Origin of the sequence: Sphingomonas folli, assembly GCF_019429525.1 — a bacterium.
Classification (GTDB): domain Bacteria; phylum Pseudomonadota; class Alphaproteobacteria; order Sphingomonadales; family Sphingomonadaceae; genus Sphingomonas; species Sphingomonas folii.
The window spans coordinates 57,190-114,556 of sequence record NZ_JAHXZL010000005.1; the positions used below are offsets into that span (position 1 = coordinate 57,190).

Here is a 57,367-nt window from a genome sequence, read left to right on the forward strand (position 1 = left end):
ATCGCCGCCGCGCCGCCTGCTGACAAGCCGGCGAGATCGCGCCGGGACTGTCACACGCGGTTAAGAACCGCGGGTTAGCGCGCCGCTCGTGCCGAGACAGCTTCTTACCTTGTGGTCCCGCAGCATCGTCGCGCGGATGATGGTGCCCGTCGCGCTGATGCTGTGCCTGGTGTGCCTGCTCGGGCTGGTCACCGCGGTGTCGCAGGCGCGGCTCGGCGCGGCGCGCGCCGCGGTCGCGCGCGGGCAGGACCTGCGCGTCGATCTGATCGAGGCGCGCTCGCTCAGCCGCTCGCTGCAGCGCGACGCGCTCAACCTGCTGCTCGAACATGACCCCGCCGAGCTGACGGTCATCCACGCCAAGCTGCGCGGGCGGTCGCGCGCCCTCTCGCTGCTGCTCGGCCGGATCACCGCCGAACTGGCGCCGCGTGCCACCCCCGCCGATCGCGATTACGCGCGCACGCAGGCGAGCGTGGTCGCGCTGCTCGGCGACATCGCCGCCCGCGCCGACCGCGGCGAACGCGCCGCCGCGCTCGAGGCGTTCCGCCACCGCCTGCGCCCCGCCGAGCGCCGCGCCTCCGCGATCGCCGACCGACTGATCGACGCGCAGGCGGCGGCGCTGCACGCGCAGGTGGCGCGCGCCCGGACGCTCGAGCGCGACGCCACGCTGGCAGTGGCATTGGCGAGCGTCCTGCTGTTCCTGTTCGCGGCCTGGGCCACGCTGGCGGTGATCCGGCGCTCGGTGGTGCGGCCGTTGTTCGACATCGAGCGCGCGATGGAACGGATCGCGGGCGGCGACACCGAGGCGCGCGCGCCGCACCGCGACCGCGCCGACGAGATCGGGCGGATGGCGCGCGCGATCGAGGTCTTCCGCCTGTCGGCGCGCGAGCGCGAGCGACTGGAGGCCGAGAAGGCCGCGGCGGGCGCCGCCGACATCCGCCGCCAGCTCGCCGAGGAGCAGGCGCGCCGCGCGGCCGAGCGGCTCGAGGCCGAGCGCGACCAGCGGCTCGGCCGCGCCGCCGAGACGCTGGAGCGCGAGGTCGCCGACGCGCTGGCGCGGCTGCGCGGCGCCGCGCGCCAGCTGGCCACCACCTCGGCCGACCTCAACGGCCAGTCGACCGCGGCGACGCGCGAGCTCGACGCGGTCGACGCCGCGGTGGCGCGCGCCGCCGCGGGCGCCACCGACATCGCCGCGGCGACCGACCAGTTCATGGCGGCGCTGAGCGACTGTAGCGCGAGCACACGCTCGTCCGCCGCGCTCGGCGCCGCCGCGGCGCGCCAGGTGGAGGTGCTCGCCGCGCGCATGGCGCAGGTGCAGGAGGACGCCGCGCGCGTCGGCGCCGTGGTCGAGCTGGTCGGCGAGATCGCGCGCAAGACCAACCTGCTCGCGCTCAACGCCAGCATCGAGGCGGCGCGCGCCGGCGCGGTGGGCCAGGGTTTCGCGGTGGTCGCGGGCGAGGTGAAGGCGCTGGCCGGGCAGACCGCCCACGCGACCGACGGCATCGCCGAGCAGGTCGCGGGCATGCAGCAGGCGGCGCGCGACGCGGGTGACAGCCTGGCGGAGATCGGCGGCACGATCGCGGCGATCGCGCGCGGCTCGACCGAGCTGGCCGGCGGCATGGGCGAGCAGGCCGGCAGCGGCCGCATCATCAACCGCAACGTCACCGGCGCGGCGCAGGACCTCGACCTGATCGGCACGCGCGCCTCGCAGGTGGCGCGCGCCGCCGGGGCCGTCGACGGGCTGGCGCGCCAGGTGCAGGGCGACGCCAGCCTGGTGGAGCATAGCGCGGCGGTGATCGACGGCGCGCTGTCCTCCTTCTTCGCGCGCCTGCACGAGGCCTGAGCGCGCAAAGAGTCGCGCCGCCGCCACGCCCCCCGCCCGCGGCGCGCTACAAGTCGCGCGTGGGGGAACGATGACCTTCTGGCACGACCTGGAGCGGCACGCCGGCCGCGTCGCCTTCGTCACCGAGGACGGCGTGGCGCTCGACTATGCCGCGCTGGCCCGTCGCGCCGACGCGACCTTCGACCTGCCGCGCGGCACACCGGTGCTGCTCGCGCTCGACAACGAGCTCGCCGCGATGATCGCCTATCTCGGCGCGCTGCGGCGCGGCCTCCCCGCCATCCTCACCGCCGCCGGGCAGACCACCGCCGATCGCGAGCGCGCCGACCGGCTGGCCGCCGCCTTCCGCCCGGCCGCGCGCTGGTCCCCGACGCGCGGGGTGGAGAGGCTGCGCGACGCGGCCGACGCGCCGGCGACCCACCCCGAGCTCGCGCTGCTGCTGTCGACCTCGGGCTCGACCGGCGCGACCAAGCTGGTGCGGCTGTCTGGCAGGGCCGTCGACGCCAACGCGCGCGCGATCGCCGCCAGCCTCGCGCTGACCGCCGACGAGCGCGCGATCACGACGCTGCCGCCGAGCTACGCCTACGGGCTGTCGGTGATCCACTCGCATCTGGCGGTGGGGGCGACGACGATCCTCTACGCCGGCACGGTGATCGACCCGCGCTTCCGCGCCGCGATCGAGCGCCACGGCGCGACCTCGTTCGGCGGGGTGCCGCACAGCTATGAGCTGCTGGAGCGCGCCGGCTTCCTCGACTCGCTGCCCGCGACGCTGCGCACGCTGACCCAGGCCGGCGGCCGGCTCGCGCCCGAGCTGACCGCCGCGATCGCGACCCGCGCGAACGCGGCGGGCAAGCGCTTCGTGGTGATGTACGGCCAGACCGAGGCGGTGGCGCGGATCGCCGCGCTGGAGGTGGACCCCGATCGCGTCGTCCCCGGCGGCATCGGTCACGCGATCCCGGGCGGCGCGCTCGCGCTGGTCGACCCCGACAGTGGCGCGCCCGCGATGCGCGCGGGCGAGCTGGTCTATACCGGGCCGAACGTGATGATGGGCTATGCCGAGGCCGCGGAGGACCTCGCGCGCGGCCACGAGCTGGCCGCGCTGCGCACCGGCGACCTCGCCGAGCGCCTGCCCGACGGCGGCTATCGCGTGACCGGGCGCCTCGGCCGCTTCATCAAGCCATTCGGGCTGCGCGTGGCGCTCGACTCGGTCGAGCAGCGGCTCGCCGCCGCGGGCGTGCCGGCGGTGGCCGCGGGCGACGACTCGCTGCTGGTGGTGGGGGTGCTGGCGGAGAGCGATACCGCCGCCGCGGAGCGGTTCGTCGCCGGCTCGATCGGCCTGCCGGCGAGCCACCGCGCGGTGCTCGCGCTCGACGCGGTGCCGCGGCACGCCTCGGGCAAGGTCGACTATCCCGCGCTGCTCGCCGCGGGGCGCGCGGCGCGTTCCGCCGCGGACACCGCCCCCGCGGGCGTGCTGCGCGCCGCGCTCGCCGAGGCGCTCGGCCGCGAGCGGGTCGAGGACGAGGACACGTTCCGCTCGCTCGCGGGCGACTCGCTGAGCTACATCCGCGCCAGCCTCGCGGTGGAGGAGGTGCTCGGCACGCTGCCCGACCGCTGGGAGGACCTGACGGTGGCGCAGCTCGAGGCGCGCGCGCGCGCGCCGGCACCGCGCCCCGAACCCGGCTTCCGCTGGGTCGCGACCGACGTGCTGCTGCGCCCCGCGGCGATCGCGCTGGTGGTGGCGAGCCACGTGCTCGGCGACCCCGCCAACCGCGCGATCAAGGGCGGCGCGCTCGCGCTGATGATCCTCGCCGGCTACGGCCTGGCGCGCTTCCAGTCGCGGCGGCTGCTCGGCGCGGCGCGCTGGGGCGTGGTCCGCGACTATCTGCTGCGCGTGGTCGCGCCCTATCTCGCGATCCTGCTGGTCTATCGCGCGCTCACCCCCAACCGCTTCGGCTGGGAGACGCTGCTGCTGCTCGGCAACCTGGTCCACGATCCCGGCGTGCGGACGATGGCGCAGTTCTGGTTCATCCCGGCGCTGTTCCACTGCACGCTGGCACTGCTGCTGCTGCTGGCGATCCCGCCGGTGCGGCGCCGCGCCGAGCGATCGGGCTGGGAGGTCGGCTTCCCGCTGCTGTCGCTGGCGTTCGCGGTGAAGGTCGCCGGGCTGGCGCTGCGCGGCGCCGTCCCGGCGGACGATTTCAGCACCGACGCCTGGGCCTATGCGATCGCGCTCGGCTGGCTGGCGAGCTACGCCGAGACCGGGGCGCAGCGCTGCACCGTGATCCTGGTCACCGCGCTGGTGTCCGCGCTCGACTGGGGCGCGGCGGACTCGCACGCGCTGATCGCGGTCGCGCTCGTCGCCGCGCTGGTCCTCGCGCCGCGGGTGCTGCTGCGGCACGAGGCCGCCGCGCTGCTGGGCTATCTCGCGCGCAGCAGCTTCTTCGCCTATCTGACGCAGGGGCTGACGATCCACCTGCTGCGCGATCGGCTCGGGATCACCGCTCTGGCGCCCAACCTGGTCGCGGCGCTGGCGGTCGGCGCGCTGGCCTATGCCGCATGGGCGTGGCTGACGCGGCGGCTGAGCCGCGGCGCGGCCTGGGCACGCACGGTACGCGGCCGACCGCGCGCGTCGCGGCACGCCGCTTCTCCACGCCGCGCGCTGGAACCCTCGCGCTGACGGCCGCGCCGCGATCGGGCGGCGGTCACCTCACACCGCGGTCTTGCCATAGTCCTGCCGCGTCACCGGGTGGCTCGACGACAGACCGCCGTCCACCACGATCGCCTGGCCGTTGACGTAGCTGGCCTCGTCGCTGGCGAGGAACAGGGCGACGCGCGCCAGCTCCTCGGGCTGCGCGCCGCGGCGCAGCGGGTTGAGCCGGCCGAGCCGGTCGAGCTTGCCCGCGTCGCGCGCATAGTCGAAGGTCGGCCGCGTCATCCCCGTCTCGGTCAGCCCGGGGCAGATCGCGTTGACCCGCACGTCGCTGCCGCTGAGCTGCTGCGCCGCCACCTGGGCGAGGTTGATCACCCCCGCCTTGCTCGCCGAATAGGCCGGCGAGCCCGCGCCAGAGCGCAGCCCCGCGACGCTCGCGGTGAGCACGATCGCGCCGCCCCCGCGCGCGGCGATCAGCGGCGCGGCGTGCTTGATGGCGAGGAACGGGCCGATCAGGTTGACGCGCAGCACCTCGGTGATGAGCGCCACGTCGGTGTCGAACAGGTTGGCGAGCCCGCCCGAGATGCCGGCGTTGGCGAACATCACGTCCAACCCGTCGTGCCGCTCCGCCGCCAGCGCGACCAGCCGCGCGACATCGTCCTCCTCGCCGGCGTCGCCGCGGAACGCCACCGCGGTGCCACCCGCCTCGGCGATCGCGGCGACGGTCGCATCCGCGCCCGCGCTGACGTCGGCGGCGACGACCCGACCGCCCTCCCGCGCGAACAGCAGCGCGGCGGCGCGGCCGATGCCCGATCCAGCGCCGGTGACGACGATCGACTTGCCCGCGAACCGCATCGCTCCCCCCTGACCGCTCACGCCCCGGCGCGCTCGGCGAACTGCCAGGCCGCGCCGACCAGCAGCGGCAGCCGCGCCGCGGTCTCCTGCGCGCGCGCGTTGGCGGCGGTGCCGACCAGCACGCGCTTGCGAATCCCCTGGACGATGCTGGCGAGCCGGAAGAGGTTGAAGGCGAAGTACCAGTCGATCGCGATCGGCTCGGCGCGCCCGGTTCGCGCGGCGTAGCGCTCGAGCATCTCCTCCAGCGTGGGGATGCCCGTGGCCGCGCCGGTCAGCCCCATGACGCCCGAGCGCCCCTCGGGCTCGGTGACCCAGCTCATCAGATAATAGGTCAGATCGGCGACCGGGTCGCCCAGCGTCGACAGCTCCCAGTCGAGCACCGCCGCGACGCGCGCCTCCTCGCCGGGCGCGAAGCGCATGTTGTCGACTCGATAGTCGCCGTGGACGATCGCGGTGCGGGTCTGCGGCGGCACGGTGCGCGGCAGCCACTCGATCAGCCGCTCCATCTCGGGCAGCGTCTCGGTCTCGGCGCCGCGATATTGTTTGGTCCAGCGCGCGACCTGCCGCTCGAAGTAATTGCCCGGCCGGCCATAGTCGCCGAGCCCGATCGCGCCGGGATTGACGGTGTGGAGATCGGCCAGCGTGTCGATCATCGCGTGATAATGCGCCCGGCGCGACGCGGGGGAGAGCTCGGGCATGGCGCCGTCCCAGATCGTCCGCCCCTCCACCATCTCCATGACGTAGAAGGCCGAGCCGATCACCGCCGCGTCGTCGCACAGGGCGTAGGGACGCGGCACCGGGAAGCCGGTGGGGTGGAGCGCGGCGATGACGCGATACTCGCGCTCGACCTGGTGCGCCGAGGGGAGCAGTTCCCCCATCGGCTTGCGCCGCAGCACGTAGCGCCGCGCCGGCGTGTCGAGCCGGTAGGTCGGGTTCGACTGGCCGCCCGCGAACTTGGCATAGTCGAGTGGCCCCGCGTAGCCGGGCACGTGCTCGGTCAGCCACCCGCTCAGCCGCGCGGTATCGAGCCGGTCGCGCTCGGCGAGCTCGCGCTGGAGCGACGGGTCGTCGCTCACGCGAAGACGATCACGCTGCGAGTCGAGTCGCCGCGGCGCAGCTCGTCGAAGGCGTGGTTGATCCGCTCGAGCGGCAGCCGCTCGGCGATCAGCGTGTCGAGGTCGAGCAACCCGCGCCGGTAGAAGTCGACCAGCCGCGGCACGTCGATCGGGAAGCGATTCGAGCCCATCAGCCCGCCCTGGAGCTTCTTGCCCGAGAGCAGGTCCAACGCGGAGAGGCCGACCGACTCCGCCGGCGGGAGCATGCCGAGGATCGTCGCGGTGCCGCCGCGGCGCAGCACCGCCACCGCGGTCGCGGCCGACTGCGGGCGGCCGACCGCCTCGATCGCGTGGTGGACGCCGCCGCGCGTCGCCTCCACCACCGCCGCGGCGACGCCCTCGGCGGCACTGTCGAACGTGTCGGTCGCGCCGAGCCGCTCGGCGAGCGCGCGCTTCTCGGGCACGGGGTCGAGCGCGACGATGCGCCCCGCCCCCGCGATCCGCGCGGCGTTGACCGCGGCGAGCCCGATCCCGCCGCAGCCGACCACGCACACCGTCTCGCCCGGCGCGACGTCGGCGGTGTTGAACACCGCCCCCGCGCCGGTCGTCACCGCGCAGCCGATCAGCGCGGCGCGGTCGAGCGGCATGTCGCGGTCGATCGCGACGCAGGCGTGCTCGTGCACCAGCATCTGCTCGGCGTAGGCGGAGAGGTTGAGCATCTGTGCCACCGCGCCGCCGTCGGCGAGGCGCAGCCGCGGCTCGGCGCCGCGCGGCCGCCGCGTCTCGCCGCTGACGCAGAGCGACATCCGCCCGCTGAGACAGAACTCGCAGTGGCCGCAGAAGGCGGAGAGGCAGGTGACGACATGGTCGCCGGGCCTGACGGTGCGCACCTCGCTGCCGACCGCCTCGACCACGCCGGCGGCCTCGTGGCCGGGGATGGCCGGAAGCGTGTGCGGGTAGAGGCCGTCGACGAAGTGCAGGTCGGAGCGGCACACGCCTACCGCGGCGGTGCGGATCAGCACCTCGTGCGCGAGCGGCTTGCTCACGGTGACGTCGGCGATCGCGAGCGGCGCGCGCGCGGCGGTGAGGACGGCGGCTCTCATGTGTGGGCCAGCTGGAACGCTTGCGGGCCGTCAGCGCCCTCCCCTGGCGTCATCCCGAACTCGTTTCGGGATTCACGGCGCCACGTACTCAGACGACGCAGTACCGGCGGAAGGATGGATCCTGAAACAAGTTCAGGATGACGCCACTGGGGGAAGGTGGCGCACCTTCCCACCCCGGGTGAACGCGGGACAGTGGATCCTCGAACAGGTTCAGGTCGAGGCCGAAACAGGCAGGACGAGAAAGCCCCCATCCCCCTCACCGGCTCGCCCCGACGTCGCCGCTCGACGGTGCTGCGCGCCCGCCGGCGTCGCCATACTTCCCGAACTCGTGCCGCGCGATGGCGCGGCAGTGGACCTCGTCCGGCCCGTCGGCGAAGCGCAGCGTGCGCATCGACGCCCAGGCGTGCGCCAGCCCGGCGTCCTCGGCCACGCCGGCGCCGCCGAACGCCTGGATCGCGTCGTCGAGGATCTGCAACGCCATGGTCGGCGCCTGCACCTTGATCATCGCGATCTCCTGCTGCGCCGCCTTGTTCCCCGCCTTGTCCATCATGTCGGCGGCCTTCAGGCAGAGCAGCCGCGTCATCTCCACGTCGATCCGCGCGCGCGCGATCCTCTGCTCCCACACGCTGTGATCGGCGATGCGCTTGCCGAAGGCGACGCGGGAGAGCAGCCGCCGCGCCATCTTCTCGATCGCCACCTCGGCGACCCCGATCGTGCGCATGCAATGGTGGATCCGTCCCGGCCCGAGCCGCCCCTGCGCGATCTCGAAGCCGCGCCCCTCGCCCAGCAGCACGTTCTCCACCGGCACGCGCACGTCGGTGAAGCTCACCTCGCCGTGGCCGTGCGGCGCGTGGTCATAGCCGTAGACCGAGAGCAGCCGCTCCACCTTCACGCCCGGCGTGTCGAGCGGCACCAGCACCTGGCTCTGCTGCTGGTGGCGCGAGCCCTCGAGGCTGGTCTTGCCCATCAGGATGCCGATCCGGCAGCGCGGGTCGCCGACGCCCGAGGACCACCATTTGCGCCCGTTGATCACATAGTGATCGCCGTCGCGCTCGATCCGCGTCTCGATGTTGGTCGCGTCGGACGAGGCCACCGCGGGCTCGGTCATCAGGAAGACCGAGCGGATCTCGCCCTCCATCAGCGGGCGCAGCCACGCCTCCTTCTGCGCGCGCGTGCCGTAGCGGTGGAGCACCTCCATGTTGCCGGTGTCGGGGGCGGAGCAGTTGAAACACTCGCTGGCCCAGCCGATCCGGCCCATCTCCTCGGCGCACAGCGCATATTCGAGGTTGGTCAGCTGCGTGCCCTCGAACGCGAACGTGTCGTCGACGTGCTGCTGCCCCGAGTGCGGCGGCATGAAGAAGTTCCACAATCCGTCGGCCTTCGCCTCGCGCTTGACCTCCTCGATCACGGGCACGACCTTCCAGCGCTCGCCGCTCGCCAGCTGTCGCTCATACTCATGGTCGCGCGGTGCGATGTGGCGCGCGATGAAGGCGCGGACGCGGTCGCGGAAATAGGTCTCGCGCTCGCTCAGCGTGAAGTCCATCGCCACCCTCTCCTCATCGGTCGCGACCCGGCTTAGGCCATACCGCGTATTCGGTAAAGCGCGGTTCGTCGCGCCCCCGCAGCTTCGATCCGGGCAGATCGAAAAGGGACTGTATCTTCGAAAGCGACGTGCTACCGGTCGCTCCATGGGGGATCTGAGGACCGACGACGCCACCGCCACGCGGCGCTTCCGCGAGAAGCGCGAGGCGATCCTGGCCGCCGCGGCGGATGCGATCAACGAGCAGAGCGCCAAGGGCATGACCTTCGCCGACGTGGCGCGCCGCGTCGGGCTCAACACCACCAGCGTGACCTATTACTTCAAGCGAAAGGAGGATCTCGCCGCGGCGGCGTTCGAGCACACGCTCGACTATCTGCTGGCGATGCTCGACGAGGCCGCGGCCGAGTCGACCGCGCCCGAGCGGGTCGAGCGGCTGGTCACGCTCAACCTGGCGCGACTGGCGCGGATCGAGCGCGGCGAGGAACGTGCGTTCGCGGTCTTGTCCGACCTGCGCGCGATGGACGAGCCGGTGCGCGCGCGGCTGATGGCGCGCTGGCGCGAGGTGTTCCGCCGCACCCGCGCGCTGTGGGGCGAGCAGCGCGCGCGCGGCGCGGTCGACCTCGCCGGCGCGCGCGCGCACGTGCTGCTGGAGAACATGTTCTGGCTGCCCGCCTGGCTGCCGCGCTACGACGCCGACCAATATCCGCGCGCCGCCGAGCGGCTGATGGACCTGTTCCGCCACGGGCTGGCGGGCCCGGGCGCGCGCTGGGCGCCGCGCGCGCTGACGCTCGAGCGCGACGACGCGGTGCCGGGGCGCGACGCCTTCCTGCTGGCGGCGACCCGGCTGATCAACGAGCTGGGCTATCGCGGCGCCTCGGTGCAGCGGATCGCCTCCGAGCTGAACGTGACCAAGGGCAGCTTCTACCACCATCTCGACGCCAAGGACGATCTGGTCGCGGCCTGCTACCGCCGCAGCTTCGACACGATCGCCGCGGCGCAGCGCAGCGCCGACGCGCGCGGCGGGACGCACTGGCAGCGGCTGTGCGACGCGGTGGCGACGCTGGTGACGGTGCAATTCTCCGACAGCGGCTCGCTGCTGCGCACCACCGCGCTGAGCGGCCTGCCGCCGGGCGAGCGCCAGCAGATGGTCGATCGCTCGACCCGGATCGCGCGCCGCTTCGCCGGCACGCTGATGGACGGCGCGGCGGAGGGGACGATCCGCGCGGTGGACAGCCTGATCGCCAGCCAGGCGGTGATGGCGCTGCTCAACGCCGCCTTCGACATGCGGAAGTGGGCCTCGACCATGGCGCCGGATCGCGCGGCGGGTCTCTACGCCTCGACGTTGCTGTTCGGGATGTTCGACGACCGCCTGCTGGTCGGGTGAGCGGGTGAGCCTGGCCGCGCGACGGCGGACGCCGGGGCCCGGGGCGGCCGGGGGCGGCGTTCCTGGCGGCGGGCCCCTGCGTGCGCGGGCGCGCACCGGCTGTCCGAGCGGGGCATCGGCCAGCGCCGCGCGTCCCCCTACACCGGTTCGCCCAGCGCCTCGGTCCGCGCGCGGATCGCGAGCTGGTTGTGCGGCCCGCGCCGGCGCGAGAACTCGCGCACCGAGCAGCCGAGGAACAGGTGGCTGTCGCGCAGGAAGTGCGAGCGGTCCCAATAGCCCGCTTCCTCCAGTGCCATCGGCGCCGCCTCGGGCTGGGTCAGCATCGCGCTCAGCGCGCGCAGGAAGCGCGTGCGGCGCAGCAGCAGCTTGGGGGTGAAGCCGAAATTGAAGCGGGTCAGCGCGGCGAGCGCGCGCGGGGTCATGTCAAGCGACTCGGCCACCGCCTCGATCCGCGTGGTGGCGGGGTCGCGCAGCATCGTGCACAGCCGGTCGATCCGCGGGTCGGCCGGTGCGCGACGCTGCAGCCGCGCCTCGAGCCAGCCGTCGAACACCTGCTGGAACGGCTCGCCCGCCTCGAGCGCGGCGCGCAGCATCTCGGCGCCGGGGTCGAGCTCGTCGAGCGGCACGACGCGGTTGGACAGCCGCGACACGTCGCCGCCGAACAGCTGCGCCCAGCCATAGGGCAGCAGGCCCGCGCCGACCAGGATCCCGCCCGAGGTGGTGACATAGCCGGCGTAGCTGGTGGGCCCGGTCAGCGCGACCGTGGGCATCGGATCATAGCTGCGGCTGCCGATCCGGAGCGACCAGGGCGGGCTGCCCGCCAGCGTCACGCGGATCGTCGCGACGCTCGGGAAGAAGGCGTCGTGGAAGACGTGCCCCGGCACCACCGGCGCGGCGAAGCGATGATAGCCCGTGACGTGCTGCGTCAAGGCGTCGCTCGGGCGGTGATACGCGACCCCGACGCTCTCATGGTCCCCCACCGCTGCCCCCCAGCAACCCTTATTTACATCTCATTACCTTACCGACCGGGCGGGGCAAGCCTTAGTCCCGCTCTGACCTATATTCTTTTGACATGGATCAGTCGGTCGGCCGGGCCGCGACAGCGACGGCGCACCGTCGTATGATCGGGCATGCCTCGCTTCGCGCATCGCGCCGTGCCGATCGTCCTCGCCGCCGTCACGGTCGACGTGATCGGCTTCGGCATCGTCATGCCGGTGCTGCCCGGGCTGATCGTCGCGCTCGGCCGCACCGACCTGGCGCATGCCACGCTGATCGGCGGCTGGATGCTCGCCGCCTTCGCGCTGGCGCAGTTCGTCGCCGGGCCGATCCTGGGCAATCTCGGCGATCGTTTCGGGCGGCGGCCCGTCCTGGTGGCCGCGATGATCGCCTTCGCGCTCGACTATGCGCTGATGGCGGGCGCGCCGTCGCTCGCCTGGCTGTTCCTCGGCCGCGTGATCGCGGGCGCGGCGGGCGCGAGCTACGGTCCAGCGGGCGCGGTGATCGCCGACGTCACCCCGCCCGAGCAGCGTGCCGCGGGCTACGGCCTGCTGGGCGCCGCGTTCGGGCTGGGCTTCATCGTCGGCCCCGCGCTCGGCGGGCTGGTGGCGCATTGGGGGCCGCGCGCGCCGTTCGCGCTCGCCGCCGCGCTGGCCGCGCTCAACGCGCTGGCGATGCTGCTCTTCCTGCCCGAGACGCTGGGGCGCGACCATCGCCGCCCGTTCCGGTGGCACGACGCGCACGTGATCGGCGCCTTCCGTCCGCTGTTCGCGGCGGGCAATGCCGCGCCGCTGCTGCTGGCCTGGTTCCTGTGGCAGCTCGGCGGCATCGTCTACCCCGCGGTGTGGAGCTTCTGGGCGACGCTGCGCTTCGGCTGGAGCCCCGCCGCGATCGGCTGGAGCCTCGCCTGGGTCGGCTTCCTCCAGCTGCTCGTCCAGCTCCTGCTGACGCGACGTGCGGTGGCGCGGCTGGGCGAGCGCCGCGCCGCGCTGATCGGGCTGGTGGCGGGCGCGGCGACGCTGCTCGCTTATGCCTTCGTGACCGCGGGCTGGCAGGTCTACGCCTTCTTCCTGGTGGGCGCGCTGGGGGCGCTGGCATGGCCCGCGATGAACGGCCTGCTCAGCCGGCTGGTCGACGCGACGCGCCAGGGCGCGCTGCAGGGCGGGCTCGGCAGCATGAACTCGGTCGCCGCGGTGATCGGGCCGCTGATCGCGACGCAGAGCCTCGCCTGGGGGGCGCGGCGCGGCTTCGACGGGCTCGCTTTCGTCGTCGCGGGCACGCTGATCGGCGCGGCGGCATTGATCGTGGCGCTCGGCGTCCCCACCCTTCGCGCACACGACGGAGACGCGCGATGATCGACCTGCATTACTGGCCCACGCCCAACGGCCACAAGATCACGATCTTCCTGGAGGAGGCCGGGGTCGACTATACCGTCCACCCGGTCAATATCGGCCAGGGCGAGCAGTTCCGCCCCGAGTTCCTCGCGATCTCGCCCAACAACCGCATGCCCGCGATCGTCGACCACGCGCCGAGCGACGGTGGCGAACCCGTGAGCGTGTTCGAGAGCGGCGCGATCCTGCTGTATCTCGCGCACAAGACCGGCCAGTTCGGCGGGGCGACGCCGCGCGCGCACGTCGAGGTGCTCGAGTGGCTGATGTGGCAGGTCGGCGGGCTCGGCCCAATGCTGGGGCAGAACCACCATTTCACCCGCTACGCGCCCGAGCGTATCCCCTATGCGATCGAGCGCTATCTCAAGGAGACCAACCGGCTGTACGGCGTGCTCGAGCGGCGGCTGGACGGGCGCGACTATGTCGCGGGCGGCGAGTACACGGTCGCCGATATGGCGTGCTTCCCCTGGATCCTGCCCGAGCCGCAGGGGCAGGACATGAACGACTTCCCCAACGTCGCGGCGTGGCACGCGCGGATCAAGGCGCGACCCGCGGTGGTGCGCGCCTATGAGCAGGGCGCACGGGTGCAGGCGCAGCCGGCGGAGATGAGCGACGAGCAGCGCCGCGTGCTGTTCGGCCAGACCGCGCGATAGGGTGGGTTGATCATCACGCGAGAAGGCAGGCGCTAGGCGTAGGCGGACACGCCGACACCGGCGCTGGCCTTTCTCGTCGCGTCCACTCCTGCCGTCGTCCCGGGCGTGGTCCGGGATGACGGAGGTGTTAGGTCGTCGCGGTCCTCATCCCCCCTCTCGCGTCGGCCACACTTCCGCGGCGGTGACCACCGGCATCTTCGAGCCGAGCGCGGCGAGCGCCACCTGATGGACGAAGTCGGTCGGCGCGGTGCACAGGTCCCCGATCACGCGGCGCTCGAGCATCGTCGCCTCGGGCGCGAGCGCGGTATAGGTCACGCAATTCTGCGTCATCATGCCGCAGACGAAGAGCTCGCCGGTGTCGAGCAGGTGCGCGCCCAGGTCGGTCTCCTGGAACGAGTCGGGGAAGTTCTTGGTGATCACCGCGGCGCCCTCCGCCACCGCCATGATCGCGGGGCGGATCACGCTGCCCGGCTCGTCCTCGGCGAAGGGACCGCCCGCGGCGACGTGGCGCACCAGCACCACCTGATCGCCCGCGGCCTGCGCCGCGACGATCGCGGCGACGATCCGCTCCTCCACCGCCTCGGCGCGCCACAGCGGCAGCGCGCCGCGCGCGAAATAGGCGTTCTGGACGTCGATCACCAGCAGCGTGCGCCTCATGTCATCTCCTCGTCGTCGCAGCCTCCTTCATAGCGCGCGCGGTCGCGGCGACGGGCCGGGCGGCCAGTTCTTGTCGCCCCGCGATGGCGCACGGCATTGATCCGCGCGGATCCGCGGCTAGCCTGGGGCGATGACCGACCCGATCCCCGCCACCCCGCTCGCGGCGCTGCTCGCCGCGCTCACCCGCGACGGCGCGGCGGCGCGCTGGCACGGCACGGTTCCCCCGGACTGGCAGCAGGGTCGCACCGCCTTCGGTGGCCTCTCCGCGGCGATGGCGCTGCACGCGGCGCGCGCCCTCGAGCCCGAGCTGCCGCCGCTGCGCTCGGCGCAGGTGGCGTTCGTCGGCCCGATCGCCGGCGCGGTGACCGTCTCCGCCGCGCTGCTGCGACGCGGGCGCAACGCCGCCTTCGTCGCCGCCGAGGTGAGCGGCGAGGCCGGGCTGGGCGTGCGTTGCACCTTCGTCTTCATGCGCGCGCTCTCGCAGGCGCTGACGCACGAGCGCGGCTCGGCACCGGCGACGGCACCCCCCGGCCCAGACGACCGCGTGCTCCGCGGCGGCCACCCGCAGGTGGCGTTCACGCGCCACTTCGAGTTCGTCGACCCGCCCGGCCAGGACGATCCCGCGGCGTGGCTGCGCTGGGCGCGGCTGGCCGAGCGCGACGGGCTCCACCCCGAGGTCGAGCTGATGGCGATCGGCGACTGCCTGCCGCCCGCCGCGCTGCGGCTGCTCGGCCTCGGCGCGCCGGTGAGCTCGATGACGTGGCAGCTCAACCTGCTCGACCCCGCCCCCGCGACGCGCGACGGCTGGTGGCTGCTGCGCTCCACCACCGATCACGCGCGCGACGGTGCCTCGTCGCAGCGCATGGCGATCTGGGCCGCCGACGGCCGCGCCGTGGCCGAGCAGGTGCAGTCGGTCGCGGTCTTCGGCTGATACAAATCGCGACAATATTCCGGCACTTCGACATCCCCGCGCGACAGCCGCGGCCTAGCAGGACGACACGGACGGGGCCCGAGCCCCGTCGATCGTGTCGAGGGGTATATCCGATGAAGACCTTGCTCTCCGCCGCGGCGCTCGGCGCCGTCGCGCTCACCGGCGCCGCGCCGCTGCTCGCGCAGGACCCGCCCGCCGCGCGCGGCGACGCGCCGGCCCCCGGTGCGATGCGGCCGCGTGACCCGCTCGGCGCCGCCGACGCCGACCGCGACGGCGTGGTGACGCGCGAGGAGGCCGCCGCCGAGGCCGACCGCCGCTTCGCCGCGATGGACGCCGACGGCGACGGCAAGATCGACCGCGACGAGCGCCGCGCCTTCCGCCCACCGCATCCGCCGCGCGGCGACATGGCGCCGCCGCCGGGCGAGGACGGTCCGCCGCCGCCTCCCCCGCCCGGCGGCGACGTGCCCCCGCCGCCGCCCCCGGGCGCCGAGCGCGACCGCGGCGACCGCGGCGAGCGCCGTCACCGCCGCGAGCCGCGCGAGATCACGCGCGCGCAGTTCCGCGAGCGCGCGCTGCGGATGTTCGACCGCGCCGATGCCAACCACGACGGCCGGGTCGACCAGCAGGAGCGCGAGGCGATGCGGCTGATGATGCGCGCGCGCCGGATCGGCCCCGACGGCGACCTGCGCGGCCCCGGCCGGCGCGGCGACCAGCGCGACGACGCGCGCGGGGGCGAAGGCGACGGCGCCGCCCCCGGGCGCGACTGACGCCCGGCCCTTCCCATCGAGGCACGAGCTATGGCAGGCCCCGACGACATGGCCGACACCCCCCACCTGCTGCTGGTCGACGACGAGCGCTCGATCCGCGAGCCGCTCGCCGTCTACCTGACCAAGCAGGGCTTCCGCGTCACCCAGGCGGGCGACGCGGAGAGCGCGCGCACGCGCATGGCCGCCTATGCGATCGATCTGGTCGTGCTCGACATCATGATGCCGGGCGAGGACGGCCTGTCGCTGTGCCGCCACATCCGCGCCACCGGCGAGACGCCGGTGATCCTGCTCACCGCCAAGAGCGAGGAGACCGACCGCATCGTCGGGCTCGAGATGGGCGCGGACGATTACGTCGTGAAGCCCTTCTCGCCGCGCGAGCTGGCGGCACGGATCAAGGTGGTGCTGCGTCGCGCCGCGGGCGGCGCGGTTCGCCAGCACGCCCCCGAGAGCGGCGCCTATGCCTTCGCCGGCTGGCTGCTCAAGACCGGCGAGCGCGCGCTGGTCGACCGCGAGGGCGTGTCGGTGCCGCTGTCGACGGGCGAGTACAACCTGCTGCTCGCGCTGGTGCAGCGCCCGCGACAGGTGCTGACTCGCGACCAGCTGCTCGACCTGACTCAGGGGCGCGAGGCGGCGGCGTTCGACCGCGCGATCGACAATCAGGTGAGCCGGCTGCGGCGCAAGATCGAGGCGGATCCCAAGGCGCCCGAGATCATCAAGACGGTGTGGGGCGGCGGCTACGCGCTCTCCACCGACGTGACGCGGCTGTGAGCGCCGCGTGACCTGGCGGCGCCTGCCCTGGCCGCGCAGCCTCGCCGGGCAGATGGCGCTGCTGGTCGCGCTGGCGCTGTTCGTGGCGCAGGCGATCAACCTGGCGCTGCTGCTGCGCGAGCGGAGCAGCTTCCGCGTCGCCCAGGCGTCGCGCCCCGCCGCCTTCCGCCTCGCCGACGCGATCGACCAGGAGGCGAGCGGGCGCCGCATCGCCCCCGACCGCGGCCGCGTCCGAGTCGCGGCGCGCAGCCCGATCACCGCGGCGATGGACCCACAGCCCGAGATGGCGCGCGAGGTGCGCGCGCAGCTCGACGAGTTCGGCGTGCGGATGCGCCGGGTGGAGGTGGCGATCGCGCCGCCCGGCACCTATCAGGTGCCGCTCAGCCGGTTCGAGCGGCGCATGGCGGCGCGCCACGGCCCCGAGCCGCCGCCCGAGACGATCGTGGTCGCCGCGCAGCAGCCCGGCGGGCGCTGGCTGGTGCTGGCGGGCGGGCTGCCGCGCGGCGACACGCGGCTGTTCTGGCGGCTGCTCGCGCAGACGCTGATCCTCTACGGCATGGTGCTGCTGCCGGTGCTGTGGGTGGCGCGGCGCATCTCGCGCCCGCTGCGAGAACTCGCCGCCGCGGCGCGCGCCTACTCGCCGCGCACCCCGCCGCGCCCGCTCGAGGAGGAGGGACCGCCCGACGTCGCCGCGGTGATCGCCGCGTTCAACGCGCTCAGCCTGCGGGTCACCGCGATGCTCGACGAGAAGGACCGCATGCTCGGCGCGATCGGCCACGACCTGCGCACCCCGCTGGCCGCCCTGCGCGTGCGGATCGAGTCGGTGGAGGACGAGCAGGACCGCGCGCGCATGGCCGACACGATCGCGGAGATGAACCGCACGCTGGAGGACATCCTCTCGCTGGCGCGGCTCGGGCGGCCGAGCGAGCCCGAGACCGAGGTCGACCTCGCCGCGCTGGTCGACGCGGTGGTGGAGGATTTTCGCGACCTCGGCGACGACGTCGCCTTCGAGGAGGCCGCGCGGCTGCGGATGCGGCTGCGCCCGTCGCTGATCCGCCGCGCGGTGCGCAACCTGATCGAGAACGCGATCAAATACGCCGGTGCGGCCGAGGTGTCGCTGCGCGCCGAGCCGACCAGCGCCGCGATCGTCGTCGCCGACCGCGGCCCGGGCATCCCGGCCGAGCGGCTCGACGACGTGTTCGGCGCCTTCATCCGCCTGGAGACCTCGCGCAACCGCGAGACCGGGGGGATCGGGCTGGGGCTCGCGCTGGCGCGCGCGATCGTCGAGGAGGCGGGCGGCGCGATCGTGCTCGGTCCCCGGGACGGCGGCGGGCTGGTGGCGACGATCACGCTGCCGCGGGGCTGAGCACGGTGCCTGGCGTCGGCCCTTGAGCCGTTCGCCTCCGTCCGGCTCGGCCCCTTCCGTTCGGCTCGAGTTGGGGATGTGCTGACGACAGACGGCCCCCCTTGCACTCCACCCCCGCAGCGCCGAAAGCGTCCGCCTCACTGGGGGGAGCCTGTATGTCGATCCTGTCGGACCGCTGGATCCGCGAGCGCGCGCAGGGCGAGGGCATGATCGAGCCCTTCGTCGAGGCGCAGCGCCGCGACGGCTGCATCAGCTACGGCCTGTCGAGCTACGGCTATGACGCGCGCGTCGCCGACGAGTTCAAGATCTTCACCAACGTCGACAACGCCATCGTCGACCCGAAGGACTTCGCCTCGAACAGCTTCGTCGATCGCAAGACCGACGTGTGCATCATCCCGCCCAACAGCTTCGCGCTGGCGCGCACGGTGGAATATTTCCGCGTGCCGCGCGACGTGCTGGTGATCTGCCTGGGCAAGTCGACCTACGCGCGCTGCGGCATCATCGTGAACGTCACCCCGCTGGAGCCGGGCTGGGAGGGGCACGTCACGCTCGAATTCTCGAACACCACCCCGCTGCCCGCCAAGATCTACGCCAACGAGGGCGCGTGCCAGTTCCTGTTCCTCCAGGGCAACGAGCCGTGCGAGATCAGCTACGCCGACCGCGCCGGGAAATACATGGGCCAGCGCGGGGTCACGCTGCCGCGGCTGTGAGGGAATGAGCGGCGGAACGTGCCTCACGCCGCCGATGCCGCTCCGCCGCCTGTCCTGCCCCCTGCGAGAGCTGGGGCCGAGGTGAGAGGCACACGTGAGTCTCACGGTGGCCGCCCCGCCTGGACCCCGTCTCGCCGGGCAACGGGCCCCGCTCGTGGCTCAGCCGGCCGTCCCATCCTGCCGGCGAGGCGCGCGCGCGGCAGGGGTGCTCCGGCAGCGAGCATCGATCTTCTACGTCGCCGACGGAACCCCACCGCCGCGCGCGTCTTAGAAGAGCGTATCGGTGGGAGACCCTGAAGTTGGAAGTCGTCACGTTGTGCCTGTTCCTGCTGCTGGCGGTCGTCGTCAGCGGCACCGTCTCGCGACTTCTGCCCTCCGCCCTTCCCCGGCCCCTCGTCCAGATCGCGCTCGGCGCGCTGATCGGCGCGTTCGCCGGCATCCGCGTCGAGCTCGATCCCGAGCTGTTCTTCCTGCTGCTGGTGCCGCCGCTGCTGTTCCTCGACGGCTGGCGGATCCCCAAGGACGAGCTGCTGCGCGATCGCGGCGCGGTGCTGGGGCTGGCGCTCGGGCTGGTGTTCCTCACCGTGCTGGGCCTCGGCTATTTCGTCCACTGGCTGATCCCGGCGATGCCGCTCGCGGTCGCCTTCGCGCTCGCCGCGGTGGTCTCGCCCACCGACCCGATCGCGGTCGGCGCGATCGCGCAGAAGGTGACGATCCCGAAGCGCATGATGCACATCCTCGAGGGCGAGTCGCTGCTCAACGACGCCTCGGGCCTGGTCTGCCTGCGCTTCGCCATCGCCGCGGCGCTGAGCGGCACCTTCTCGCTCGGCGAGGCGCTCGGCACCTTCGCCTGGATGGCGCTCGCCGGGGTCGCGCTCGGCGCCGGCGTCACCTGGCTCGCGATCAGCGGCAAGGCGCTGGTGGCGCGTCGCGCCGGCGGCGACGACGCGGGCTCGAACATCCTCGTCAGCCTGCTGATCCCGTTCGGCGCCTATCTCGCCGCGGAGCATGTCCACGCCTCGGGCGTGCTCGCCGCCGCCGCCGCGGGGATCGCGATGACCTTCGTCAGCAGCGGCGTGACCGTCAGCGCGGCGACCCGCATCCGTCGCCGCGCGGTGTGGGACATGCTGCAGTTCACGCTCAACGGCGTGATCTTCGTGCTGCTGGGCGAGCAGCTGCCCGCGCTGTTCGCTGGCGCACGCGCCGCGGTGGCCGGGGCGGGGCACGACAGCAGCTGGTGGCTGCTCGGCTATGTCGCCGCGATCGTGGCGGTGCTCGCCGCGCTGCGCTTCGGCTGGGTGTGGGTGGCGCTGCAGCTCACGCTCTACCGCGCGAAGCAGCGCGGCGACGGCGCGGCGGGCAGCCCGCCGCGGCGCGTGATCGCGGCCATGTCGGTGGCGGGGGCGCGCGGCGCGATCACGCTGGCGGGCGCGCTGACGCTGCCGCTCGCGCTGCCGGGCGGCGCCGATTTCCCCGCGCGCGACCTCGTCATCCTGCTCGCCTCGGGGGTGATCCTGGCCTCGCTCGCGATCGCCGCGGGCGGCCTGCCGCTGCTGCTGCGCGGGCTGACCTTCCCCGCCGAGGAGGGCGCCGCCGGCGAGCGCGACCGCGCGCGCGTCGTCACCGCCGAGGCCGCGATCGCCGAGATCGAGCGGGCCCAGCACGCCATGGCGCAGGACCGCGGCGACGCCGACCGCTACACCGACGTGGCGGCGCGGCTGATGGCGCAGTATCGCGATCGCATCGCCTATCTCGACGAGGACAGCGGCGCGCGCGACGAGCGCTCGCACGACAATGAGATCGAGCGCGAGCTCCGCCTCGCCGCGGTGCGCGCCGAGCGCCAGGCGCTGTTCGAGCTGGGGCGCCGCCGCGAGATCGGGCTGACGCTGGCGGAGCAGCTCGGCCGCGAGCTCGACCTCGCCGACGCGCGACTGACCCGGATGGGACTATGAGGGCTGTATGAGCGAGACGATCGCCGAGCTGCACGCCGCGATGGAGGCCGCCGCCACCGCGCTCGACTTCGAGGAGGCGCGCCGATTGCGCGACCGCATCGCGCTGCTGCGCGGCGGCGCGAGCGCGGACGCGGCGGCCGCCGCCGACCTCAGCGGGATCGAGCGCCAGCGCCCCGGCGCGATGGGACTGGGCACGAGCCAGCAGCGCGTGTCGCCGCCGCCGGGCTGGACGCCGCCGCCCCGGCCCGACCCGATGACACGCGGGCGCGGCACGCGCCGCCGCTGAGCGGCGGCGGTGACCGAGTGAGGGCGAAACGCGCGCGATGAGGCGGCACGCGTCGCGCCGCTACAGTCGTCATTTCGACGTCACCCCGGATCCACCGCGCCGCGCTCCCCTCGACGGCGGGAGCCGCCGCGACGCGGGGCGTGGAACACGGTCGGGAAGGCGCTGGGTGGTTGATCCATCGCTCCTCGAGCTGAGCCGTGCGCCTGCGTCCGCAGGAGCACCCCGCTGGTTCACATCAGACAGATCAGCCTCTAGCGAAAGGCCATCGCGGCACGGCGACGAGCGCGCGCTCGGCCGATGCTCGGACCGCCTACGCGCGGCCTCCCTCACAGACCGATCGTGTCGAGCGCCGCGGCGAGTTCGGCGTCGATCGTCTCGCCCTGGCGCGGCGTCAGCCGGTTGAGCGCAGTCTGGACGCGGCGCTGCGCCACCTGCAGCGTCTTGTGCCGCACCGCGCGCACCTGGTTGGTCCGCCCCGAGCGGCTCTCGCCCAGCAGCGCCCCCCATTTCTGCTCCTCCGCCGCGAGGATCGCGAGCGCGAGCCGCAGCCCGTCGCGCTGGCCGCGCGCGTGATCGTCACTCATCCGCCGTCGCTCCGCCATGGCGCGGGCCGAGGGTGGCACGGCGCGCCCGATGCTATACGGGCACCGCCGTGCCCCAGTTGATCCCGATCGTCGACCCCGCCGACCCGCGCGTCGAGCCCTATCGCGACATCCGCGAGCGCGACCTGGTCGGGCGCCGCGGCCTGTTCGTCGCCGAGGGCACGGTCGTGCTGGAGAAGCTGGTCGAGAGCGCGACTCACCGCGCCGACTCGCTGCTGATCGCCGACAAGCGCGCCGACGCGCTCGCGCCGCTGCTGGCACGGCTGCCCGCGGACACGCCGGTCTATCTCGCAGCGCCGGGCGTACTCGACGCGGTGGCGGGCTTCCCGCTCCACCGCGGCGTGCTCGCGATCGGGCGGCGCGGCAGCGAACCCTCGGCCGACGCGCTGCTCGGCGGCACGCCGCCGCCGCCGCGCGACGTGCTGCTGCTGTGCGGCATCGCCAACCATGACAATATCGGGGGGATCTTCCGCAACGCCGCGGCCTTCGGCGTGGGCGCGGTGCTGCTCGACGCCGACTGCTGCGACCCGCTCTACCGCAAGGCGATCCGCGTCTCGGTCGGCGCCGCGCTGACGGTGCCGTTCGCGCGGCTCGGCCGCGGCGAGGACGCGCTGGCGCTGCTCGCGCGCCACGGCATCGAGGCGGTCGCGCTCAGCCCGGCGGGCACGGCGCCGCTGCTGGACTGGCGCCCCGCGCCGCGCAGCGCGGTGCTGCTCGGCGCGGAGGGCCCGGGCCTGGCACCGACGCTGATGGCGCGGGCGCGCACGCTGCGGATCGCGATGGCCGCGGGCTTCGACTCGCTCAACGTGGCGACCACCTCCGGGATCGTGCTCCATCATCTCGCCACCGCGCGCGCCGGCGGGGCGTAGCGTTATGGGGCGACGCCGCGCGGCGCGGCGTTGCCGAGCCCGGGCCGTGGGGCATAAGTCTCTCTCCCATGAGTATCCTGTGTACCCTGGGCCTGCACCGCTGGCAGAGCCACCCGACCCTGCGACCGGGCACGACGGTCCACCGCTGCGCCTGGTGCGACGCGCGCGCGCTGACCCACGGCGGCCGACAGCGGCGTCGCAAGCGCGTGTTCTTCGGCGCGGCGCTGCTGGTCTCGGCGGGCATGTGGTTCGTCGGCTACAACCTCCTGGTGCACGGTCGCACGCGCGTGCTCCACACCGCCTCGGCGTCGGCGCGCACGGTGGCGACCGCGGCGTCGAAGGGGCGCAACGTCGTTCACCGCATCCAGGGCGACAAGGGCAGCTACGTCGAGGGCAAGGACTGAGGCGCACGAGGGCGTGACCTCGACGCGTCCCCCCGGGCCGATCGTCGGCAGCGCTCGGCATGCAGCGGACTGAGCGGTCAAGTCCATGAGAACGCTTCCAGAATAATCTGATTATATGCTTTCTTTTATCATCGGAGCGTTATACCCAAGCCCCTAAGCCGTTGGAAAAACGGCCACGGGAGAGGGTAAATATGACAATCAGGGACTCCGCGTCCGTGCTCGCGGTCGCGTGCGCGCTGTGCTGCACGGCGACCGCGACGGCGCAGGATCAGGCAGGAACGCCGAGCGACGCCGGCGTGATACCCTCGGGCGATGCCGGCGCGCCCGCCGCCGCGGCGAGTGCCTCGCCCAGTGTCGGCGAGGAGGACATCGTCGTCACTGGGCTGCGCCGCAGCGTCCAGGGCGCGCAGGCGCTCAAGCGCGACGCCGACCAGATCCTCGACGCGGTCGTCGCCGAGGACATCGGCAAGCTGCCCGATAACAACGCCGCCGAGGCGCTGGCGCGGATCACCGGCGTGCAGGTGTCGCGCTCGCAGGACGAGGCCAACGGCGTCTCGGTGCGCGGCCTGCCCGACGTGACCACCACCTTCAACGGCCGCGAGCTCTACACCGCGGAGGGGCGCCAGGTGGCGTTCCAGGACTTCCCCGCCGCCTCGCTCGCCGGGCTCGAGGTCTACAAGGCGACCACCGCCGACCTGGTCGAGGGCGGCATCGCCGGGCTGGTCAACGTGCGCTCGCGCCGGCCGTTCGACTTCGACGGCTTCGAGATCGCGGGCTCGATCCGCGGCATCTACGGCGACCAGGCGCGCAAGGTCGATCCGCAGGGCAGCCTGCTGGTCACCGACCGTTTCGACACGCCGATCGGCGAGTTCGGCGCGCTGATCAACGTCTCCTACACCCAGACCAACTATCTCACCTCGGCGCGCTGGGACAGCGGCGACGTCGACACCCCGGTCGAGGGGCAGGTGATCACCACGCCGGGCGTCGGCCGCGACTTCAAGATCCCGGAATCGGTCGGCATCTTCTACAATAACGGCAAGCGCTGGCGGCCGTCGGTCAACAGCTCGCTGCAATGGCGCCCGGCGGACAATATCGAGCTGTACCTCGAGGGCCTGTACCAGGGCTATCGCAGTCGCGAGGAGAACAGCGAGCTGGCGATCCGGCTGCGCAACGGCAACCCCACCTTCAGCAACGTGGTGCTCGACGCGGACGACCCCGGCAAGGTGACGAGCCTCACCCGCTCGGGCGGCGAGGGATCGATCGGCACCGACCTGTTCCGCGGCGTGCCGCACAGCACCACGAACACCTATCAGTTCGCGGGCGGCGGCAGCATCAAGGGCGAGCACGCCAAGTTCAGCACCGACCTCGCCTATACCGACACGCGCAACTATTTCACCGACTACGGCTTCGATTTCGCCGCGCGCGACCCGGCGACGGCCGACATCGCGTTCGACATCGACCGGGATTACGGCGGGGTCGAGTTCTCGCTGCCCGGCTTCGATCTGACGAACCCGGACAATTACGTCATCCGCGGCATCTTCGACCGGCGTCGCGAGGGGCGCGGATCGGGCTGGCAGTGGCGCAACGACCTGGAGCTGGACTTCGACCTCGACGGGATCGACAAGCTCCAGTTCGGCACGCGCTACACCACGCGCAAGAGCACCTTCGCCGACGGCACCCGCTACGCCAACATCCGCGCGCAGCGCGTACCGCTCACCGCGGCGCCGATCGGCATGGGCGGGCTGGTCAAGGAAGGCTTTCGCGGCAGCGACGCGCAGCCGACGCGGCAATGGTACGCCCCCAGCGGCCAGGACGTGTTCGACAATATCGAGGCGCTCCGCGCCTTCGCGCAGGACCGGCTGCGGATCAGCAACCTCGGCAACGCCGACCAGCAGCCCGAGCTGTGGGACCCGGCGCTGCCGCCGTACACCACCCAGTTCGCCGCGGACGAGAAGTCCTACGCCTTCTACGGCCAGCTCCATTATGGCTTCGAGCTCGGCGGCATCCCCCTCGACGGCGTGGTCGGCGCACGCGTCGTCAACACCACGATCGAGACGGTCGGCCTGGGCTCGGTCGACGGCGATGTCCGCATCACCGACGACCGCAAGAATTACGTCGACGTGCTGCCCAATGTGAGCCTGCGCGCGCGCCTCACCGACCAGCTCCAGTTCCGCGCCTCCGCCACCGAGACCCGCACGCGCCCCACCTTCGGCCAGAGCAACCCCGCCTTCGTGCTCCAGCGCGATTCGGTGAACCTCGGCGACTACAACGGCAGCAGCGGCAACATCGATCTCGAGCCGATCCAGTCGAAGAACTACGACGCCTCGCTGGAATGGTATTTCAGCCGCACCGGATCGCTGACCGGCGCGGTGTTCCGCCGCGACCTCAAGGGCTTCATCAGCAACTATACGGTGTTCCAGCAGGTCCCCGGCTTCGGCAACATCCGCGTCACCCGGCCCGAGAACGCCGGCGAGGGGCGCATCCAGGGCGTCGAGCTGGCCTTCACCAGCTTCTTCGACTTCCTGCCAAGTGTGCTGAGCGGCCTCGGCACCCAGCTCAACGCCACCTATCTCGACGGCAAGCAGGCGCTGCCGACCGTGCTCGGCGAGCAGGGCCGGCTGGTGCGAGTCCCCAACACCTCGAAATGGACGTACAACGCCAACCTGCTCTACGAGAAGGGGCCCGTCTCGGCGCGACTGGCGTACAACTACCGCACCGACTGGGTGAACTTCTACAACAACACCGAGAGCGAGTCGGCGGTGGCGGGCGAGTATACGCGCGCGACCGCGCGCCTGGACTTCTCCGCCGCGGTCACCCCGGTCGAGTTCCTGACGATCACCTTCGACGCCACCAACCTGACCGGCGTGCCGTTCCAGAACGTCCGCAATTTCTCCGACACGCAGAGCTACCCGCGCGATATCCGCTACGAGGCGCGGACCTTCTCGCTCGGCGCGCGCTTCCGCTTCTGATGTCGTCCGACCACCCCCACGCAGGAGCCAGGATGCCCGCCACCCGTCTCGCCGCCCGCGCGCTCACGCTCGCCTGCCTCGTCGCGCTGCCGCTCACCGCGCCGCTCCACGCGCAGGCACCGGTCACCACGCGCACGCCCGCCACCCCGCTGGTCGCGCACGACCCGTATTTCAGCCTGTGGAGTCTCACGGACAAGCTCAACGACGCGCCCACGCGCCACTGGACCGGCAGCGAGCAGCAGATCAGCGGCTGGGTCCGCGTCGACGGCAAGGCGCTGCGCTTCATGGGCGGCGGGCGCGGCGACACGATGACGCAGCTGTCGCGCGAGCTCACGCCGACGCGCACCAGCTACGACTTCGAGGGCGGCGGGGTGCGGCTCACCGCCACCTTCCTCTCGCCCGCGCTGCCCGACGACCTCGACCTCGTCTCGCGCCCCGTCACCTATCTCAGCTGGACGGTGCGCTCGACCGACGGGCGCGCGCACGCGGTACAGGTCTATGTCGACGCCAGCGCGCAGCTCGCGGTCAACGACGACCAGCAGCAGGTGGTGTGGGGCAGCAGCCGCGTCGGCGACATGAGCGTGCTGCGCGTCGGCACGACGTCGCAGCAGGTGCTCCAGAAGGTCGGCGACAATGTCCGGATCGACTGGGGCTGGGCGCAGCTCGCGGTGCCGGAGCAGCCCGGCACCACCACCGCGACGATCGGCGAGGGCGAGCGCGCCGCCTTCCGCGACGGCACCGCACCGGTGTCCGACGATCTCGCGATGCCGCGACTGGCGCACCAGAACCGCCCGCTGCTGGGGGCGCGCTTCGATCTCGGCAGCGTCGGCGCCGAGGCGGTGACGCGGCGCGCGATGCTCGCCTATGACGACATCGACTCGATCGAATATTTCAAGCGCCGCCTGCCCGCCTATTGGCGCCGCGACGGCATGACGATGGCGCAGCTGCTGCAGGCGGCCGAGCGCGACGAGCCGATGCTGCGCGAGCGCGCCGCCGCCTTCGACCGCGAGCTCACCGCCGACCTCGAGCGGGCCGGCGGGCGCGCCTATGCCGAGCTGGCCGTGCTGGCCTATCGCCAGACGCTCGCCGCGCACAAACTGGTCGCCGACGTCGATGGGACGCCGCTGTACTTCTCCAAGGAGAATTTCAGCAACGGCTGCATCGCGACGGTGGACATCACCTATCCCACCTCGCCCTTCTACCTGCTGCTCAACCCGCGCCTGCTGGAGGCGCAGCTGCGCCCGATCCTGGATTACGCGAGCATGACGCGCTGGCGCTTCCCCTTCGCCCCGCACGACATCGGCACCTATCCCCAGGCCAACGGGCAGGTCTATGGCGGCGGCGAGCGGAGCGAGGACGACCAGATGCCGGTCGAGGAGAGCGGCAACATGCTGCTGATGATCGCCGCGCTCGCCAAGGTGCAGGGCAACGCCGACTTCGCCGCCCGCTACTGGCCGCTGCTGACGCGCTGGGCCGAGTTCCTGCGCGACAAGGGGCTCGACCCCGAGAACCAGCTCAGCACCGACGACTTCGCCGGGCATCTCGCGCACAACACCAACCTGTCGATCAAGGCGATCAGCGCGCTCGACGCCTATGCCGAGCTGGCGCGGCTGCTCGGCAAGAAGCAGGACGCGGCGCGCTATCGCACCACCGCCAAGCAGATGGCGGCGCGCTGGCAGGTGATGGCGCAGGACGGCGACCACACCAGGCTGGCCTTCGACCAGCCCGGCACGTGGAGCCAGAAATACAATCTGGTGTGGGACAAGGTGCTGGGCCGCGGGCTGTTCCCCGCCTCGCTCCGGCACAGCGAGCTGGCCTTCTACCAGCGCCACCAGGGCAAGTACGGCCTGCCGCTCGACAGCCGCAAGACGTACACCAAGCTCGACTGGATCACGTGGAGCGCCACGCTGGCCGACGATCGCGCCACCTTCGCGGCGCTGGTCGAGCCGCTCCACCGCTACATGCAGGAGACGCCCACGCGCGTGCCGCTGAGCGACTGGTACGAGACGACCGACGGCGCGCAGGTCGGCTTCCAGGCGCGCGCGGTGGTCGGCGGCGTGTACATCAAGATGCTCGACGACCCGGCGCTGTGGCGCAAATGGGCCGCGCGCGCCGCCAAGTGAGCCGGACAGCGAGGAGGACAGACATGCCCCATCCGATCAGCCGCCGCGCGCTGCTCCGCGCCACCACTGCCAGCGCGGCGCTCGCCGGCATGGCGCCGCTCGCCCCACTCCATGCCGCGCCGCGCGCCGCACCCGCCGCCGCGCCGCTGACGCACAACCGCGCGCCGCTCGCGCCGCAGCCGTTCCAGCCGCTGCCGACCGGCGCGATCCGGCCGGCGGGCTGGCTGCGCCGCCAGCTCGAGATCCAGGCGCGCGGCATGGGCGGGCGGCTCGACGAGACCTGGCCCGACGTCGGCGCCAACAGTGGTTGGCTCGGCGGCACCGGCGAGAGCTGGGAGCGCGGTCCCTATTTCCTCGACGGGCTGCTGCCGCTGGCGTGGCAGCTCGACGACGCCGCGCTCAAGGCCAAGGCGCAGCGCTTCGTCGAGTGGACGCTGGCGAGCCAGCGCCCCGACGGCATGTTCGGCCCCGCCAGCAACGACGATTGGTGGCCGCGGATGGTGATGCTCAAGGCGCTCACCCAATATCACGAGCTGACCGGCGACCCGCGCGTGCTTCGGCTGATGAGCGCCTATTTCGCGCACCAGTTGAAGGCGTTGCCCGCGCGCCCGCTGAAGGACTGGGGCAAGTTCCGCTGGCAGGACCAGGTCGTCTCGGTGGTCTGGCTGTACAATCGCACCGGCGACGCCGGGCTGCTCGAGCTCGCCGCGCTGCTCAAGCGCCAGGGCTACGACTGGCAGGGGCTGTTCGCGGATTATCCCTATCGCACCAAGACCAGCAAGCGAGCGATCGGGCTCGACCGGCCCGACGTGCCCGGGGAGGTGCCGGAGGGGCTCAGGGACCCGGCGCTGTCGGTCCACGGCGTCAACAACGCGCAGGCGCTGAAGGCCTCGCCGGTCTGGTCGGTGGTGTCGGGCGACGCCGCGGACCGCGCCGCGATCCGGCGCCAGCTCGGCGCGCTCGACCGCTATCACGGGCTGCCGATCGGCATCTACTCGGCCGACGAGCACCTCGCCGGGCGCAGCCCGAGCCAGGGCGTCGAGTTGTGCGCGATCGTCGAGGCGATGTACTCGCTCGAGCAGGCGCTGGCGATCACCGGCGACCCCGCGCTGGCCGACCGGATCGAGCGGCTCGCCTATAACGCGCTGCCCGCCACCTTCACCGACGACATGTGGGCGCACCAGTACGACCAGCAGCCCAACCAGGTGCGGTGCGTCCACGGCCCCGGCCCCTGGACCACCAATGGGCCAGAATCGAACATGTTCGGGCTGGAGCCGCATTTCGGCTGCTGCACCGCCAACTTCCACCAGGGCTGGCCGAAGCTGACGACGCACCTGTGGATGGCCTCGGCCGACGGCGGACTGGCCGCGACGCTCTACGCGCCCTGCACCGTCGAGACCCGCGTGGGCGACGTGCCGGTCGCCCTTCGGCAGGAGACCGACTATCCGTTCCGCCACACCGTCGCGATCACGCTCGAGCCCGAGCGGCCGGTCGCTTTCCCGCTGCGGCTGCGCGTGCCCGGCTGGGCGGAGCGCGCCACCGTCACGGTGAACGGGCAGGAGCAGCCGGCCAAAGCGGCGCAGGGCTTCGTCCGGCTCGACCGCACCTGGCGGCGCGGCGATCGGGTCGAGCTCGCCTTCGCCAGCCTGCCGCGCGCGGTGCGCTCGGCGGAGGGCTGGACCAGCTTCGAGGACGGCGCCTTGGTCTTCGCGCTGCCGGTCGAGGAGCGCTGGTCCACGCTGCGCCCGCGCGGGCTCACCGCCGACTATGAGGTGCGGCCCGCGAGCGACTGGGCGGTCGCGGTCGCGCCCGGCGCCGCGATCGAGCGGGTCGAGCGCGCAGTCGGCCCGGTCCCCTTCTCGCGGCGTAGCCCGGCGGTGGTGCTGACCACGACCGCCTATCCGGTCAGTGGCTGGGCGATCGTGGACGGCGCCGCCGCGCCGCCGCCCGAGAGCCCGACCGTCTCGGGAGCGGCGCGCCCGGTCACGCTGATGCCCTATGCCGCGCCCAAGCTGCGGGTCACGGCCTTCCCCACCATGGCGATACCGACCGCCCAGACATGATCGGTCGCCGCCCCTGGTCGTTCGATCGCCCCTGACGTTCGATCGCCCCCGCCGGATCGTGCTCCGGCGCACGCCGGAGCCCAGCGCCGTGGAAGACGACGCTCGTGGCACTGCGCCCCTGCCCGCGCAGCAGCACGCCGGTGGCTCGAGCGAGTCGGATCGCACGATGTAGCCATGCGCGCGGCGCGGGAGGAGGACACTGCCCCCACGCGCTCAGGCCGCGGCGCGCACCGCCTCGCAGATGCGGTCGACCACGCGCTCGACCTGCTGCGGGTCGTCGCCCTCGGCCATCACGCGGATCACCGGCTCGGTGCCCGAGGGGCGGATCACCAGCCGGCCCGTGCCCGCCAGCTCGGCCTCGGCCGCGGCGATCACCGCCTTCACCCCCTCGTGCTCGAGCGGCTTTCCGCCGGCGAAGCGCACGTTCTTGAGCAACTGCGGCAGCGGCTCGAAGCGGTGCAGCACCTCGCTCGCGGGCGCGCCGGCGCGGCACAGCTCGGCGAGCACCTGCAGCGCGGCGACCAGGCCGTCGCCGGTGGTGGCATAGTCCGACAGGATGATGTGGCCCGACTGCTCGCCGCCGACATTGTAGCCGCGCCGCCGCATCGCCTCGAGCACGTAGCGGTCGCCCACCTTGGTGCGGATCAGCCCGAGCCCCTGCGCCGAGAGGTGCCGCTCCAGCCCGAGGTTGGACATGACGGTCGCGACCAGCCCGCCGCCGGCGAGCCGCCCGGCGCGCGCCCAGCCCGCCGCGATCGTCGCCATCAGCTGGTCGCCGTCGATCACGCGGCCGCGCTCGTCGACCACGATCAGCCGGTCGGCGTCGCCGTCGAGCGCGATGCCGATCGCGGCGCCATGCTCCACCACCGCGGCCGACAGCGCCTCGGGATGGGTCGAGCCGATACGGTCGTTGATGTTGAGGCCGTTGGGGCTGACCCCGATCTGGACGAGATCGGCGCCGAGCTCCCACAGCGCCTCGGGCGCGACCTGGTAGGCGGCGCCGTTGGCGCAGTCGACCACCACCTTGAGCCCGTCGAGCCGCAGGTCGCTCGGGAAGGTCGATTTCGCGAAGTGGATATAGCGGCCGCGCGCGTCGTCGATCCGCTTCGCGCGACCGATCTCGCCCGCCGACGCCAGCGCGACCTCGCCGTCGATCGCCGCCTCGATCGCCTCCTCGTCCTCGTCGGAGAGCTTGTACCCGTCCGGCCCGAACAATTTGATGCCGTTGTCGGCGAAGGGATTGTGGCTGGCGGAGATCATCACGCCCATGTCCGCGCGCATCGACTTGGTCAGCATCGCCACCGCGGGGGTCGGCATCGGCCCGACCAGCGTGACGTCCATGCCGACGCTGGTGAAGCCGGCCTGAAGCGCGCTCTCGAGCATATAGCCCGACAGGCGGGTGTCCTTGCCGATCACCACGCGGTGGCGGTGCGAACCGCGCAGGAAGTGGCGGCCCGCGGCCATGCCCACCTTCATCGCCATCTCCGCGGTCATCGCCCCGGTGTTGGTGAGCCCGCGAATACCGTCGGTACCGAAATATTTTCTTGCCATCGCCTCTTACCTTCGCTCCGCTGGTCGGCTCCCATAAACGATCACGAACGAAGGGCGAAGAGCGCGCCGATGTCGCAGGCCACCCGTATCCTCCTTGCCCTGATCGCCGGCCTCGCCGCCGGCGTCGCGCTGGCGCGCGTCGCGCCCGCCGCGGTGCCCAACGTCGTGGCGGTGGCCGAGCCGCTCGGCACCGCCTGGCTCCACGCGCTGCAGATGACGATCGTGCCGCTGGTGGTGTCGCTGCTGATCACCGGCGTCGCCGCGACCGCGGAGGCGGCGCGTGCGGGGCGGCTGGCGGCGCGCGCGATCGCGCTCTACGTCGCGCTGCTCGCCGCCTCGGCGACGATCGCGGCGCTGCTGACCCCGCTGCTGCTCGTGCTCGCGCCCTTGCCCGCCGCCTCGGCCGCCGCGCTGCGTCGCGCGCTGTCGGGGGCGAGCGCGGTGCCCGCGGTACCGCCGCTCGGCGAGTTCCTCGCCGGCATCGTGCCCACCAACGTGGTTCAGGCCGCGGCGAGCGACGCGTTCCTGTCGCTGATCATCTTCACGCTCGTCCTCGCCTTCGCGATCGCGCGGATCGAGCGCGAGCAGCGCGACCTGCTGGTGCGGCTGTTCACCGCGCTGCGCGACGCGATGCTGGTGGTGATCGACTGGGTGCTGTGGATCGCGCCGGCGGGCGTGCTGGCGCTGGCGCTGGTGGTGGGCGCGCGCGCGGGCGCCGGGGCGTTCGGCGCACTGATCCACTATATCCTGATCGTCAGCGCCTCTGGCGTGGCGGTCATGCTGCTCGCCTATCCAATCGCGCGGCTGGGCGCGGGCGTGCCGCTCGGCGGGTTCGCGCGCGCGACGCTGCCCGCGCAGGCGGTGGCGATCAGCACGCAGAGCTCGCTCGCCTCGATGCCCGCGATGATCGAGGGCGCGCGCGACCTCGGAGTCGAGGTCCGGGTCGCCGGCGTGACGCTGCCACTGGCGGTGGCGATCTTCCGCGCCACCGGACCGGCGATGAACCTGGCGGTGGCGATCTACGTCGCGACCTGGTTCGGCGTCACGCTGTCGCCGGCGACACTGGCGATCGGCGTGGTGGTGGCGACGCTCACCTCGCTCGGCTCGGTCAGCCTGCCGGGCACGGTGAGCTACGTCAGCGCCATCGCGCCGATCGCGGGCACGATCGGGGCGCCGATCGCGCCGCTGGGGCTGCTGGTGGCGGTGGAGACGATCCCCGACATCATCCGCACCGTCGGCAACGTGACGATGGACATCGCGACGACCGCGCTGCTCGGCCGACGCGGCGACGCGGACGACACGCCGAGCCCGCCCGGCCCCGGGACTTGACCGCGGCCCACCGCTTCCTTTATTGACACATCTGTCAGTAAGGAGCCTCTCCCATGACCCGCCTGCCTCCCTACCCCGGCACCAGCGGGCGGCGCGACTGGCGCGGCGCGCTCGACGCGGTGCGGCGGCTGATGCGCGACCCCGACGACACGCGGCAGGTGTTCCGCATCATGCGCGCGCTTAACACCGGCAACGCGCCCGCCAATTACGCGCGCCTGATCGCTTCCGCGGCCGGCGGCCGGATCGCCTATGAGCGCGCCGAGCTCGTCGCGCTGCTCGCCGACCCGGAGGCGGTGGCGCGCCACGCGCCGGGCACGGTGGGCGCCGCCTATCGCGACTTCCTCGCCGCCACCGGCTATACCGCGGACGGGCTGGTCGCGGTCAGCGAGGCCGACCACGCCGATGCCTGGGGCGCCGAACATCCCTACGGCTGGATGGGCCGCCGCATCCGCGACCTGCACGATCTGTGGCACGTGCTCACCGGCTATCGGACCGACGACCCGCTCGGCGAGGCGGCGCTGGTGGCGTTCAGCTTCGCGCAGGTCGGCGGGCTGGGCTGGGCGCTGATCGCGGTCGCCGCCGCGCTCAAGAGCCTGGCCGTGACTCGCAGCACCTTGTTCGCGCGCGCGGTGTGGGAGGGCTATCGCCACGGTCGGGCCGCCGCCTGGCTGGTGGCGGAGGACCCCCGCGCGCTGCTCGACGAGCCGCTCGCCGCGGCGCGCGCGCGGCTCGGCATCGGCGAGCCGCACGCCTATCGCCGCGCGCGCCGCGAGGTGGGCGCCGCGATCGACTCGTTCGGCGGCGCGCGCGGCGCGGCGGCGTGAGGGCGGCAGGTCGCCGCGGCGCGCCGCTCCCTCTGAGCCGCCCTGGGCTCCTGCCTGCGCGGGAGCACGATAGAGATTGGGGTCGTCGCGCTCAGTCTCTCTCGACCGCCGGCGCCGCGCGCCAGCCCGCCACCGCGTACAGCGCGCAGGCGAGCCAGATCAGCGCGAAGCTCAGCAGCTGCGCCGGGCGCAGCGGCTCGCCGAAGATCAGCACCGCCTCGAGGAACTGCAGCGTCGGCCCGATATATTGCAGCAGGCCCAGCGTGGTGTAGCGCAGCCGTCGCGCCGCCGCGGCGAACATCAGCAGCGGCGCCGCGGTCACCCCGCCGGCGAGCACCAGCAGCAGGTCGAGGCGCCGGTCCTGCCCGAACGCGCCGTCGCCGTGCGCGTGCGCCCAGGCGACGATCGCGGCCGCCGGCAGGAACAGCAGCGCGGTCTCGATCAGCAGACCGCCGAGCGCGTCGATCGCCACCACCTTGCGGATCAGCCCGTAGAGGCCGAAGCTCACCGCCAGCGCCAGCGAGATCCACAGCGCCCCGGCGCCGTCGAGCGCGAGCAGCACCACGCCGACGCCCGCGAGCGCGACCGCGCCGGCCTGTACGCGGGTGATCCGCTCGCGCAGCACTGCCACGCCGAGCAGCACGTTGAGCAGTGGGTTGATGAAATAGCCGAGGCTCGCCTCGAGCACGTGGCCGTTCTGCACCGACCAGATGTAGACGAACCAGTTCATTGCGATCAGCAGCGCGGTCGCGGTGAGCAGCGCCAGCGTCCGCCCGCGCGCCTGTGCCAGGATCGCGCGCCCGCGCCCCAGCGCGGCGACGATCGCGACGAGCAGCAGCAGCGAGAAGATCACGCGATAGGCCAGCACCTGCAGCGCCGGCACCGCGTCGAGCAGGTGCAGGTAGAGCGGCAGCAACCCCCAGCACACGAAGGCGCCGACTCCGAGCAGCAGGCCGGTGCGGGTGGAGGCGGGACGATCGGACATGCCCCGCGCCATCGCCCGGCACCGCGAATGAGGCAAGTCGCCGCGCCTTGATGGTGACCCAGGCTGGTCGCTCCGGCTTGCGCACGCCCCGCCTGCCACGGTACCCTGACGCGCGTTGCCGCTCCAGGTCACACCGCCTACAGCCGCGGGTGATGCTCGCGCGCCTGGTCCTCACCGATGTCCGCAACCACGCCGCGCTGCGTCTCGCTCCCGCGCCGGGCTTCGTCATTCTCACCGGCCCGAACGGCGCGGGCAAGACCAACGTGCTCGAGGCGGTGTCGCTGCTCGCGCCAGGCCGCGGCTTGCGCCGCGCGCCGCTGTCCGAGATCGCGCGCGCCGATGGGCCGGGCGGCTTCGGCGTCGCCGCGACGCTGGACGACGGTGTCGAGCTCGCCACCGGCGCGCTGGCGACCGCGCCCGAGCGGCGGGTGGTGCGGGTCAACGGCGCCGCCGCGGGCGCGGGCGCGCTGGCCGAGCGGGTGGCGGTGCTGTGGCTCACCCCGGCGATGGACCGGCTGTTCACCGAGGCGGCGGGCGAGCGCCGCCGCTTCCTCGACCGGCTGACATTGGCGCTCGCGCCCGAGCACGCGCGCCACGGCACGCGCTACGAGGCCGCGATGCGCGACCGCAACCGCCTGCTCGCCGAGCCGACGCCCGACCGCGAGTGGCTCGCCGCGCTGGAGGCGCAGATGGCGCAGCACGGCGCCGCGCTCGACGCCGCGCGCCGCCGCACCGTCGCCGCGCTGGGCGAGGCGCTGGCGGCGCAGCCGGCGGGAGCGGTGCCCCGCGCCGCGCTGGCCTTGGCCGGCTGGGTCGGTGACGCCGAGACGCTCGCCGCCGCGCTGCGCGACGGGCGCGCGCGCGATGCCGCGGCGGGGCGCGCGCTGGCGGGGCCGCATCGCGCCGACCTGCTCGTCACCCACGTCGACAAGGCGCGACCGGCGGCGAGCGCCTCGACCGGCGAGCAGAAGGCGCTGCTGCTCGGCATCGTCCTCGCGCACGCGGAGCTGGTCGCGCGCGCCACCGGGCGCGCGCCGCTGCTGCTGCTCGACGAGATCGCCGCCCACCTCGATCCCGCGCGCCGCGCCGCGCTGTTCGAGCGGCTCGCCCCGCTCGGCCAGGTGTGGATGACCGGGACTGAGCCCGAGCTGTTCGCCGCCGCGGGCGAGGCGACGCGACTGGCGCTGTGATCCGCCGGCGCGATCGGCGCATCGCAGCGGCGTTGCGTCGCACAACAAAAGCGCGCAGGCCGCGTTGACCATCCGGCGCCGCGCGCGCCGCACGCAGGACCACGCCGCTGACCGACACCGCCTCCGCCGCCGCGACCGAGCGCGCCCCGTCGGGCGCGGGCGAGTGGCGCCGGGGGTGGCCGCTGGTCTCGGCGGCGATGCTCGGCGCCGGGCTGGGTCCTGGACTGTATCAGAACCTGTCGAGCCTGTTCACGCCGGGGCTGGAGCGCAGCTTCGGCTGGTCGCGCGGCGAGATCGCCACCGCCGCCGGGCTGGCGCTGCTCGGCGCGCTCGCGGCGCCGCTGATCGGGCGCGCGGCCGACCGCTTCGGGGTGCGGCCGGTGATCACCGGCTCGATGCTGCTGCTCGGCGTCGCCTATCTGTGGCTCGCCTCGATCGGCGGCGCGATCTGGCGCTACCAGCTCGGCGTGCTGATGCTGGTGCTCACCATCCCGGGCACCAGCAGCCTCGCCTATGGCAAGCTGATCGCGGCGGCGTTCGAGCGACGCCGCGGGCTCGCGCTGGCGCTCGGCACCTCGGGGCTGGCGCTCGCCACGATCGTCGCCGCGCCGGCGCTCGGCTGGGTGATCGGGCGCTACGGCTGGCGCTACGGCTTCGTCGCGCTGGCGGCGGGCAGCACCGTCCTGGCGCTGCCGCTGATCCTGCTCGCGATCCGCCGCGCGCCACGCGCGATCGTCGCGCCGCGCGCTCCGTCGGCCGAGGCGAGCGGCGTGTCCGCGCGCGACGCGCGGCGTGACCGGCGCTTCTGGATCCTGGTCACCTCGGCGCTGCTGATCAACGCCGCCACCACCGGCCTGGTGACCCAGCTGGTGCCGATCGGGATCGAGTTCGGCCAGAGCGCGGGACAGGCGGCGCTGCTGCTCACCGCCTTCGCCGCGAGCGCGATCGCGGGGCGGCTGCTGGTCGGCGTGCTGGTCGACCGGCTGCGGCCACAGCCCGTCGCGGCGGGGTTCGCGCTGATCTCGGCGGTGGCGTTCGGGCTGCTGGCGCTGGCGCCGCAGGGCCAGGCGACGCTGCTGCTCCTGGTGTTCCTCGCCGGGCTGATGAACGGTGCGGAGAACGACCTGCTCCCCTTCTTCGCGGCGCGACTGTTCGGGCTGCGTGCCTACGCCGAGATCTACGGCACCGCGATGCCGCTGGCGCTGTCCGGCACCGCGATCGGGATCATCGGCTTCGGCCGGCTGCACGACGCCACCAGCACCTACACGCCCGCGCTGGCGTGCGGCGCGATCGCGCTGCTGCTCGCCTGCGCCTGCTTCCTGCTGCTCCCCGATCGCGCATTGCCGGGGCGCGAGTCGCTCTGACGCCGGTCGAGGAGAACCGCTGGACCCGGCGAGGCTAAGTCTCGCCGCACGCGCCGCCATTCCGACCCAAGACGAACCGAAATTTACCACGCGCGCGCTGGCAGCGTGCCGGCCAACCATCCTAGGGCTGGACGCCGATGGGTATACCGAATCACCGCGCCGGCGCCGAGTGGCGTGCGGGCTGGCCGCTCGTGCTGGGCGGGCTGGTCGGCATGGGTGCGGGGCCCGGGCTGTTCCAGAACATCTCCAGCCTGTTCATCCCCGGCCTGATCGCCGAGTTCGGCTGGACCCGCGGCGAGATCGCGACCGCCGCGGGCGTCGGGCTGCTCGGCTGCGTCGTCATCCCGCTGTTCGGCCGCGCGATCGACCGCGCCGGGCCGATCCCTATCGTCGCCTTCTCGCTGCTGCTGCTCGGCGCGACCTATCTCTGCTTCACCCAGCTGGCGGGCGAGCTGTGGCACTATCAGGTCATGGTATTGTGCCTCGCGCTCGGCGTGCCCGGCACCAGCGCGGTGGCCTATGGCCGGTTGATCGCGACCCGCTTCGTCGCGCACCGCGGGCTGGCGCTCGGCGTCGCCACCTCGGGCCTGTCAGTGACCACCTTGCTGATGCCGCCCCTCGTCGGGGCGGCGATCACGCGGCACGGCTGGCGGAGCGGCTTCGTCGTGCTCGCCGTCTATGTCGTCGCGGTCGCGCTGCCGCTGACCCTGCTCGCGCTGCGCCGCGCGCGGCCGGTCGCGCCGAACACCGTTGGAAGCGGCCCGAGCGCGCGCGCGGCGCGGCGCGAGGGGCGGTTCTGGCGGCTCGGCCTCACCGCTTTCTGCGTCAATTTCGCGACCGTCGGCCTCGTCACCCAGCTCGTGCCGCTCGGGCTGGAGCGCGGGCTGGGCGCGATCGAGGCGGCGCTGCTCGTCACCGCCTTCGGCAGCGCGCAGCTGGTGGCGCGAGTCGTGATCGGCGCGCTGGTCGACCGGCTGGCGCCGCACCGCGTCGCCGCCGCGGTGGCGCTGCTGTCCGCGGCAGGGTTCGCGTTGCTCGAGCTGCGCGCCCCCGGTCTCGCCGCGCTGTGGCTGATCGTCTTCCTCGCCGGGCTGATGAACGGCGCCGAGAACGACCTGCTGCCCTTCTTCGCGGCGCGGCTGTTCGGGGTCGGCGCCTATGGCGAGACCTATGGCTCGCTGCTGGTGATCGCGCTGCTCGGCACCGCCGCCGGCGTGGTCGGTTTCGGGCGGCTGCGCGACGCGACCGGCGCCTATGACCTCGCGCTCGCACTCGGTGCGGGCGCGATGGTGGCGGCGGCGCTGCTGTTCCTCTCCCTGCGCCAGCGCACCGCCGGCTGAGCGATGCTCGACCGCCGCCGCCACCCGCCCGGGCTCGCCTTCACCAGCTGGCGCGCGCGCGACGGCTGGGACCTGCGCGCCTATGACTGGCCCGCGCCGGCGTCGCGCGGGCGGCTGCTGTTCCTCGGCGGCCGCGGCGATTTCGCCGAGAAATACCTGGAGGCGATGGCGTATTGGCGCGAGCGCGGGTGGAGCGTCACCGGCTTCGACTGGCGCGGCCAGGGCGGATCGGGGCGGATCGGGCGCGACCCTCTGGTCAACCATCTCGACAGCCTCGAGCCGCTGCTCGACGACCTCGCCGAGTTCGTCGCGGCGCGGCCGGCGGCGGTGGCGGTGGCGCACTCGATGGGCGCGCACCTCCTGCTGCGGCTGCTCGCCGAGAAGCGCGCGCGCTTCGACGCCACGATACTGTCCTCGCCGATGCTCGGGCTGCGCGCGGGGCCGCTCGGCACCCCCGCGATCGCCGCGCTCGCCGCCGCGGCGACTCGCGCCGGCCGCGGCGAGCGGCGCGTGTGGGAGGGCGACGCGGGCAACGTCGGCGGTCGCATGACCTCCTGCCCCGAGCGCCAGGCCGACAAGGTCTGGTGGAAGACGAACCACCCGCAGATCGCCTCGGGCGCGCCGAGCTGGGGCTGGACCCGCGCCGCCTGCGCCTCGATCGCACGGCTTCGCCCCGCCGCGCTCGCCGCGGTGGACACGCGCGCGCTGCTGCTGGTGTCGCGGCGCGACCCGATCGTGGCGCCGCGCGCGGTGGCCCGCGCCGCCCGCGTGCTGCCGCTCGGCGAGCTCGAGCTGCTGCCCGGGCGCGGCCACGAGCTGCTGCGCGAGACCGACCCGATCCGCCACCGCGTGCTGGCACGGATCGACCGTTTCCTCGGCTGAGCGGGGCGCCATTTCGCTTCCGTTAGGAGGGCGCCGTGCCTATATGCCCGCTATGGCAGAACAGCAGAATTCCAGCGAGTACGGCGCCTCCTCGATCAAGGTGCTGAAGGGCCTGGACGCGGTGCGCAAGCGTCCCGGCATGTACATCGGCGACACCGACGACGGCTCGGGCCTGCACCACATGGTGTTCGAGGTGAGCGACAACGCGATCGACGAGGCGCTCGCCGGTCACTGCGATCGGATCGACATCACGCTCAACGCCGACGGCTCGGTCTCGGTGACCGACAACGGCCGCGGGATCCCCACCGGCATCCACCCCGAGGAGGGCGTCTCCGCCGCCGAGGTCATCATGACCCAGCTGCACGCCGGGGGCAAATTCGAGAACAGCAGCGACGACAATGCCTATAAGGTCTCGGGCGGGCTCCACGGCGTCGGCGTCTCGGTGGTCAACGCGCTGTCCGAGTGGCTCGACCTGACGATCTGGCGCGACGGCGAGGAGCATTACATGCGCTTCGCCCACGGCGACGCGGTCGCGCCGCTGAAGGTGGTCGGCAAGGCCGAGGGCATGAAGGGGACGCGCGTCACCTTCCTCCCCTCCCCCGCCACGTTCAAGATCGTCGAGTTCGACTTCGACAAGCTCGAGCATCGCTTCCGCGAGCTGGCCTTCCTCAACTCGGGCGTGCGGCTGTTCCTCACCGACGCGCGCCACGAGGAGCCCCGAGAGGTCGAGCTGTTCTACGAGGGCGGCATCGCGGCCTTCGTGCGGTGGCTCGATCGCAACAAGCAGCCTCTGTTCCCGGACCCGATCTCGGTCTCGGGCATGCGCGACCAGATCGGCATCGACGTCGCGCTGGAGTGGAATGACTCCTACTACGAGAACGTCCTCGCCTTCACCAACAACATCCCGCAGCGCGACGGCGGCACGCACATCGCCGCCTTCCGCGCGGCGCTGACGCGCACGCTCAACAATTACGCCGAGAAGTCGGGGCTGCTGAAGAAGGAGAAGGTCAGCCTCACCGGTGACGACATGCGCGAGGGGCTCACCGCGATCGTCTCGGTCAAGCTGCCCGACCCCAAGTTCAGCTCGCAGACCAAGGACAAGCTCGTCTCGTCCGAGGTGCGCCAGCCGCTCGAGAGCCTGATGGCCGACAAGATGGCCGAGTGGCTCGAGGAGAACCCGCAGCACGCGCGATCGATCGTCGGCAAGATCATCGACGCCGCCGCGGCGCGCGAGGCGGCCAAGCGCGCGCGCGAGCTGACGCGGCGCAAGGGCGTGATGGACATCGCCTCGCTGCCGGGCAAGCTGGCCGACTGCCAGGAGCGCGACCCCGCCAAGTCCGAGCTGTTCCTGGTCGAGGGCGATTCGGCGGGCGGCTCGGCCAAGCAGGGGCGCGACCGCCACTTCCAGGCGATCCTCCCGCTGCGCGGCAAGATCCTGAACGTCGAGCGCGCGCGCTTCGACCGGATGCTCGGCTCGAAGGAGATCGGCACGCTGATCCAGGCGATGGGCACCGGCATCGGGCGCGACGACTTCAACCTCGCCAAGCTGCGCTACCACAAGATCGTCATCATGACCGACGCCGACGTCGACGGCGCGCATATCCGCACGCTGCTGCTGACCTTCTTCTACCGGCAGATGCCGGAGATCATCGAGCAGGGGCACCTCTACATCGCGCAGCCGCCGCTCTACAAAGCGACGCGCGGCCGGTCCGAGGTGTACCTCAAGGACGACGCCGCGCTCGACGAGTATCTGGTCGACGCCGGGCTCACCGCGATGGCGCTCGACCGCGGCGGCGAGTCGCTCACCGGCGCGCACCTGCGCCCGCTGGTGGAGCATGCGCGCCGCATGCGTACGCTGATGCGCTACGTGCCGCGGCGCTACGACCCCGTGATCATCGAGACGCTGGCGTTGGGCGGCGCGCTCGCGCCCGATCTGGCGCGCGAGGCGCGCGCCGCCGCGGTGGCCGAGGTGACCCGCCGGCTCGACCAGGGCGACAGCGAGGCGACCTGGAGCGCGCGGCTGACCGACGAGGGCGGCATCCACTTCGAGCGGCTGTGGCGCGGCGTGACCGACCATCATATCGTGGAGGTGGCGTTCCTCGCCTCGGCCGAGGCGCGCAAGCTCCACACGCTCGCCGCCGAACAGGCCGACAGCTTCGCGCACGCCTCCAAGCTGGTCCCGGTCAAGGGAGCGGCCACCGAGACGCCGGCCGACGCGATCGCCACCGACGAGGAGGGCGAGGAGACGGTGACCGTCGGACGCGGCCAGTCGCTCGTCGCGCGGCCGTCGCAGCTGCTCGACGCGATCCTCGCGGCGGGGCGCAAGGGCTTGGCGATCCAGCGCTACAAGGGACTGGGCGAGATGAACGCCGAGCAATTGTGGGAGACCACGCTCGATCCGTCGAACCGCTCGATGCTCAAGGTGGCGATCGATCAGGCCGACGTCGCCGACGAGATCTTCACCCGGCTGATGGGCGACGTGGTCGAGCCGCGCCGCGAGTTCATCCAGGAGAATGCGCTGAGCGTCGCCAATCTCGACGTCTGAGGTCGCCCGGGCGATGGTGTGGCGGCGGTGGCCGCCCATGATGGATTGACGGCGCGCATCACATCGGCTCCTACAGGCGCTCGCGCCGCGGAGAGGACCAGATGACGCACTCGATCCAACGACGCTCGCTGCTCGCGGGCGCTGCCATCGGCGGCATGGCGCTGGGCACCGGCGAGGCGATCGCGCAGCGCGGCGCCGCCTCGACCGCGCCCGAGGTCTATGAGCTGCGCACCTATCACCTGGTGCGCGGCCCGATGCGGGAGCGGCTCGACACCTATCTGCGCGAGGCCTTCATCCCCGCCGCGCGCCGCGCCGGCTGCGGGCCGATCGGGGTCTTCACGGTCGCGATCGGCTATGGCACGCCGGGGGTGCAGGTGCTGGTGCCGCACCCCACGATCGCCGATTTCGCCGCGCTGCCCGACCGGCTGGCGGCCGACCCGCGCTACACCGGTGCCGCCGCGCCCTTCCTCGGCAGCACGCCGGAGGCACCACCGTACGTGTCGCTCGACGTGAGATTGATGCGCGCCTTCCCGCATTTCCCGCGGGTCGAGCTTCCCGCCGCGACGGCGGGGAACAAGGCGCGGATCTTCGAGCTGCGCACCTATTACAGCCACAGCGAGCGCGCGGGCGCGACCAAGATCGGCATGTTCGACACGGGCGGTGAGATCGACATCTTCCGCCGCACCGGCCTCACCCCGGTGTTCTTCGCGCAGGACCTGACCGGCGCGCACCTGCCGAGCCTGACCTATCTGCTGACCTTCCCCGACCTGGCGACGCGCGAGCGCAACTGGGCGACGTTCGTGGCGGATCCGGCGTGGCGCAAGCTGATCACCACGCCCGGGCTGACCGACCCCGAGATCACCTCGGCCGCGGACAATCAGATCCTGAGCCCGACCGCTTACTCACAGATCTGAGGCGAAGGGTCGCGGTGCGACGAGGGCCGGCGCCTCAGTCGAGCGACAGCGGCAGCACCGCGGTGAAGACCACGCCGTCGGCGCGATAGTCGATCTCCGCGCTGCCGCCCGCCTCGCTGGCGAGCACGCGGCGGATCAGCTGCGTGCCGAAGCCGCTGCGCTCGGGCGCGACCACCGGCGGGCCGGCGCGCTCGGTCCAGTTCAGCCGCAGCAACGTCGGGGTGGCGCGGTCGATCACCTCCCAGGTGACCTCGACCACGCCCTCGGCGTTCGACAGCGCGCCATATTTGGTGGCATTGGTGGCCAGTTCGTGCAGCGCCAACGCGAAGGCGACGACGAGATGCGGCGGCAGGCTCATCGCCGGGCCGTTCAGGACGAAGCGTTGGCGATCGTCGATGCCGAAGGGGGCGAGCGTGCGCTCCAGCAGGTCGCGGACCGAGGCGCCGGCGAAGGCCTCGCTGACGAGCAGCTCGTTCGCCGCCGCCATCGCCTGGATGCGCGCCGCGATCGACTCGCCCGCGTCCTCGAGCGAGCTGGCGCGGCGGATCGTCTGCGCCACCACCGCCTGAAGCGAGGTCAGCGTGTTCTTGACGCGATGGCTCAGCTCGCGCGCCAGCAGCGCGCGATGGCCCTGATCGCGGCGCCGCTCGGTGATGTCCTGCGTGGTGCCGACCAGCGCGATCGGCGTGCCGTCGGCGCGCCGGTTGGTCTGGCCGCGCACCTGCACCCAGCGCTCCTCACCCGACGGCAGCGTCAGCCGATATTCGGCGTCGAGCATCGTGCCCTCGTCGATCGCGCGCTCGATCGCGGCGGCCTGCGTCGCGCGGTCGTCCGGGTGGATCGTCGCCTGCAGCTCCTCCAGGCTGAGCGAGTCGCCGGGGCGGCGGCCGCAGATCGCCTTGCAGCTGTCCGAGGCGATCAGGTGGCGGGTCTCGAGGTTGAGGCTCCACGTGCCGAGCCGCCCCGCCTCCAGCGCCAGCCGAAGCCGCTGCTCGCTCGCCTGCAGCTCCGCGGTGCGGCGCGAGACCTCCGCCTCGAGCTCGTCACGGTCGCGCTGGAGCCGGGCGATCCGCTCGCGCTCGGGCGTGACGTCGAACTGAGAGGCGAAGAAGAAGGTGAGGACGCCGTCGTCGCTGAACACCGGCGAGACCAGCAGCCTGTTCCAGAAGGTGGTGCCGTCCTTGCGATAATTGAGCAGTTCCAGCTCGATCGGCTTGCGCAGGTCGATCGCGGCGCGCAGCCGCGCCACCTCGTCGCGGTCGGTCGCGGGGCCTTGCAGGAACCGACAGTTCCTGCCGATGATCTCGGCGCGATCGTAGCCGGTCAGCCGCGCGAACGAGGCGTTGGCGAACACGATCGGATTGTCCGCGTGGCGCGGGTTGGTGATCAGCATCGGCATGCGCGTGGCGCGGACGGCCGAGGAGAACGGGTCCGGCCCGTTCCCCGCGCGCACCAGCTCGCGGATGATCCGCGCCTCTTCCTTGAAATCGGGCAAGTCCGAACGTCCCCCGACAGCGACCGAGTCGTCGCCGTCAAAATCCCTAATATGGGTTAGGAACCCACGAGGAAAGCCTTCGTTGCGGACGACCCGTCCCACGAGGCGGAGTGACGCGGAAGCTTCCGGATGCGGATCTGCGACGACGGGCCCCGATCGATCGCGCCGCTCGCGTACCGGCACGTCAGCGTGCGCCACGCGGCCCTGCCCTCGCTGAGCGGCGCCTTCGACCCGAGGCGCCGCCGGTCGTCACGCGCGCCGGTCGTCACGCGACCGCGAAGAGCTTGGTGCCGACGACGCCGACGATGATCAGCCCGATGAACCCGACCTGCGTCAGGTTGAGCGTCTCGCCGAACAGCACCACGCCGAGCACCGTCACACCGACCGCGCCCAACCCGGTCCACACCGCATAGGCGGTGCCCGCCGGCAGGCCGCGCATCGCCAGCGCGAGCAGCCCCATGTTGACGAAGCTCAGCACGATCGGGATCGTCGAGACGAGCAGGCCGGGGCGCATCGCCGCCCATTTGAGGCTGAGCGCCCAGATGATCTCGGTGACCACGGCAACGCCGAGGATGAGCCACGCCATGAGAGGTTCCTTGTCGCGGGCTCGGGGAGGAGGCCGCGGCCGGAAACCCGGGAGAGGCCGCGAAGGCGCGCCCGATACGCGCCGGTGCGGGCGCTGTCCAGGGCAGCGCGCCGGCCCCCGCCTCACCGGTGACCGCCTGCACGCCCGCGCTGATCGGGCCCTCCCGGGCTGGATCGTAGCTTGGCCCAGGCCTCAGGCTTCGCCTCGCCGGGACCCGATCGCCCCGGTGGGTCGCGCGCCACGCGTGCCGGCCATGGCTCCCGGCCTGCACGACGAGACGCGGCCCCCTTCTCTACCCTGGGGTGGACCGATGCGGATCGCCCGGCATAGACGGCGATCCGCGCGGCGATCGAGAGGGGGCATCCGTCATGGCGAGGAGGAAACGCTATCTGACCGCGACGCTCGCCGACGGCTACGTCAAGACGATCGGGCCGACCGCGGCGCCGCTGACGCATTATTGGCGCATCGTCGCGACGCTCCACGACGGCCGCACCGAGGTGTTCTGGGGACATGAATCGTCGCGCCGCGCGGCGCTCGCCAAGCGCGTCCCCGCCGAGGGGGCGGCGCGCCAGCGCGGCTGGCGCTCCTTCGAGTTCGAGGTGGTCGCGTTACAGGAATACGACTGACGGATCATCGCGGGACGCATAACAGCGCCAGCATCCGCGGCCGCTCCGGGATATTCTTCTCACGCAGCAAGGTGCTGCAAGAGAAGAGGAAAACACCATGACTGTCGAACATCCTCCGGTCGTCCCCGGGCCGCGCCACCGCCTCCAGCACGCCGACCCGGCCGAAGCGGGCGCGCGGCCGCTGTTCCGGCTCGACCAGCTCGACGTGAGCTTCGACCCCGCGCTGGACACCTTGTGGACCTATATGCGCCCGCGCACGCGGCCCAGCTTCAACCCCGACCTGCTGCGCGACTTCGTCACCTGGCAGGAGGACATCGCGCTCGCCTGCGCCAGCGGCGTGATGCCGATCCGCTACCTCGTGCTCGGCTCGCACTTCCCCGGCGTGTTCTCGCTGGGCGGCGACCTCGGCCTGTTCGCGCAGCATATCCGCGCGGGCGATCGCGAGTCGCTGGTGCGCTACGGCCGCGCCTGCGTCCAGATCCTCCACCGCAACATGACCGGGCTCGACCGGCCGATCGTCACGATCGGGCTGGTCGAGGGCGACGCGCTGGGCGGCGGGTTCGAGGCGCTGCTGTCGTTCAACGTCGTGATCGCCGAGCGCGGCGCTAGCTTCGGACTGCCCGAGACGCTGTTCGGGCTGTTCCCGGGCATGGGCGCGCACTGCTTCCTGTCGCGCCGGCTCGGCGCCGCCCGCGCCGAGCAGATGATCCTGAGCGGACGCACCTATGGCGCGGAGGAGCTGTACGACATGGGCCTGGTGCACGCGCTCGCCGCGCCGGGCGAGGGGCGCGGCATGGTGGCGGACTATATCCGCCAGAACCGTCGCCGCCACAGCGCGCACTGCGCGATCTACGAGGCGTCGCGCGCGGTGAACCCGCTGCCGCTCGCCGAGCTGGAGGCGGTGGTGGAGCTCTGGGCCGACGCCGCGCTGCGGCTGAGCGAATCGGACCTCAAGCTGATGCGGCGGCTGACCGGCGCGCAGACCCGCCTGCTCGATCGCGCCGCGGCCTAGGCGTTCCCCGCGCGCAGCCGGGTGCCGGCGAACATGGCCGCGACCATGTCCGCCGGCATCGGTCGCGCGAGCAGATAGCCCTGTACCGCGTCGCAGCGCGTGCGGCGCAGCTGGTCGAGCTGCCCTATCGTCTCCACGCCCTCCGCGACGGTCCGCATCCCCAGCTTGGCCGCGAGCTCCACCACGGTCTGCACGATCGCGATCGAGGCCGGGCTATGGTCGAGGTCGGTGATGAAGGAGCGATCGATCTTCAGCGTCTGGAACGGGAAACGCGTGAGATAGCTCAGCGCAGAATAGCCCGTGCCGAAATCGTCGAGCGTGGTGTTCACCGCCAGCCGATTGAGCGCCTTCAGCGCCGCCAGCGACGATTCCACGTCCTCGAGCAGCACCGACTCGGTCACCTCCAGACTAAGCCGCCCCGGCGCCAGTCCGGTCGACTCGAGCGCGCTGATCACCACCGCGGGCAGGTTGCTCGCCCGCAGCTGCACCGGCGAGAGATTGACCGCGACCGAGACGTGCGCCGGCCAGTCGCGCGCGGTGCGGCAGGCCTGGTGGAGCACCCAGTTGCCGATCGCGACGATCTGGCCGTTGTCCTCCGCGATCGGGATGAACTCCGCGGGGGAGACCGCGCCGTGGCGGCGATTGGTCCAGCGCAGCAGCGCCTCGCATGAGCCGATCCGCTCGCCCGCGAGATCGTAGATCGGCTGATACACGAGGTGGAACTCGCCGCGGTCCAGCGCGCCATGCAGCTCCGCGGCGAGCTCGCGGCGGCGCTCGATCTTCTCGTCCATCGCGGGCTCGTAGAGCGACATCTGCCCGCGCCCGCTCTCCTTGGCGCGGTACAGCGCGAGGTCGGCGTTCTTCAGCAACGTGTCCGCGTCGGTGCCGTCGCGTGGCGCCACCGCCACCCCCACCGAGACGCTCGAGCGCAGGCGGTGGCCGTCGCACTGCGCCGGCTCCGCCACCACCTCGAGCAGCCGCCGCCCGATGGCGACCGCCTCCTCGGGGCGGTTGAGCGCGCAGACGATCGCGAACTCGTCGCCGCCGAGCCGCGCCACCGTGCCGCAGCCGGCGAAGGTGCGCCGCAGCCGCTCCGCCACCGCGATCAGCAGCGCGTTGCCGGCGAGATGCCCGAACGTGTCGTTGACCTCCTTGAAACGATCGAGGTCGAGCCACAGGAGGGCGAGCACGCCGCCGCTCGCCTCCACCTCGCCGAGCCGCGCCTCGAACTGCTCGCGGAAGGCGGTGCGATTGGCCAGGCCGGTCAGGTCGTCGCGGCGCGCCATGCTGGCATTGTGCTCGGCCAGGGCGGCCTTCTCGTGCGAGACGAGCACCGCGCGCAGGATCGCCTCATAGGTCTGCAGCGTGATCTCCATCATCGCGACGACGAACAGCAGGATCACCGCGGCGAGCACGGCCTTGAGCGGGTCGAGCGCGATCAGCAGCCCGATGACGAGCGGCAGCGAGGCGCCGCAGAGCTGGCTCAGCGCGATCGAGGGGCGCCCGGCGTTGCGCCCGGCGATGCCGGCGGCATAGCCGATCGCGGTGGTGACCGCGAGCAGCTGGAGCACGCCGTGATCGGTGCGCGTGAGCGTCAGCAGCCCGAACAGCCCGAGCAGGCCGGCATAGCTCAGCGCGCCGAGCCGGTAGCCGCGCTCCTGCCGTCGCACCGCCGCCCCCGCGACCGCCTGATGGTGCAACCGCACCGCGTCGACGATCCGCACCACCCCGACCAGGCCGATCATCACCGCGCAGCCGGCGAGCCAAGCGTCGCGACTGACCAGGGCGACCACGGTGGCGATGACGCTGCTCGTCAGCGCGCCGATCACCAGCGACTGCGGCGAGGCGTAGAGCGACTCGACCAGCGTGGCCCGGACCGCCGCGGTGATCCGCTCGTCCGAATGTCGCAGCTGCCGCAGCCGGTGGATCAAACGCGCCATAACTTCCTCATGCGCAGCAACTATCTACCTTCTCTAAAGACCCACCTTAACCGGCGTTGGTATCCGCTGGTGACCAGCCCAACGACTTGTGGGCGGCGCCGTCCGGGCGGCGCGGTGAAGGAACTCGGCTAGCTCCCTTGCACGTCTTTGGATAGATAGCTAACTAACGAACGTGTCCGATCCCGCCCTCGTGACCGCGCGTCACCTCACCACATTGCTCGTCCCACTGGCGCGCACCTATCGCCGCCATCTCGACCGCGGGTTGGCCGAGCTGTCGCTATCGCACTCCTCGGCGCTGGCGGTGATGCTGCTCGGCCGGATGGAGGATGGTGTCCGCCAGGGCGCGCTGGCCGAGCAGCTCGGCGTGGAACCGCCGACGGTGGTGCCGATGCTCGACCAGATCGAGCGCGCCGGCCTCGCCGAGCGCCGCGTCGACCCCGCCGACAAACGCGCCAGGACGCTCCATCTCACCGCCGCGGGGCGTGCGCTCGCCGTCGAGGCGGAGGCGCGCTCGGCCGAGATCCGCGCCGCGCTGTTCGCCGGGATCGACCCGGACGAGATCGCGACCGCCGGCAGGGTGCTGGAACGGCTCGCGCGCGCGCTCGCCGCCGCCGACGAGGCGTGACGCGATGAGGGTCGGACCGCGCGAGGTCGTCTTCTCGGCCAATTGCTTCGCCGCGGCGATGCTGGCGCTGTACGTCTCGTTCGCGCTCGGGCTCGACCGTCCGTTCTGGGCGATGGCGACCGTCTACATCACGAGCCAGCCGCTGAGCGGCGCGGTGCGCTCCAAGGCGGTGTTCCGCCTGCTGGGCACGGTCGTCGGCGCGAGCGCGGCGGTGGTGATGGTCCCGCTGCTGGTCGACGCCCCGCTGCTGCTGTCGCTCGCGCTCGCCGGCTGGGTCGCCGCGTGCCAGTTCGTCTCGCTGCTCGATCGCACGCCGCGCTCCTATCTCTTCATGCTCGCTGGCTATACCGCGGCGCTGATCGGCTTCCCGACCGTCGGCCACCCGGAGGCGATCTTCGAGGTCGCGGTGTTGCGCGCGCAGGAGATCGGCATCGGCGTGACCTGCGCCGCGCTGGTCCACGCCGCGGTGTGGCCGCGCAGCGTCACCGCGCTCCTCGGCGCCCGGGTGCGAACGCTCCTGGCCGAGGCCGAGCGTTGGGTCGCCGACGCGCTCGCGCCCGCCGCGCTGGAGCGCGCCGACCGGGAGCGTCGCCGCCTCGCCGGCGACGTCACCGAGCTGCACGTGATGGCGACGCATGTCCCCTTCGACACCGCCGCGGCGCGGCCGACCCGCGCGCTACTGAGCGCGCTGCAGGATCGCTTCGTGCTGCTGCTGCCGCTGGTCTCCGCGGTCGAGGACCGGCTCCGCGCCGTCGCGGCCGAGGGCGAAGTGCCCGCCGACGTGGCCGCGCTGGTCGAGGACGTGCGCGCCTGGGCGAGCGACGCCGGCGCGCACGACCCCGCCGCCCTGGTCGCGCGCGCCGACGCGCTCGCCGCGACACGGACGCCGGCGGACTGGCGCGGGCTGCTCATCGCCAACCTGCTCGACCGGCTGCGCGAGCTGGTCGAGGCGCTCGACACCGCGCGGCTGGTCGCGGCGCAGGCGATCGATCCCGCCGCCGCGCCGCCGGGGCGGGTGCGCGCGCTGCTGAGCGAGCGGCGGCGGCGGCCGCTCCACCGCGACCTGCCGCTCGCCCTGCTGTCCGCGCTCGCCACCTTCGCCGCGATCCTGGCGTGCTGCGGCTTCTGGATCATCACCGCCTGGCCCGAGGGCGCGGTCGCGGCGATGATCGCGGCGGTGGTATGCTGCTTCTTCGCCACGATGGACGACCCGGTGCCGGCACAGCGCGGCTTCCTGATCTGGACCGCGGCGTCGCTGCCGCTGGTCGCGCTCTATCTCTTCGCGCTGCTGCCGCTGGTCCACAGCTTCGAGACGCTCGCGCTGCTGCTCGCGCCCGCGCTGCTGGTGCCCGGCGCGCTGATGGCGCTGCCGCGCTGGTACGGACGGATGATGCCGCTGCTGATCGGACTGGCGGGCGGGCTGGCGCTGACCAACGGCTTCACCGCCGACGCCGCCGCCTTCTTCAACGGCAGCGTCGCGCAGCTCGCCGGCGTCGCCGCGGCGATGGTGGCGACCCGGCTGTGCCGCAGCCTCGGCGCGCGCACCGCGCTGCGCCGCCTGCGCCGCGCCGGCTGGCGCGAGCTCGCCGAGCTGGCGGCGCGGTCCGGCCCCGCCCCGCTGGCGGCCTGGCAGAGCCGCATGCTCGATCGCGTCGGGCTGCTCGGCGCGCGCGTCGGCGACCTCGAGCAGGGCGACCGCGACGCGGGCATGGCGGCGCTGCGCGAACTGCGCGTCGGCGTGAACCTGGCGCAGCTCGCTCCCGCCAACGACACCGGCGGCGACACCGTCGCCGCGCTGCGCGCCGATGTCGCGGCGCATTATCGCGCGCTCGCCCGGGGTCAGACCGGGGCGCCCGATCCGGCGTTGCTCGCGCGGCTCGACGCGGCGATCGCGGCGGCGCTGGCGGAAGCGCCGGCCCCGCGCGCGCGCCTCGCCGCGCTGACCGGGCTGCGCCGCAACTTCTTCCCCGCCGCGCGCGAACTCGATCCCGCGAGCGCGGCGGCATGAGCGGCGAGATCGACCTCGCGGGCGTATACGTCCACCCGCTGCTGCTCGCCGCGGTGCTGGCCTTCGTCGCCGCCGAGACGATCGGCTGGGCGCTGGCGCGGCTCGGCCTCTACCGCTTCGTCTGGCACCGCGGGCTGTTCGACGTCGCGCTCACCGTCATCCTCTGGGCCGGCTGCGCCGCGCTCCTCGGCGGCACCGCGCCCGCCGCTCTCTTCGGCTAGGACATATGAGAAAGATCGTCATCCTCCGCGTCGCCGTCACGCTGGTCGTGGTCGCCGTCGCCTGCCTCGCGGCGCAGCGGCTGTGGATCCACTATGAGGAGGAACCCTGGACCCGCGACGGCCGCGTGCGCGCCGACGTGGTCCAGGTCGCCCCCGACGTGTCCGGCCTCGTCACCCAGGTGTTCGTGCGCGACAACCAGCCGGTCGCGGCGGGGACGCCCCTGTTCGAGGTCGACCGGCCGCGCTACCGGCTCGCGGTGGCGCAGGCGCGCGCGGCGATCGCGGCGCAGCAGGTGCAGCTCGCCCAGGCGCGGCGCGAGGCGCGGCGCGACCGCGCGCTCGGCGACCTGGTCGCGGGCGAGGTGCGCGAGCAGAGCCTCGCCAAGGTCGCGCAGCTCGAGGCGACGCTGGCGCAGGCGCGCGTCGCGCTCGACACCGCCGAGCTCAACCTGGCGCGAACCCTGGTGCGCGCGGGCGTGGCGGGCACGGTGACCAACCTCGACCTGCGCCCCGGCGACTATGCCAGCGCGGGCCACCCCGCCTTCGCGATCATCGACCGCGCCTCGCTCCACGTCATCGGCTATTTCGAGGAGACCAAGCTGCCGCGTATCCACGTCGGGGACGCGGTGCGCGTGCGGCTGATGGGGGAGGACGGCGCGCTCGCCGGCCATGTCCAGAGCATCGCCGGCGGGATCGAGGACCGCGACCGCAGCGCCGGCGCCAACCTGCTGGCCAACGTCAACCCGACCTTCAGCTGGGTGCGGCTGGCGCAGCGCATCCCGGTGCGCGTGACGATCGACCGCCTGCCCGCGGGCACCGCGCTGGTGGTCGGCCGCACCGCGACGGTGGAGGTGGTTCCCCGCGCCCCCGCCGCCAGGGAGCATCGCGCGTGAGCCCGCGTCGCCTCGCCCCCGCGCTGCTCGCCGCGCTCCTGGCCGGCTGCGCCGCGGCGGGCCCCGACTACCACCGGCCCGCCACCGCGGTGATCGAGCGGCCGAGCGCGACCGGCGCCTTCGTCTCGGGCGAGGAGGCTGCCTATGCGCCGACACCGCTGCCCGAACACTGGTGGCGGCTGTACCGGGATCCGGTGCTCGACCGGCTCGTCACCGCCGCGATCGCACACAACACCGATCTGCGCGTCGCCGACGCCAATATCGCGCGCGCGCGCGCCGCGCTCGACCTCGCCGAGACCGATCGCGCCCCGCAGACGCAGGTCGAGCTCGCGCCGGGTTACGCGCAGCGCTCCGCCGAGGAGGAGCTGTTGCCCGGCGCGGCGCTGCCCGCCGCCCCGGTCTACGCGGGCCGGGTCGGGGTCTCCTACCAGCTCGACCTCGCCGGGCAGGTGCGCCGCGCAATCGAGGCCTCCACCGCCGACGTCGCGGCGACGCGTGCCACCTATGACACGGTCAAGGTCACCGTGGTGGCCGACACGACGCGCGCCTATGTCGACGCCTGCGCCGCGGGGCGCGAGATCGGCGTGGCGCAGCGCGCGCTCGCGCTGCAGCAGCGCACCACCGCGCTGACGCAGCGGCTGGTGCGCGCCGGGCGCGGCATCTCGCTCGACGCGACTCGGTCGCGCGCGCAGGAGGAGCAGGTCCGCGCGACGCTGCCGACGCTGCTCGCCGCGCGGCAGGTGGCGCTGTTCCGCCTGGCGACGCTCACCGGGCGGCCGCCCGCCGAGTTCGACCGCGACGTCGCCGCCTGCGCGCTCGAGCCGCGGCTGGAGCGTCCCATCCCGATCGGCGACGGCGCCGCGCTGCTGCGCCGTCGCCCCGACGTGCGCCGCGCCGAGCTGCTGCTCCACGCCGCCACCGCGCGGGTCGGCGTGGCGGAGGCGGCGCTCTATCCGCGCGTGACGCTCGGCGCCTCGGCCGGATCGGTCGGGCTGCTGCGCAACGCCCTCGCGGGCGACACCTATAAATTCTCGCTCGGGCCGCTGATCAGCTGGGAGTTCCCGAACCGCCGCCGTGTGCGCGCGCGGATCGCGGGCGCGCAGGCCGAGACCGACGCCGCGGTGGCGCGCTTCGACGGGGTCGTGCTCGCCGCGCTGCGCGAGACCGAGACCGCGCTGACCGTCTACGCGCGCGACCTCGACCGCCGTGCGGCGCTGGCCCAGGCGCGCGCGCAGGCGGCGCGCGCGGCGAGCGACTCGGAACGGCTGTTCACCGCGGGGCGGACCGGCTTCCTGCCGGTGCTCGACGCGCAGCGCACGCTGATCGGCACCGAGCAGACGCTCGCCGCGGCGGACAGCCGGCTGGCGGCCGACCAGGTCCAGCTGTTCCTCGCACTGGGCGGCGGCTGGGAGGTGTGAGCCGCTCTACTCCTCCCCGCTCGCGGGGAGGTGGCAGCGCGTCAGCGCTGACGGAGGGGGCTATCCGCGCACGGACCGGTCCGTCTGGGGCCACGCCCCTCCACCACCCGGCCGCGCCGGGCGGTCCCCCTCCCCGTACCGGGGAGGATCTCAGCGCGCGACCTCGCGCACGCGTCACAGTCAGCGCTGGTCCGCCCGCGCCACCGCCGCCAGCACGTGGCGCAGCAGCCCCTCGGCGTCGTGGTTGATATTGTGCCCGCCCGGCATCGCGACCTTGCGCACGTTCGGCAGGTCGAGCAGCGGGCACAGGCTGTCGTCCTCCTCCGCGCCGTAGATGCAGGTCAGCGGCGTCCAGGTCAGCGTCCGCGCCGTCCTCACCGCGACGCTGTCGGGCGTGCCGTGATAGGCCCAGCCGGTCGGGTCGGCGCGGTAATAGACCGCGTCGCCGGGCAGCACGAGGATCACCCCCGCCACGCGCGCGCGCAGCTCGGCCGGAAGGTGCACCATCCCGGTCTGGACGATGTCGGCGCCGTAGGACTGGCCCATCACCACCAGCCGCCGCGCGCCGGTCCGCGCCAGCGCGGTGCGCACCGCCTCGGCGACGAAGGCGTCGACCTCGGCGCGGGTGCGGCGCCGACGGAAATAGACCGGCGAGGAGATGCCGACCACGCCGATATGATGCTCGGTCAGCCCGCGCGAGGTCGAGGCGCCGAGCAGGAAGCGAAGCCCCATGTCGCCCGAGACGTTGACCACCGCGACGTCGCGCACCGGCGGCCGCGCCGGGTAGACGTGCACCGCCTCGCGGTCGAAATAGCCCGCCGCGGCGACCGCCGCGCAGACGAAGGCCGAGCTGACCAGGCTGACCCGCACGCCGCGCCAGAAAGCCGAGCGCGGGCGCCGCCGCGAACGCGCCGCCGAGCGCCCTCCCCACCGCGGCGCTATAGCAGTTTGTCCAGCGTGATCGGCAGGTCGCGCACGCGCCGGCCGGTGGCGTTGTAGATCGCGTTGGCCACCGCCGCACCGACGCCGGTGATGCCGATCTCGCCGACGCCGTGCGCGCCCATCGGCGTGTGCGGGTCGGGGATGTCGGTCCAGATCACGTCGATCTCGGGCACGTCGAGGTGCACCGGCAGGTGATATTCGGCGAGGCTGGGGTTCATGATCCGGCCGTTGCGCTCGTCGAACTGGGTCTCCTCCATCAGGGCGAGGCCCAGCCCCATGATGATGCCGCCGCGGAACTGACTCGCCGCGGTCTTGGCATTGAGGATGCGCCCGCAGTCGAACGCGCCGAGGAAGCGGCTGACCCGCGTCTCGCCCGTCACCGCGTTGACCTTTACCTCGCAGAACAGGGCGCTGTGCGAGTGCATCGACCAGTGCATCAGCTCGAGCGGCGGCGTGCCGGCCTTGGTCACCGTCACCTGGTCGCGCTGCGCGCGCGCCAGGATCGAGCCGTAGCTCTCGCGCCGCGCCGCGTCGTCGAGCTTGGCCAGCCCGCCCTCCTCGCTGCCGACGTCGGCCGCCGACAGACCGGCGAGCGGCGAGTCGTTGCCCGCCAGCGTCAGCAGCTCGGCCACCAGCGCGTTGTGCGCGGCGATCACCGCGGCGCCGATCGCGGCGGTCTGCTGCGACCCGCCCGCCATGATCGCGCCGGGGATGGCGGAGTCGCCGTAGGCGACCTCGACCCGGTCGAGCGGCAGGCCGAGCCGCTCGGCGGCCACGATCGCGGTGGTGGTGGAGGTGCCCATCCCCATCTCGGCCGCCGCCACCTCGACCAGCGCGCGCACGCCGTCGCTGTCACGGCGGAGCGTGATCCGCGCCTCGGCGCCGGGCATACGATAGTACGGGTAGGTGCCGGTGGCGCAGCCGGTGCCCACCAGCCACTCGCCCTCGCGCCGCGTCCCCGCCGCGCCCCGGTCCGACCAGCCGAACCGCGCGGCGCCGTCGCGCCACGCCGTGTCGATGTGGCGCGACGAGAAGGGCAGCCCCGTGGTGGGGTCCTTGTCGGGCTCGTTGCGCAGCCGCAGCTCGACCGGGTCGATCGCCAGCGCCTCCGCCAGCTCGTCGATCGCGGACTCGAGCGCGAAGGTGCCCACCGCCTCGCCCGGCGCGCGCATGAAGGTGTTGGCGAGCATGTTCATCTGCGCCACCTCCACCTGCAACTTGATGTTCGGGCAGGCATAGCCGGCGCGGGTGCCGAGGATGAACGGCTCGGGCATATTGTTGTGCGGCGTCATCACCGACAGGCCGGTGTGGATCAGCGCCTCGAACCGTCCGTCCGCGCTGGCGCCGATCGCGACCCGCTGCTCGGTCAGCGTCCGCCCGCCGACGACGCGGTACACGCCCTCGCGCGAGAGCGCGATCCGCACCGGCCGCCCGGCCATCTTCGCCGCGGCGGCGCCGATCACCTGATGGTCCCACAGCCCCTTGCTGCCGAAGCCGCCGCCGACATAGGGCGAGGTCAGCCGCACCTGCTCTGGCGCCAGGTCGAACACCTCGCCGAGCGTCTGCGCCTGCTGGGTCACCATCTGGCTGGCGTCGTGGATCACCAGCTCGTCGCCGACCCAGGCGATCGTCGCGGCGTGCGGCTCGATCGGGTTATGGTTATGCCGCGGCGTGCGATAGGTCGCGTCGACCTTCACCGCGGCCTTCGCGAGCGCGCCCTCGGCATCGCCGATCTCGTTGAGCAAGGGCTGTCCCATGAACAGGCCCTGCGCGATGCCATTGGCCTTGGCGCCCGCGAGCGAGGTGGTCGAGGGCTCGGGGGCGTAGCTGACCTCGACCAGCGCGGCGGCATGGTCGGCCTGCTCCTGCGTGTCGGCCAGCACCGCGACGATCGGCTGACCGTTCCAGTGAACGCGATCGTCCTGGAAGATCGTCAGGTCGGCGGGGCCGACGCCGTTCGGGGAGGAACCGAACGCGGGCGGCTTGTTCATCCGCGGCGCGTTGAGATGCGACATCACCAGCACCACGCCGGGCGCCGCCTCGGCCGCGGCGCCGTCGATCGCGGTGATGCGGCCGCGCGGGATGGTGGCGTAGACCAGCGCGCAATAGGCCATGTTCTCGAAGCGGAACTCCGCCGCGAACTGCGCCCCGCCCTGCACCTTGAGCGGCCCGTCGAGCCGCGAGACAGACGTGCCGATCAGCCCGTGCTTGTGCTGGATCAGCGGGTCGGGGACGCCGCCGGGGATCCAGCTGTCGGGCGCGAGCGGGACCAGCTTGGTCATCGCGCCCTGCACCAGGCCCTGCGCGCCCTGCTTGACCGTGTCGACGATGCTCATGCCGCCTCTCCCTTGACCAGCTCGCCCAGCACCGCGGCGAGCGTCCGCCCCGCCAGCGCCGGCTTGAACGCGTTGTGCCGCAGCGGCGCGGCGTCGGCGAACTCCAGCGCCGCGGCGGCGTGGATCGCCTCGGGCGTCGCCGGCCCGCCGCGCAGCGCCGCCTCGGCCTTCAGCGCGCGCCACGGCTTGTGCGCCACCCCGCCGAACGCCACGCGGACGTCGCCGACGCGCTCGCCGTCGAGCTCGATCGCCGCCGCCACCGAGATCAGCGCGAAGGCGTAGCTCGCCCGGTCGCGCACCTTGCGATAGGTGGAGCGCGCCGCCAGCGGCAGCGCGGGCAGCTCGATCGCGGTGATCAGCTCGCCCGGCGCCAGCACCGTGTCGCGCTCGGGCGAGTCACCCGGCAGGCGGTG

At 73.1% G+C, this 57,367-nt stretch carries 47 protein-coding genes (1 of these 47 cut by a window edge); 32 read left to right on the forward strand and 15 right to left on the reverse strand.

The features are described from left to right. Positions 1-88: 88 nt before the first annotated feature. Together KZ813_RS09035 and KZ813_RS09040 are read left to right on the forward strand one after the other, a co-directional pair. A complete protein-coding gene (locus KZ813_RS09035) occupies positions 89-1,840 on the forward strand; it encodes a methyl-accepting chemotaxis protein (protein WP_219754658.1) in 1,752 nt (583 codons plus the stop codon). A 70-nt stretch (positions 1,841-1,910) separates the two neighbouring features. Beyond that, complete coding sequence (locus KZ813_RS09040; RefSeq protein WP_219754659.1) at positions 1,911-4,514, forward strand: AMP-binding protein; 2,604 nt, start codon at positions 1,911-1,913, stop codon at positions 4,512-4,514. Positions 4,515-4,544: 30 nt separating this feature from the next. Here KZ813_RS09040 and KZ813_RS09045 read toward each other — a convergent pair whose 3' ends face one another. The 4 genes from KZ813_RS09045 to KZ813_RS09060 all read right to left on the reverse strand — a co-directional run bounded on the left by KZ813_RS09045 (position 4,545) and on the right by KZ813_RS09060 (position 9,043). Further along, positions 4,545-5,342, reverse strand: a complete 798-nt coding sequence (locus KZ813_RS09045) for an SDR family NAD(P)-dependent oxidoreductase (protein ID WP_219754660.1) — start codon at positions 5,340-5,342, stop codon at positions 4,545-4,547. Between the two features lie 17 nt (positions 5,343-5,359). Continuing rightward, a complete protein-coding gene (locus KZ813_RS09050) occupies positions 5,360-6,418 on the reverse strand; it encodes a phosphotransferase family protein (RefSeq protein ID WP_219754661.1) in 1,059 nt (352 codons plus the stop codon). Continuing rightward, the gene (locus tag KZ813_RS09055) at positions 6,415-7,500 is read right to left on the reverse strand and encodes a Zn-dependent alcohol dehydrogenase (protein WP_219754662.1); all 1,086 of its coding nucleotides are present in this window, start codon (positions 7,498-7,500) and stop codon (positions 6,415-6,417) included. Before KZ813_RS09055 ends, KZ813_RS09050 begins: the two co-directional genes overlap by 4 nt. A gap of 256 nt (positions 7,501-7,756) precedes the next feature. After that, the gene (locus KZ813_RS09060; protein WP_219754663.1) at positions 7,757-9,043 is read right to left on the reverse strand and encodes an acyl-CoA dehydrogenase family protein; all 1,287 of its coding nucleotides are present in this window, start codon (positions 9,041-9,043) and stop codon (positions 7,757-7,759) included. Between the two features lie 145 nt (positions 9,044-9,188). On the opposite strand from KZ813_RS09060, the gene KZ813_RS09065 reads away from it, so the two are divergent. After that, positions 9,189-10,424, forward strand: a complete 1,236-nt coding sequence (locus KZ813_RS09065; RefSeq protein WP_219754664.1) for a TetR/AcrR family transcriptional regulator — start codon at positions 9,189-9,191, stop codon at positions 10,422-10,424. A gap of 137 nt (positions 10,425-10,561) precedes the next feature. Here the strand turns inward: KZ813_RS09065 and KZ813_RS09070 are convergent, their stop codons facing one another. After that, positions 10,562-11,353 (reverse strand): helix-turn-helix domain-containing protein, encoded by a 792-nt coding sequence (locus KZ813_RS09070; RefSeq protein ID WP_219754665.1) that lies wholly within the window; start codon positions 11,351-11,353, stop codon positions 10,562-10,564. A 201-nt stretch (positions 11,354-11,554) separates the two neighbouring features. Between KZ813_RS09070 and KZ813_RS09075 the strand changes: the two genes are divergently transcribed. Together KZ813_RS09075 and KZ813_RS09080 are read left to right on the forward strand one after the other, a co-directional pair. Further along, positions 11,555-12,775, forward strand: a complete 1,221-nt coding sequence (locus KZ813_RS09075) for an MFS transporter (RefSeq protein ID WP_219754666.1) — start codon at positions 11,555-11,557, stop codon at positions 12,773-12,775. After that, complete coding sequence (locus tag KZ813_RS09080) at positions 12,772-13,461, forward strand: glutathione S-transferase N-terminal domain-containing protein (RefSeq protein WP_219754667.1); 690 nt, start codon at positions 12,772-12,774, stop codon at positions 13,459-13,461. Before KZ813_RS09075 ends, KZ813_RS09080 begins: the two co-directional genes overlap by 4 nt. Before the next feature lie 144 nt (positions 13,462-13,605). Here KZ813_RS09080 and KZ813_RS09085 read toward each other — a convergent pair whose 3' ends face one another. Then, the gene (locus KZ813_RS09085; RefSeq protein WP_219754668.1) at positions 13,606-14,118 is read right to left on the reverse strand and encodes a cysteine hydrolase family protein; all 513 of its coding nucleotides are present in this window, start codon (positions 14,116-14,118) and stop codon (positions 13,606-13,608) included. Positions 14,119-14,248: 130 nt separating this feature from the next. Here KZ813_RS09085 and KZ813_RS09090 point away from each other — a divergent pair, with 130 nt between their 5' ends. The 7 genes from KZ813_RS09090 (at position 14,249) to KZ813_RS09120 (ending at position 20,898) form a co-directional block, all read left to right on the forward strand. After that, positions 14,249-15,049 (forward strand): thioesterase family protein, encoded by an 801-nt coding sequence (locus KZ813_RS09090; protein ID WP_219754669.1) that lies wholly within the window; start codon positions 14,249-14,251, stop codon positions 15,047-15,049. Positions 15,050-15,162: 113 nt separating this feature from the next. Continuing rightward, positions 15,163-15,816 (forward strand): hypothetical protein, encoded by a 654-nt coding sequence (locus KZ813_RS09095; RefSeq protein ID WP_219754670.1) that lies wholly within the window; start codon positions 15,163-15,165, stop codon positions 15,814-15,816. Between the two features lie 48 nt (positions 15,817-15,864). Further along, positions 15,865-16,584: a response regulator gene (locus KZ813_RS09100; protein WP_219754671.1), complete on the forward strand. Its 720-nt coding sequence runs from the start codon at positions 15,865-15,867 to the stop codon at positions 16,582-16,584. A gap of 52 nt (positions 16,585-16,636) precedes the next feature. Next, a complete protein-coding gene (locus KZ813_RS09105) occupies positions 16,637-17,950 on the forward strand; it encodes a sensor histidine kinase (RefSeq protein ID WP_219754857.1) in 1,314 nt (437 codons plus the stop codon). A 155-nt stretch (positions 17,951-18,105) separates the two neighbouring features. Continuing rightward, positions 18,106-18,660 carry a dCTP deaminase gene (gene dcd, locus KZ813_RS09110; RefSeq protein ID WP_183920730.1) on the forward strand — a complete coding sequence of 185 codons (555 nt, stop codon included), beginning with the start codon at positions 18,106-18,108 and terminating at the stop codon, positions 18,658-18,660. 299 nt (positions 18,661-18,959) lie between these two features. Further along, positions 18,960-20,612 (forward strand): Na+/H+ antiporter, encoded by a 1,653-nt coding sequence (locus tag KZ813_RS09115; protein ID WP_219754672.1) that lies wholly within the window; start codon positions 18,960-18,962, stop codon positions 20,610-20,612. 7 nt (positions 20,613-20,619) lie between these two features. Beyond that, a complete protein-coding gene (locus tag KZ813_RS09120) occupies positions 20,620-20,898 on the forward strand; it encodes a UvrB/UvrC motif-containing protein (RefSeq protein ID WP_219754673.1) in 279 nt (92 codons plus the stop codon). 326 nt (positions 20,899-21,224) lie between these two features. On the opposite strand, the gene KZ813_RS09125 is transcribed toward KZ813_RS09120, so the two are convergent. Next, positions 21,225-21,482, reverse strand: a complete 258-nt coding sequence (locus tag KZ813_RS09125; protein ID WP_219754674.1) for a hypothetical protein — start codon at positions 21,480-21,482, stop codon at positions 21,225-21,227. A gap of 68 nt (positions 21,483-21,550) precedes the next feature. Between KZ813_RS09125 and KZ813_RS09130 the strand changes: the two genes are divergently transcribed. The 5 genes from KZ813_RS09130 to KZ813_RS09150 all read left to right on the forward strand — a co-directional run bounded on the left by KZ813_RS09130 (position 21,551) and on the right by KZ813_RS09150 (position 29,928). Beyond that, a complete protein-coding gene (locus KZ813_RS09130; protein ID WP_219754675.1) occupies positions 21,551-22,369 on the forward strand; it encodes a TrmH family RNA methyltransferase in 819 nt (272 codons plus the stop codon). 68 nt (positions 22,370-22,437) lie between these two features. After that, positions 22,438-22,773 (forward strand): hypothetical protein, encoded by a 336-nt coding sequence (locus KZ813_RS09135; protein WP_219754676.1) that lies wholly within the window; start codon positions 22,438-22,440, stop codon positions 22,771-22,773. 215 nt (positions 22,774-22,988) lie between these two features. Beyond that, positions 22,989-25,742, forward strand: a complete 2,754-nt coding sequence (locus KZ813_RS09140; protein WP_219754677.1) for a TonB-dependent receptor — start codon at positions 22,989-22,991, stop codon at positions 25,740-25,742. 32 nt (positions 25,743-25,774) lie between these two features. Next, positions 25,775-27,865: a glutaminase family protein gene (locus KZ813_RS09145; RefSeq protein WP_219754678.1), complete on the forward strand. Its 2,091-nt coding sequence runs from the start codon at positions 25,775-25,777 to the stop codon at positions 27,863-27,865. A gap of 23 nt (positions 27,866-27,888) precedes the next feature. After that, positions 27,889-29,928, forward strand: coding sequence for a beta-L-arabinofuranosidase domain-containing protein (locus KZ813_RS09150; protein ID WP_219754679.1), 2,040 nt, complete (start codon positions 27,889-27,891; stop codon positions 29,926-29,928). Positions 29,929-30,141: 213 nt separating this feature from the next. On the opposite strand, the gene glmM is transcribed toward KZ813_RS09150, so the two are convergent. Beyond that, positions 30,142-31,479, reverse strand: coding sequence for a phosphoglucosamine mutase (gene glmM, locus KZ813_RS09155; protein ID WP_219754680.1), 1,338 nt, complete (start codon positions 31,477-31,479; stop codon positions 30,142-30,144). A gap of 69 nt (positions 31,480-31,548) precedes the next feature. Between glmM and KZ813_RS09160 the strand changes: the two genes are divergently transcribed. Together KZ813_RS09160 and KZ813_RS09165 are read left to right on the forward strand one after the other, a co-directional pair. Continuing rightward, a complete protein-coding gene (locus tag KZ813_RS09160; protein ID WP_219754681.1) occupies positions 31,549-32,808 on the forward strand; it encodes a dicarboxylate/amino acid:cation symporter in 1,260 nt (419 codons plus the stop codon). A gap of 53 nt (positions 32,809-32,861) precedes the next feature. Next, positions 32,862-33,632, forward strand: coding sequence for a Coq4 family protein (locus KZ813_RS09165; protein ID WP_219754682.1), 771 nt, complete (start codon positions 32,862-32,864; stop codon positions 33,630-33,632). 91 nt (positions 33,633-33,723) lie between these two features. Here the strand turns inward: KZ813_RS09165 and rarD are convergent, their stop codons facing one another. Further along, positions 33,724-34,617 (reverse strand): EamA family transporter RarD, encoded by an 894-nt coding sequence (gene rarD / locus KZ813_RS09170; RefSeq protein WP_219754683.1) that lies wholly within the window; start codon positions 34,615-34,617, stop codon positions 33,724-33,726. 152 nt (positions 34,618-34,769) lie between these two features. On the opposite strand from rarD, the gene recF reads away from it, so the two are divergent. The 6 genes from recF to KZ813_RS09200 all read left to right on the forward strand — a co-directional run bounded on the left by recF (position 34,770) and on the right by KZ813_RS09200 (position 42,852). Next, positions 34,770-35,807 carry a DNA replication/repair protein RecF gene (gene recF / locus KZ813_RS09175; RefSeq protein WP_219754684.1) on the forward strand — a complete coding sequence of 346 codons (1,038 nt, stop codon included), beginning with the start codon at positions 34,770-34,772 and terminating at the stop codon, positions 35,805-35,807. Between the two features lie 197 nt (positions 35,808-36,004). Continuing rightward, the gene (locus KZ813_RS09180; RefSeq protein WP_219754685.1) at positions 36,005-37,171 is read left to right on the forward strand and encodes an MFS transporter; all 1,167 of its coding nucleotides are present in this window, start codon (positions 36,005-36,007) and stop codon (positions 37,169-37,171) included. Between the two features lie 137 nt (positions 37,172-37,308). Next, positions 37,309-38,511 (forward strand): MFS transporter, encoded by a 1,203-nt coding sequence (locus KZ813_RS09185; RefSeq protein ID WP_219754686.1) that lies wholly within the window; start codon positions 37,309-37,311, stop codon positions 38,509-38,511. 3 nt (positions 38,512-38,514) lie between these two features. Next, a complete protein-coding gene (locus KZ813_RS09190; protein ID WP_219754687.1) occupies positions 38,515-39,393 on the forward strand; it encodes an alpha/beta hydrolase in 879 nt (292 codons plus the stop codon). A 52-nt stretch (positions 39,394-39,445) separates the two neighbouring features. Beyond that, positions 39,446-41,938 (forward strand): DNA topoisomerase (ATP-hydrolyzing) subunit B, encoded by a 2,493-nt coding sequence (gene gyrB, locus KZ813_RS09195; protein WP_219754688.1) that lies wholly within the window; start codon positions 39,446-39,448, stop codon positions 41,936-41,938. A gap of 101 nt (positions 41,939-42,039) precedes the next feature. Then, a complete protein-coding gene (locus KZ813_RS09200) occupies positions 42,040-42,852 on the forward strand; it encodes an NIPSNAP family protein (protein ID WP_219754689.1) in 813 nt (270 codons plus the stop codon). A 34-nt stretch (positions 42,853-42,886) separates the two neighbouring features. On the opposite strand, the gene KZ813_RS09205 is transcribed toward KZ813_RS09200, so the two are convergent. After that, positions 42,887-44,347: a PAS domain-containing protein gene (locus KZ813_RS09205; protein ID WP_258046609.1), complete on the reverse strand. Its 1,461-nt coding sequence runs from the start codon at positions 44,345-44,347 to the stop codon at positions 42,887-42,889. 265 nt (positions 44,348-44,612) lie between these two features. Further along, a complete protein-coding gene (locus KZ813_RS09210; protein WP_219754690.1) occupies positions 44,613-44,933 on the reverse strand; it encodes a DMT family transporter in 321 nt (106 codons plus the stop codon). Between the two features lie 368 nt (positions 44,934-45,301). On the opposite strand from KZ813_RS09210, the gene KZ813_RS09215 reads away from it, so the two are divergent. Together KZ813_RS09215 and KZ813_RS09220 are read left to right on the forward strand one after the other, a co-directional pair. Next, positions 45,302-45,559: a hypothetical protein gene (locus KZ813_RS09215; protein ID WP_219754691.1), complete on the forward strand. Its 258-nt coding sequence runs from the start codon at positions 45,302-45,304 to the stop codon at positions 45,557-45,559. A gap of 97 nt (positions 45,560-45,656) precedes the next feature. Next, a complete protein-coding gene (locus KZ813_RS09220; RefSeq protein WP_219754692.1) occupies positions 45,657-46,571 on the forward strand; it encodes a crotonase/enoyl-CoA hydratase family protein in 915 nt (304 codons plus the stop codon). On the opposite strand, the gene KZ813_RS09225 is transcribed toward KZ813_RS09220, so the two are convergent. Further along, a complete protein-coding gene (locus KZ813_RS09225; RefSeq protein ID WP_219754693.1) occupies positions 46,568-48,511 on the reverse strand; it encodes a putative bifunctional diguanylate cyclase/phosphodiesterase in 1,944 nt (647 codons plus the stop codon). The genes KZ813_RS09220 and KZ813_RS09225 overlap by 4 nt on opposite strands. A 172-nt stretch (positions 48,512-48,683) precedes the next feature. Between KZ813_RS09225 and KZ813_RS09230 the strand changes: the two genes are divergently transcribed. From KZ813_RS09230 to KZ813_RS09250, 5 genes are read left to right on the forward strand one after another with little or no spacing between them, the layout of a single operon-like run. After that, positions 48,684-49,136, forward strand: a complete 453-nt coding sequence (locus tag KZ813_RS09230) for a MarR family winged helix-turn-helix transcriptional regulator (protein ID WP_219754694.1) — start codon at positions 48,684-48,686, stop codon at positions 49,134-49,136. Positions 49,137-49,140: 4 nt separating this feature from the next. After that, a complete protein-coding gene (locus tag KZ813_RS09235; RefSeq protein WP_219754695.1) occupies positions 49,141-51,144 on the forward strand; it encodes an FUSC family protein in 2,004 nt (667 codons plus the stop codon). Then, positions 51,141-51,365, forward strand: coding sequence for a DUF1656 domain-containing protein (locus KZ813_RS09240; RefSeq protein WP_219754696.1), 225 nt, complete (start codon positions 51,141-51,143; stop codon positions 51,363-51,365). The genes KZ813_RS09235 and KZ813_RS09240 overlap by 4 nt, the downstream gene beginning before the upstream one ends. 5 nt (positions 51,366-51,370) lie before the next feature. Further along, the gene (locus KZ813_RS09245) at positions 51,371-52,258 is read left to right on the forward strand and encodes an efflux RND transporter periplasmic adaptor subunit (protein WP_219754697.1); all 888 of its coding nucleotides are present in this window, start codon (positions 51,371-51,373) and stop codon (positions 52,256-52,258) included. Then, entirely contained in the window at positions 52,255-53,676 is a 1,422-nt protein-coding gene (locus tag KZ813_RS09250; RefSeq protein ID WP_219754698.1) for an efflux transporter outer membrane subunit, read from the forward strand. The genes KZ813_RS09245 and KZ813_RS09250 overlap by 4 nt, the downstream gene beginning before the upstream one ends. A gap of 180 nt (positions 53,677-53,856) precedes the next feature. Here KZ813_RS09250 and KZ813_RS09255 read toward each other — a convergent pair whose 3' ends face one another. From KZ813_RS09255 to KZ813_RS09265, 3 genes are all read right to left on the reverse strand, one after another. Further along, the gene (locus tag KZ813_RS09255; RefSeq protein WP_308461842.1) at positions 53,857-54,546 is read right to left on the reverse strand and encodes an AcvB/VirJ family lysyl-phosphatidylglycerol hydrolase; all 690 of its coding nucleotides are present in this window, start codon (positions 54,544-54,546) and stop codon (positions 53,857-53,859) included. Between the two features lie 68 nt (positions 54,547-54,614). Next, on the reverse strand, positions 54,615-56,954 hold the full coding sequence (locus KZ813_RS09260; RefSeq protein ID WP_219754699.1) for a xanthine dehydrogenase family protein molybdopterin-binding subunit: 2,340 nt from the start codon (positions 56,952-56,954) through the stop codon (positions 54,615-54,617). Further along, positions 56,951-57,367 carry the 3' portion of an FAD binding domain-containing protein gene (locus KZ813_RS09265; RefSeq protein WP_219754700.1) on the reverse strand. The gene runs 573 nt beyond the window's last position, so only the last 417 of its 990 coding nucleotides appear in the window; its start codon lies beyond the right edge, outside the window — the gene reads right to left on this strand; the stop codon is at positions 56,951-56,953. The genes KZ813_RS09260 and KZ813_RS09265 overlap by 4 nt, the downstream gene beginning before the upstream one ends.

What these genes read in the sequence shown, in the direction of transcription:
- KZ813_RS09040 (WP_219754659.1), top strand. Translation starts at nt 1,911, where the DNA reads ATGACCTTCTGGCACGACCTGGAGCGGCACGCCGGCCGCGTCGCCTTC.
- KZ813_RS09045 (WP_219754660.1), bottom strand. Translation starts at nt 5,342, where the DNA reads ATGCGGTTCGCGGGCAAGTCGATCGTCGTCACCGGCGCTGGATCGGGC.
- KZ813_RS09055 (WP_219754662.1), bottom strand. Translation starts at nt 7,500, where the DNA reads ATGAGAGCCGCCGTCCTCACCGCCGCGCGCGCGCCGCTCGCGATCGCC.
- KZ813_RS09060 (WP_219754663.1), bottom strand. Translation starts at nt 9,043, where the DNA reads ATGGACTTCACGCTGAGCGAGCGCGAGACCTATTTCCGCGACCGCGTC.
- KZ813_RS09065 (WP_219754664.1), top strand. Translation starts at nt 9,189, where the DNA reads ATGGGGGATCTGAGGACCGACGACGCCACCGCCACGCGGCGCTTCCGC.
- KZ813_RS09075 (WP_219754666.1), top strand. Translation starts at nt 11,555, where the DNA reads ATGCCTCGCTTCGCGCATCGCGCCGTGCCGATCGTCCTCGCCGCCGTC.
- KZ813_RS09080 (WP_219754667.1), top strand. Translation starts at nt 12,772, where the DNA reads ATGATCGACCTGCATTACTGGCCCACGCCCAACGGCCACAAGATCACG.
- KZ813_RS09085 (WP_219754668.1), bottom strand. Translation starts at nt 14,118, where the DNA reads ATGAGGCGCACGCTGCTGGTGATCGACGTCCAGAACGCCTATTTCGCG.
- KZ813_RS09090 (WP_219754669.1), top strand. Translation starts at nt 14,249, where the DNA reads ATGACCGACCCGATCCCCGCCACCCCGCTCGCGGCGCTGCTCGCCGCG.
- KZ813_RS09095 (WP_219754670.1), top strand. Translation starts at nt 15,163, where the DNA reads ATGAAGACCTTGCTCTCCGCCGCGGCGCTCGGCGCCGTCGCGCTCACC.
- KZ813_RS09100 (WP_219754671.1), top strand. Translation starts at nt 15,865, where the DNA reads ATGGCCGACACCCCCCACCTGCTGCTGGTCGACGACGAGCGCTCGATC.
- KZ813_RS09105 (WP_219754857.1), top strand. Translation starts at nt 16,637, where the DNA reads ATGGCGCTGCTGGTCGCGCTGGCGCTGTTCGTGGCGCAGGCGATCAAC.
- dcd (WP_183920730.1), top strand. Translation starts at nt 18,106, where the DNA reads ATGTCGATCCTGTCGGACCGCTGGATCCGCGAGCGCGCGCAGGGCGAG.
- KZ813_RS09120 (WP_219754673.1), top strand. Translation starts at nt 20,620, where the DNA reads ATGAGCGAGACGATCGCCGAGCTGCACGCCGCGATGGAGGCCGCCGCC.
- KZ813_RS09125 (WP_219754674.1), bottom strand. Translation starts at nt 21,482, where the DNA reads ATGAGTGACGATCACGCGCGCGGCCAGCGCGACGGGCTGCGGCTCGCG.
- KZ813_RS09135 (WP_219754676.1), top strand. Translation starts at nt 22,438, where the DNA reads ATGAGTATCCTGTGTACCCTGGGCCTGCACCGCTGGCAGAGCCACCCG.
- KZ813_RS09145 (WP_219754678.1), top strand. Translation starts at nt 25,775, where the DNA reads ATGCCCGCCACCCGTCTCGCCGCCCGCGCGCTCACGCTCGCCTGCCTC.
- KZ813_RS09150 (WP_219754679.1), top strand. Translation starts at nt 27,889, where the DNA reads ATGCCCCATCCGATCAGCCGCCGCGCGCTGCTCCGCGCCACCACTGCC.
- glmM (WP_219754680.1), bottom strand. Translation starts at nt 31,479, where the DNA reads ATGGCAAGAAAATATTTCGGTACCGACGGTATTCGCGGGCTCACCAAC.
- KZ813_RS09160 (WP_219754681.1), top strand. Translation starts at nt 31,549, where the DNA reads ATGTCGCAGGCCACCCGTATCCTCCTTGCCCTGATCGCCGGCCTCGCC.
- KZ813_RS09165 (WP_219754682.1), top strand. Translation starts at nt 32,862, where the DNA reads ATGACCCGCCTGCCTCCCTACCCCGGCACCAGCGGGCGGCGCGACTGG.
- rarD (WP_219754683.1), bottom strand. Translation starts at nt 34,617, where the DNA reads ATGTCCGATCGTCCCGCCTCCACCCGCACCGGCCTGCTGCTCGGAGTC.
- recF (WP_219754684.1), top strand. Translation starts at nt 34,770, where the DNA reads ATGCTCGCGCGCCTGGTCCTCACCGATGTCCGCAACCACGCCGCGCTG.
- KZ813_RS09180 (WP_219754685.1), top strand. Translation starts at nt 36,005, where the DNA reads ATGCTCGGCGCCGGGCTGGGTCCTGGACTGTATCAGAACCTGTCGAGC.
- KZ813_RS09185 (WP_219754686.1), top strand. Translation starts at nt 37,309, where the DNA reads ATGGGTATACCGAATCACCGCGCCGGCGCCGAGTGGCGTGCGGGCTGG.
- KZ813_RS09190 (WP_219754687.1), top strand. Translation starts at nt 38,515, where the DNA reads ATGCTCGACCGCCGCCGCCACCCGCCCGGGCTCGCCTTCACCAGCTGG.
- gyrB (WP_219754688.1), top strand. Translation starts at nt 39,446, where the DNA reads ATGGCAGAACAGCAGAATTCCAGCGAGTACGGCGCCTCCTCGATCAAG.
- KZ813_RS09200 (WP_219754689.1), top strand. Translation starts at nt 42,040, where the DNA reads ATGACGCACTCGATCCAACGACGCTCGCTGCTCGCGGGCGCTGCCATC.
- KZ813_RS09210 (WP_219754690.1), bottom strand. Translation starts at nt 44,933, where the DNA reads ATGGCGTGGCTCATCCTCGGCGTTGCCGTGGTCACCGAGATCATCTGG.
- KZ813_RS09215 (WP_219754691.1), top strand. Translation starts at nt 45,302, where the DNA reads ATGGCGAGGAGGAAACGCTATCTGACCGCGACGCTCGCCGACGGCTAC.
- KZ813_RS09220 (WP_219754692.1), top strand. Translation starts at nt 45,657, where the DNA reads ATGACTGTCGAACATCCTCCGGTCGTCCCCGGGCCGCGCCACCGCCTC.
- KZ813_RS09225 (WP_219754693.1), bottom strand. Translation starts at nt 48,511, where the DNA reads ATGGCGCGTTTGATCCACCGGCTGCGGCAGCTGCGACATTCGGACGAG.
- KZ813_RS09235 (WP_219754695.1), top strand. Translation starts at nt 49,141, where the DNA reads ATGAGGGTCGGACCGCGCGAGGTCGTCTTCTCGGCCAATTGCTTCGCC.
- KZ813_RS09240 (WP_219754696.1), top strand. Translation starts at nt 51,141, where the DNA reads ATGAGCGGCGAGATCGACCTCGCGGGCGTATACGTCCACCCGCTGCTG.
- KZ813_RS09245 (WP_219754697.1), top strand. Translation starts at nt 51,371, where the DNA reads ATGAGAAAGATCGTCATCCTCCGCGTCGCCGTCACGCTGGTCGTGGTC.
- KZ813_RS09260 (WP_219754699.1), bottom strand. Translation starts at nt 56,954, where the DNA reads ATGAGCATCGTCGACACGGTCAAGCAGGGCGCGCAGGGCCTGGTGCAG.